Below are 55005 nucleotides of genomic sequence, written 5' to 3'. Positions count from 1 at the left end.
CGGATCCGAAACTGATGCCTGCAATGCAGGACTGAAACAAAAAGAGGCCGGATTTTCCGGCCTCTTTTTTGCGCGGCACTGCCGGTTTGGCGTGCTCGGCGCTGCCGATGCGCAAGGCCATCGGCTACCTGGCAAAGCCGTGTGACACGGCCCTTCAGGCTGCTACTTGACGATCACGATGCTGGTGTTGGCCGGCCCGAAGGTTTCAACGAGCTGGTAGAAGTCCGCGGCATGGTCTGGATGCAGACGCACGCAGCCATGTGAAGCCGGCTGGCCGAGGCGCTTGATCGCATAAGTGGCGTGAACCGCGTAACCGCCGCTGAAGAAGACCGAGTGCGGCATCGGCGCGTTGTCGTATTTCTTCGAGTACCACATCTCGTGCATGCGTGTCGGCTTGAACGAGCCGGTCGGCGTCACATGCGCCCTGTCACCGGTGGACACCCTCCATGCAAAAGTCGGCCGGCCATCCACAGAGACCTGCATGATCTGCTGCGATAGCGAGACCGTTGCAACAATTTTGTTGGCGGCGTGAGCGGCGCCCGCGCCGGTGCCGAACAGCAGCGCGGCGCCCGTCAGGGCAGCGGCGGCAACGTTGATAAGCCTGGTGTAAATGATGGTGCGCATGGTGTCCTCTCTCTGCCGGCTCGACCGGCTCAATTCGATGGCCGCCTTATCGTCCTTGCGTGTTTCGAATAGATTTCGAGAAATGCGCGTTTATGTTTCGTAAATGTTTCTAAAAGTTAACGCCCCAGCTTGACTCCGACAGTAATCGCCACCCTCGTTCCCGCCACCAGCTCAAATTCCACGACTTCCTAAGGGTTTAGCACGACGAACGCGCGGTTTGCCCTCATATGAAAGATGGTTTTCGCGATATCGAAACCAGGCAGCAACAAAGCTCCGCGCGGAGCGGCATGATCCGGATACGCGCGACAAGCACAGTCTGCGCAACGAAACAGACGGCAACGAGACAGGGCGCCGACACCGAATGCCCTGCCTCTGCATCTTTGACTAGACGCGCCGCCTTGTTTCTAGCCTTGGTCTGGAACCGTTTCCAGCCTGCGCACAGTCCGGCTGAAGGCCCTCTGGCGGGTCGGCCTGAAGCTGATGGTTGCGCGGCCCCTCCGGCAACTTGCTGCCGAGAGGACCGAAGGCCCGCGCCGCGACGGGGGGCTCCGTGAGCGGCGCGGGCGCTTCGGTGGCGACACGAATCGACGCTCGACCGCCCGGCTTGAACAACGCCATTTTGGGATTTACGATGAAAACGAAACTTGCTGCCTCAGTGCTTTCCGCGCTTCTCTACGCTCAGGGCCTGCTCGGCTTTGCCGGCCTTGCCACCGTTCTCTTGCGGGATCGCGCTCAGGCAAGCGAAATGGCCGCCGGCAATGACGTGCCTTCGGGACCGTCACTCCTGGTGGTCCGCTAAGCATCCGCGTATCAGCGAAAACAAGCCTATGCTTCGCCAAAACGATCGACGGCACGTCAGGTCGTCAGTCCGTGAATTGCAGCGGCGGATCGAATCGGTAGCCGGCGCCGCGTATGGTGGTGATCGTCTCGGTGTCGAGCTTGCGGCGCAGCCGCACGATCCGCGAATCGATCGAGCGATCGAAGGCGTCGGCATTTTCGGCAGGTGCTGCGGCAATGATGTCGTCGCGCGTCAGCACCTTTCGCGGGCTGGCCAAGAACAGCCTGAGCAACGCCACCTGTCCGGGCGAAAGCTGCTCTTCCGTGCCCGAACGATGCATGACCATGGCAGATCTCAGGTCTACGGTGGCATTCTCCAGCACGACCAATTCCTGGATGCCCCTGCCGCGCCGCGACACCAGGCCGCCGACCCGCGCAGCCAGTTCCCTGACATTGAGCGGGCTTTCGACGACGTCAGCCGCGCCGAGCTCCAGGGCCAGCACCTTGTCGATGAGATCTGCCGGCCGGCAGATCAGGATGAAATCCGGGCCGATCTGGCCATCCGCGCCTTGGCCCCCATAGCGCCTCAGCAGGTCGCGCCCTTCCGCTTGGCTAAGACTGTCGCCGACGACCACGACGTCGATGCCCCTTCCCGAGAGCAGCGATTCGGCTTCCCATGGCTGGCGCGCCTGGCGCACATCGTGGCCACGGCGCTCGAGATGGTCGGCGAGTTCGGTCGCCACCACCTCGGCCACCGAAACAAGCGCGATAACGGGTCGTGCGGCCATGTTTCCCAACCGTTCCCAGGCAACCGGATATGAGTGCTGGACATGATGTTTATACCCAATCTACTTTCCACTGAAAGTGGGAGCGAGGCTATCGTGCGGGCAAGGATTATCATCGTCGAGGATGAACCCGACCTGAGGGACGCGGTGGCCGAATATCTTGGCGCCGCCGGCTATGACACCGTCACCGCGGAAAGCGCTGCCGCTGCGCGCGCGCTGCTCGAGACGCAGTCGTTCCACCTGGCCATCCTCGACATCGCCATGCCGGGCGAGGACGGCCTTTCGCTCGGCCGCTGGTTGCGCTCGAAGCTTCCAGTCGGCATCATCTACGCGACCGCTGCCGGCACCGCGCTTGACCGCATCGTCGGGCTGGAACTCGGCGCCGACGACTACATCGTCAAACCTTATGAATTGCGCGAGGTCCTGGCGAGGGTCCGCAGCGTGCTGCGTCGCGTGCCACAACCGACCGAGCCGCTGCAGAAGAAAGCGAAGGCCGAACGTCGTTCGCTCGCCTTCGGTCCGTTCCAGGCCGACCTCGACGGGAGGCTGGTGACCGGAGCCAATGGCGCCGTTATCGACATGGCCAAGAGCGAGTTCGACGTCCTGGAAGTTTTCCTGACCCGTGCCAACCGGTTGCTGACGCGCGCCGCGATCTCCGAGGCGATAGGCTTCACGGAGGATCCCGACTCATCACGCGCCGTCGATATCCGCATCATGCGGCTGCGCAAGAAGATCGAGGCTGATCCCGCCAATCCAAAATTCCTGCGCACGGTTCGCGGCGAAGGCTATATCTTCTCGCTGCCGCCCGGCGACGGCAACTGAGCATAGAGCATCACGGAGATGCGGGGCCGGCACTTGCCTGGACCGAATTGGCATGACCTGGAATGACGGCTGAAGATGGGCGTTGAACCAACAGGCACGGAGATGCAGGGAACCCGGCAGGGCGCGGCAATGGCCGCCGTGCGCGTCGTTCGCCGGCTTCGCGAAGCCGGCGATTGGCAGCGCGAAGCGGTCGGTATCCTGCAAACGCTTTGCCAGGCCATGGATTGCCAGCGCGGCATCCTGTTTCGCCTGCGCGAACTGCCCGGCCAGGGTTTCGCCCAGTCGGTCGCCGCCTACTGGATCAATCCGGCTTTTGGCGGCGAACTGGCGTCCCCAACCGTCATCATGCAATCAATTGTGAACTCCGATCCATTGCTGGAACGGCTGGCTGAGGACGAACGGCAAGGCAAGATCTTCTCCGGCCATACGCGCAACCTGGATGGTTTTCTGCGCACCGACTTCGAGAAACAGGGCATCAAATCATTTCTTTCGGTGTCGGTTTTCGCCCACGGCCATCTGTGGGGCACGCTGGCGGTCAATGATTGCGTCCATGAGCGCGAATGGACCGACGAGGAAGAGGCGACGCTGCATATCATCGCCCTTGCCATCGGCGATGCCATCGAACGATCGCCCTCCGACGCGCACGCCAGCGAAGTCATTCGCCGCACCATGCTGCAGGCCTCTCTCGACGCCATCATCGTCATCGATGAGACCGGCTCGATCATCGAATTCAACCCGGCCGCAGAGAAGATGTTCGGCTTCGCGCGCAGCGATATACTGGGCAAGGACCTGCTCGACACCGTCGTGCCGGCATACTACCGCAAGGGCTATTCGTCGGGCGCCGAATACATGTCCGGTCGCGGTGCGCCAATGGTCGGTCACCGGCTGGAGACGGTAACCCAGAACGCCGCCGGCGAGGTGTTCCCGATCGAGTTGACGGCAACCGAAATGCGGGTGGCCGATCGCCGCCTCATCTTCGGCTCGATCCGCGACCTGCGCGACAAACTACGGGCCGAGGAGGAGATCGGCCGTCAGCGCGAAAAACTGCACCAGAACGAAAAAATGGCGGCGATGGGATCGTTGCTCGCCGGCGTCTCGCACGAATTGAACAATCCGCTTGCGGTGGTGGTGGCGCAGTCCACACTGCTGCACGAATTCGCCTCCGACCCTCAGACCAAGGTCCGTGCCGAGAAAGTGCGCGCGGCCGCCGAGCGCTGCGGCCGCATCGTCAAGAGCTTCCTCTCCATGGTCCGCCTCCACCCTGCGGCACAGGCGGAGACCGACCTCAACCAGGTGATCCGGGCCGCGCTGGAGGTGACCGCCTATGGCGCGCGCTCAAGCGGCATCATCATCGACACCGATTTCGCTCCGGGGCCGCTTCTGGCGATGGCCGATGCCGACCACGTGACGCAGGTGGCCGCCAATTTCCTCATCAACAGCCAGCATGCGCTTGCCGGCATCGCGGGGGAACGGTTGATCAAGGTCCGGACGTTTCGCAGCGAGCGCGGCAACCCCGGCTTCTCGGTGGAGGACAATGGCCCCGGCGTGCCGGAAGCGATACGCAGCCGCATCTTCGAATCCTATTTCACCACCAAGCCGGTGGGCGTCGGCACCGGCATCGGCCTGTCGATCTCGAAATCCATCATCGAGCGACACAATGGCAATATCTGGTTCGAGGAAGTGCTGCCGAAAGGCGCGCGTTTTGTCGTGCAATTGCCGGCCATCGCGACCGGCACTGCAGCTGCCGGCGAAAACCAGCCGCGTTCGAGCGGCCTGCGTCATGCCCTGATCATCGACGATGAGCCTGATGTCGCCGGGTCGCTGTCCGATATTCTCGAATTGATGGGCATCAAGTCGCGGATCGTGGCCGGTTGGGACACGGCCGGCAGCACCTTGAGTGGCCATATGCCGCCCGACATCGTGTTTTCCGACCTGCGGATGCCCGGCACGGGCGGCATGGCGATCTATCGCGAACTGCTCGCCGAGAGGCCGGGACTGGCGCGGCGCTTCGTGCTGGTGACCGGCGACCTGATCGGCGCCAAGGCCGAGATCGACGCCTTGCCGGCGCGTCAGAGGCCGCAGATCCTGGAAAAGCCCTTCAGCACGCTGGATGTTCGCAGCGTGCTGTCGGCGATAGCCGAACAGGCCGCCTCGGAGGACTAAAAAATGGCTCCCGGCCGACTTGCGGCGGGAGCCTAGCGGAGCGCTGGAGGGGGCGCTCGGGGAGGTCAGGGCATCATCCCGAGGTGGGAACCAAATTCGGGATAACGCCTTGGCAAATCAGAAAATGTTGGGTGTCGTGGACAGCGGCGCGACATTGGCGATCATGCGGATCGCCCGGGTCTTGTTGGTCCCGGGTTGCTCGGCGATGGCGCGCAAGCAATCCATGCTCTCGGCCCCCCAGGATTGGCCCTTGCAGGCGAAATCGATTGCCGGCATCGGCAGACGCGCGCTTTTGACCGTTGTCGGCGCACCTTCGATGATGCCGGCAGGCGGCGTCAGCGAGGCAAAGGCCGGCCCGACCGTCGGCGTGACCGCCATGCCGACGAAGGCGCAAGCAGCCAGCACCATGTACATTGCCATGGGGTGGTCGCTGCTGCGCTGCCGCAGCGCCAGCTTCGGGCGGCAGTCACCGCGCTGCGGAGCCTGGAAGCGGCACTCGCCGCTGTTCGGGTATGTTTTCGCATGCATCGCCGTTCCCTTCGTTGATGTTCTTTTTGTGATGAAGCGAACCTAATCGCACTTTGTAACAACGCGAAGATGGCGCCGAACAACCGATGTAACAGGTTCGAAACGGCCCTCCGGCAAGCGTTCGACTCTCAGCGCTTTCGCGTTCGAACTGTGCCTTCCCGCCGCCGCAGAACCAGGTCAACAGGCACAAGCCATTGCATTTCAATACGAAATATGATTTTATTGAATGATTATTCAATAAAAAGAAGAGACGGACATGAATCCGCACCTGCGTGACGTGGCAATCCCCAACGATTGGGATCGCAGGGGATTGCCGGGTTGGAGTTACCATTCCGATGCCCTTCTCGAACTCGAGAAGGAATATGTGTTCCGCAACCATTGGCAGATCGTCGGCCACGTTTCCGACCTCCCGGACGCCGGCGACTATCTGACTATGGACGTCGTCGGCGAACGTGCTCTTGTGGTGCGCGGCAAGGACGGTGTCGTGCGCGGCTTCAACAATATGTGCCGCCACCGGGGTAGCCGCGTCGTCGCCGACAGCCAGGGCAATTGCAAGAACGCGCTGGTGTGCCCGTTCCATGGCTGGGTCTACAATCTGGACGGCACGCTGCGCGGCGCCGCGCGCCCGCGCTCCTTCCCCGATCTCGACAAGAACGAGTTCGGCCTGATGCCTCTCGACCTCGAAGTCTGGATGGGCTTCATCTTCATCCGCTTCCGCAGTGGCGGGCCTCAACCCTCGGTCGCCGAACTGATGAAACCGATCGAAGCGGAATTCGCGCATTACAATGCCGCCGACATGGTGCCCTCCTGGGGCATCTGGAACCAGAAGACGCCGGTCAACTGGAAGTCGGTGCGCGACGTCGACAATGAGGGCTATCACGTCGCCATGGCGCACCCGGCCCTGCAGGATCTCTATGGTGCGACCTATTTCGACGAGCCCTTTGTCAACGGCGTGTCGCGCTCCTTCGCCACCTACAACCCGCATGCCGGCCGCCGCTGGAGCGTCAGGAACTACGTCAAGATCGCACCCGAACCGGGGCATCTGCCGGACTATCTGAAGAAGGCCTGGGTCTATTACGGCATCTTCCCCAACGCCGTCATTTCGGTGATGCCGGAATCGGTGCAATTCTACCAGGAGTTTCCGCTGTCGACCGGCGAGACCCTGCTGCGCGGCGCAATCTATCGCTACCGCGACGAAAGCCGCGAACAGGCCGCCGCACGCTACCTTTCCTTCCGCATCGACCGCGATACAATGTCGGAAGACGTCCAGCTTTCCGTATGGTCGAACGAATCCATGCTGTCGGAAGCCTTCGAGGGCTTTTACCTCTCCGATCTCGAATATGGCGTGCGCACCCATCACGACCATCTGCGCAAGATGCTGCCGGTGCTACGGCTGGAGACCGCCCCCGAGGAAAAGGACATGTGGAATTTGAACGACGCGCTCAGGTCATAGGCGAGGCTTCCGCTCGCGCCGCGCACGATAGTCCCTCATCAGCAATTGCCAGGCAGCGCGGATTGCTACGGTGACGTCGCGCCGTGTCGCAGCCCATCGACCAGCAGGGCAACCATCCGCTCGGCACGGCCGCTTCCAGCATTGTGAGCCGACATGCACAGACTGGCCACGGCCCCCAGAAGTTCGTCGGCATCGACATCGGCCCGAACCACACCAGCGGCGGCAGCGGTTTCCAGCAATTTGCGAAGGGCGGGCCTCAGCCGTTCGTCGAAGTAACCCGGCAGCGTATCGAACGCCGGATCCCCGGAGTGCAGTGCCTTGGCCAGCCCACGCTTGGCGGCAACGAACGCCGCGTATCGCTGCATCCAGGCAGCCAGCGCTTCGAAGGGTTCGTGCTTGGCCGACAGGACAGCGGCGGCTGCGGCGCAGGCGTCGATCTCGCGGCGGAACACGGCGGCGACCAGATCGGAGCGCTGCGGAAAGTGACGATAGACTGTACCCACACCGACACCGGCCTTCTCCGCGATCAGGCGCACCGGTGCATCCACCCCGTCACTGGCAAAAACCGCCATTGTCGTCTGCAGCAATGTGTCGAGGTTGCGCTGCGCATCGGCGCGCACCCTCCGCTCCGGCTGCTTCGCAGGCTCGAGGCATTTTTCGGAATTGTCTGTGCCGCCTGCCACAACACGCCCACTTGCTAAACGGAACAATGTTCCGTATAAACGGAATCTCGTTCCGGTTAGCTGCGTAACACGGCCGGGCGGCATTGGCTACGGGCCCGAAGGAGAGATCATGCAATATCGCGCGCTGGGACGGACCGGCATCAAGGTCAGCCCTTACTGCCTGGGCGGCATGATGTTTGGTGGGTTGGGAAATCCCGACCATGACGACTGTATCCGGATCATCCACAAAGCCTTGGATTCCGGCATCAACTTCATCGACACCGCCGACCGCTATAGCCGCGGCGAATCGGAGGAGATCGTCGGGAAGGCGCTGAAAGGCCGGCGCGACAAGATCGTGCTGTCCACCAAGGTGCATGGACCCATGGATGAGGACCCCAACAGCCAAGGCAATTCGCGACGCTGGATCGTTCAGGCCGTGGAGGCTTCGCTGCGCCGCCTGCAGACCGACCATATCGATCTCTATCTCATTCATCGGCCCGCGCCGGATACCGACATCGAGGAGACCCTCTCGGTGCTCACCGATCTGATGCGCGCCGGCAAGGTGCGCGCGATCGGATCCTCGACCTTTCCTGTGTCGGAGATCGTCGAGGCGCAGTGGACCGCCGAGCGGCGCGGGCTCGCCCGTTTCCGCATTGAGCAGCCTCCCTACTCGATCCTTGATCGCGGCATCGAGCGCGAAGTCCTTCCCGTTTGCGAGCGATATGGAATGGGAGCGATGGTGTGGAGCCCCCTGTCCAAGGGCATGTTGACCGGGCGCTACCGCAAGGGCCAGCCACTGCCCGACAGCCTGCGGGTCAAATACATGCCGAGGCAGATGTCCGATGAGCGCAACCTGGACGCGGTCGAGCAGCTCATTCCGCTGGCTGAAGAAGCGGGCATGTCGCTCACCCACATGGCGATGGCTTTCGTGATGGCTCATCCAGGCGTGACGTCGGCCATTCTAGGGCCGCGCACCATGCAGCATCTCGACGACCTCCTCGCCGGCGCCGAAATGCGGCTCGGCGATGACATTCTCGACCGGATCGACCAAATCGTCCCGCCCGGAACGGATGTGGGCCTGAACGAAGCGAACTACAGCCCACCTGCCATCCTCCAACCTCAACTGCGCCGCCGGCCGGCCGGCGAACGCGCCGCCGCATGAAACCCTGAACCTCGTCATGGATTGATATCCGCAGGAAACCTCCGGCGCCCAATTCCAGGCGCCGGAAGGCTGCTCTTTGCTCCGGATTTGGTGCCGTTACGGGCGACGCTGGCGCCGACCTCCGCTCACACGGAAAGGGATGTCACCCATGCCACACGCCTTCCTTGTGCAGATCGTCCATCGTGCGGGAAATGCCTTCGCGCAGGATGCCGACCATGTCGTCGATCTGCTCGCGGGTGATGATCAATGGCGGTGACATCACACACATATTGATCAGCGGCCGAACAAGCAGGCCGAGTTCGTGGCAGTGCGCATCGATGCGCTTGCCGACATCCTTGTCGAGTTGCAGGGGATCCTTGCTGTCGCGGTCCGCAACGCATTCGACGCAGCCCATCAGCCCCAGGCCCCGAACCTCGCCGACCAGCGGCAACTCTTCCAGGGTCTTCAATTGCGCCTGGAAGTAGGGCGCGACCTCCTGCGCGTGGGCGAGCACGACCTCCTCCAGCAGGTCGAGGTTTTTCAGGGCTACGGCGCAGCCAATGGGATGGCTCGTATAGGTTAGGCCATGGCCGAACATCGCATCGGGATGGTTCGACCGGCGCAGGTCCTCGAGCAAACGTTCCGAAATGATGACACCGCCAAGCGGAAAATAGCCCGAGGTGACGCCCTTGGCGAAAGTGATCATGTCCGGATCGATGCCGAACATTTCGTCCGAGGCAAAGACGTAGCCGAGGCGGCCAAAGGCCGTCACCACCTCGTCGGAGATATAGAGTATATCATTGTCGCGGCAGATCTCGCGGATGCGCTTGAGGTAGCCGTCCGGCGCGATGACCACACCGCCCGAGGCCTGCACCGGCTCGCCGACAAAAGCGCCAATCTTGTCGGCGCCGACGCGCGCGACCGTATCGCGGAACTCATCGACCAGGAAATCGGTAAAGGCGGCAAGGCTCATGCCCTGCGGACGGCGGAACGGATCGGGCGACGACAGCTTGACCACCAGCTCGTCGGCGCCGTCCATCCAGTCGCGGTCGCGCGGCCGGCCGTTGAGCGAAGCCGAAAGATAGGTGGATCCGTGATAGGCGCCGCCTCGGCTGAGGATCAGCTTCTTCTCCGGCCGTCCGCGCACATTGTTGTAGAATTGCATGAAGCGCAGCGCCGTCTCGACGGCCGACGAGCCCCCCGTGGTGTAGAAGACGTGGCTGAGATCGCCCGGCGCGTGGCCGGCGATGCGCCTGGCAAGTTCCGCCGAGGGTGCGTTCATCGTGTACCAGGGCGTGTTGTAGGACAGCGCCATCGCCTGGTCGTACATCGCCTTGGCGAGTTCCTCGCGGCGGTGGCCGATATTGACGCACCACATGCCGGCTGGCCCGTCGATCAGCCGTTTGCCGGAGCTGTCGGTGATGTAAATTCCGTTGCCCTCGCCGATAAGCGCGCGCGCCTCGGCGCCGACAGAACCGGCATAGGGCCAGGGCTGGATGAGATGGCGCTTGCCAAGTTCGATCGCATCGTCACCGCTGGTCTCAGTGATGTCAGTCGCTCTCAGATCCTGTACAGCCGCCATCATCGCCTCGTGTGCCAAGTGGATATCGCCATCAGATGAAGCTCAGCGCCGATTCCCACGCGGCATTACCAACTTCATTCTGAATGGTCGTTCAATCAATATCACAGAATTAGCGCTTGATTTCAATGTGCGGCTGCGCGCATGATCAAAGAAAGCCGGCAAGCTAGAGCGCGACCAACGAAGCGGCCACAGCTATTGCAATGGTCGGGCTCGAGAATAAAATTGGGAACAGGCGGCCGGGCCAGCACGATGGGATGCCGCATGGCGGGAAAGTCCAGGCCAGCAACCGAAATCACGCCGGCAGCCCACCGTTTCAGGGCCCAGCAATGACGGTGGCCGCGGAAGGGTCACCGCCATTGCGAATGGCGAGGGCCAAAGGAAATGCCCTCCTCCGGTCCGAACCAGCACAGGGCCTCGCCCTGATCAGCCCGACCCTCGTTTACGCGCTCATCCTGCTGGTCCTGCCGATATTGGTGGTCATCGCGCACTCCTTCTGGACGCAGAACTATCTCACTATCGACCGCACCTTCACGCTGGAGAATTACCGCGTCGCGCTCACCGAGCCCATATACCGCGATCTGTTGTGGCGCTCGCTCTGCATCTCGCTGACGGTCAGCCTTCTCACTGTCCTGCTGGCCTATCCGATCGCCTATTTCATTTCCTTCCATGGCGGCCGCCACAAAAGCCTCTGGCTATTCCTCATCACCATTCCGTTCTGGACGAGCTATCTCCTGCGCGTGATGTCGTGGAAGGTCATCCTGGGCTATAATGGCGTGCTCAATTCCGGCCTGATGGGCCTTGGCATCATCGACGAACCGTCGACGGCGCTGCTCTACAACTCGACCGCCGTCATCATCACGCTGACGCATGCCTGGGCGGCCTTCGCCATCCTGCCGATCTTCGTCTCGCTGGAAAAGGTCGACCGAACGCTGGTCGAGGCGGCCAAGGATCTTGGCGACGGCCCGCTGCGTTCATTCCTGCGTGTCACCCTGCCGCTATCGGCGCCCGGCGTCATCTCGGCTGCGCTCATCGTCATGATCCCCACCGTCGGCGACTATGTCACGCCCAAGCTGGTCGGCGGCAAGGACGGCGTCATGATCGCCAACGCCATTCAGGCGCAATTCGGCAAGGCTTCCAACTGGCCTTTGGGCGCCGCCCTTTCCGTCACCACCATGGTCATCGTGACTATGATGGCGGGGGCCACGGTGCTGGTCATCCGCGCCGTGCAAAGGCTGGCGCGATGAGGGCATTGCGGCGCTTCCTTTCCGGCGGCTGGCTGCCGGCCTACGCGTTCCTCTACGTCGTCTTCCTCTATCTGCCGGTCATCTTCCTGCCGATCTTCTCGATCAACACGGCGGCGACGCCGAAATTCCCGCTCTCCGGCTTCACCCTGCATTGGTACGAGGACCTGCCCCGCACGCCGGCCCTGCTTGATGCAGCCTGGAACAGCCTCGTCGTGGGCGTGTCGGCCGCCATCCTGTCCACCGTGCTCGGCATCCTCGCCGCCCGCTCGATCACCCGCTATCGCTATCCCGGCCGACGAACCATCAACGGCTTGATCATGGCGCCGCTGGTGCTGCCCGAGGTGATCGTCGCCATCTCGATGCTGCTGGTGATGCTGCAACTGGGCCTGAGCCTGTCGCTGTTCACCGTCGTGCTCGGCCATGTGCTGGTCTGCATCCCCTATTCGATGACGGTGCTGACCTCCGGTTTCGAGGGCTTCGACCGCAGCCTGGAGGAAGCCTCCGCCGATCTCGGCGAGAGCGCCTTCGGCACCTTCCGGCGCGTGACGCTGCCGATGGTGGCGCCGGCCATCATCTCCAGCCTGCTGGTCTGCTTCACGATCTCGCTCGACGAATTCATCATCGCCTTCTTCCTCACCGGCACCGAAGCAACGCTGCCGATCTACATCTGGGGCCAGCTGCGCTTCGCGGCGAAGCTGCCGGGCGTGCTGGCGCTGGGCACGCTCCTACTTTTTGCCTCGTTCCTTTTGATGACCGTGGCGGAAATCCTGCGCCGCCGCGCGGCCCGACGCACCCAGAACGAGGGAGGCCTCTATGCCTGAGCAGCCATCGCCGGCAGATCGGCCGCGCTCCGAACGGGCCATGATAGAAATCCGCAGCGTTACCCGCAGCTATGGGGCGTTCAAGGCGCTGGACGACGCGTCGCTGACCATAGGGGAAGGCGAGTTCTTCTCGTTGCTCGGGCCCTCCGGCTGCGGCAAGACCACGCTCCTGCGCATGATCGCCGGCTTCGACAACCCGACCAGCGGCTCGATCTCGGTTGCAGGTCAGCCCATGGAAGGCATACCGGCCAACCGCCGGCCGACCAACATGGTATTCCAGAGCTACGCGATCTTCCCGCATCTCAACGTCGAGCAGAACGTCGCTTACGGCCTGAAGCGGCTGAAGCTGCAAGGCAGCGAGGAAAAGCGCCGCGTCGAGGAGGCGCTGGCGCAGGTCTCGCTGACCGGCCTCGGCAAGCGTCTGGCCACCGAACTTTCCGGTGGCCAGCGCCAGCGCGTGGCGCTCGCCCGGGCGCTGGTGATGCGCCCCAAGGTCCTGCTGCTCGATGAACCGCTCTCGGCGCTCGACAAGAAACTGCGCGAGCAGATGCAGGTCGAACTGCGCCGCCTGCAGCAGGCGGTCGGCATCACCTTCGTTCTGGTCACCCACGACCAGTACGAGGCGCTGGCCATGTCCGACCGTATCGCCGTGATGTTCGGCGGCAGAATAGCGCAGGTCGCCTCGCCCAAGGAGATCTACCAGCGGCCGGTCAACCGCCAGGTTGCCGACTTCCTCGGCGGCATGAACTTCGTCAAGGGCGAGATCGTCGAGGAGAACGGCGCCTCGCTGGTCGTCGACACGCTCGGCTTCGGCAGGATCAAAACCGACAAGCCGAAGGCTTTCGTGCGCAATGGTGGGTCGGCCACGCTCGGCATAAGGCCCGAGCGTCTCCGCGTGTTGTGGGACAATGCAACGGCCAAGTTCGAAGTTGCCGGCAAGGTCGTCGAACGGCACTATTTCGGCGAGATCACCCATCTCATCGTCGAGATCCCCGGGCTGGAGAAGCCGCTCTCGGTGACGGAGACCAATGATTTCGGCGCCGACGACATTCCGGTCGGCACCTCGATCCGCCTCGCCTATGAGCCCGAGGCCCTGGTGGCGATGGCCGACTGAAGCTCCGCGGCGATTTTGCGCGCTGCAATGCGCCCGGCGACGATGGCGCCTTCGACGTAGCCCGGGAAGGATGGCGAAAGCTCGGAACTGGCGAAATGCACTGGCGCGGCACCCCTGCGTATCGTCTCTTCGGCATCGATGGCTCCCACGTCGACAATGATGTCGCTATAGGCGCCGCCGCTCCAACGGTCCCCTATCCAGTCACGTGAACTGAAATCGATGACATTGGCCGCCTCCGGACCAAGGGCGTCCTCCAATCGGGCCGTCACTTCCCCACGAAGAGCCGCCTCGCTCAACGCATGCCAGCGCAGTGCGAGCGGGCCGCCGATGAAGACCACCAGCGCGGCATGCTCCGCGTCCCTGCTGGCGTCGCAGGCAAACAATCCCGGCAGGTCTCGCCACATCACCATGCCGCTCAGATCCCGTTCGCGCCAGAAAGGCCTGGGATAACGCACCAGGACCTTGATGACAGCACCGCTCTTCCAGACACCGAGCGCCCCGCCGAGACCTGGCGGCAAAGCAGGCGCGAAGTCGAGCTTCGCGGCCATCACTGGCGGCAGGGCGAGAAGGACTTGACGCGCTTGTATGGCACCGTGTGCCGAGACGACCCTAACGCCATGCGGCCCGTGTTCGATACGCGCGACCGCATCATTCAGCCGCACCCGGTCGCCGATTTGGGAAGCCAGGTCCTGCGCCAGGGACTGCATGGTCTCGCGCAGAAAATATTGCAGCTCCGGCACTTCATTGGTGATGCGGCGGTCATTGTCGATCAGGTACCAGAGCGGCACCATGTCCATAGGCAAGCACCACAGGCCTTCGATCATCGACCGGAAAGCAGTCTTTGCATCGCTTGGATCATGCTGGCGTTCGAGCCAGCTGGCGGCGCTGATGCCTTGTATGGATGGATCGTTCGGCTCGATCCTGTTCATGCGCTCGCGGATTGCCATCGCGCCATCGTAGGTGCTCTCGGCCTGTTCGACCGACATCGACGGATGGGTGATGAAATCGCCGTCCACATAGGTCTCGACCAGCGTCTTGCCGTAAGCCTCGACCAGAGCCATCAGTTCCGGCATGTCCTCGCACAGGAACTGACCGCCGCTGTCGATACGCTCGCCAAGCCCGTTTTGCCTGGCCTCGGCGCGTCCGCCAACGCGGTCGCGGGCCTCGAGCAGCACGAAGCCGATGCCTGCCGCCTTCAGCGCATGCGCCGCCGACAGGCCGGTGAAGCCGCCGCCGACGATGACGACATCAGTTTGCTCGAACTCGGTCTTCAATAGCCTGCCTTGATCTTCTCGAATTCGGCGATCATCTTGAGTTTGAGATCGGACGGCACCGGCGACTGGAACAGCGTCTTGTCGATGAATTTCTGCACGTCGTCATAGCCCTTTTCCTTCAGGACCGCCTGGTCGACGCCGGCCATTCCCTTGGCATTGGCCTGGCCATAGCCCCAGTCCTTGACCAGCACCTTGGCCGTCTCCGGGTCATTGACGGCGTTCAGGTAATCATAGGCCTTATCGATGTTGCCGGGCGCATCCTTGAACAGCACGTAGCCGCAGACCCAGGTCGAGATGCCTTCGTCAGTGTCCTTCTTGGACTTGATCGGAACGCCGGCGGCGACCGATTGGACCGTCGCGTCATTCCACGCCCAGGCGAGATCGACCTCGCCGCCGCTCAGCAATTGCACGACGTCGGTGGTATCGGTCCAGTAGGAGCGCACGTTCTTGTGCACCTGGCGCAGGAAGTCGGAGGCTTGCTTGAACTGGTCGTCGGTCATCTTGGTCCAGTCCTTGAGGCCGATGGCGAGGCTGGCCAGCGCATAGGCGTCGTCGACATTGTCGCCGATCGAGACCCGTCCCTTATATTTGGGATCGGCGAACGCTTTCAGCGACTGCACATCCTTCTCGTCGATTTTGGAGGAGTTGTAGGTCAGCTGCGTATTGCCCCAGTCCCAAGGCATGAACCACGCCTTGCCGTCATCGGTCGTGGCGAGGTTTTTCATCGCCATGATGCCGGGATTGAGGTCTTTCCAGCCGGTGATTTTTGACGTGTCGAGCGGCTGCAGCAGGCCTGCCTCGCGCCATTTCACCACGCTTTGCGAGCAGGGATGGCCGAGATCGGCCTTGAAGCCGGAGCGGACCTTTTCGAACGCCTCGTCCTCGTCGCCGAAGAAGGCGAAGGTCGGGGAGTCGCCATTCTTCTCGACATATTTCGGGTGGAAGCTCGGGTCCTCGTAGCCGGACCAGTCGAACACGATCAGATCCTTATCGGCGGCGACAGCCAGCGCTGCCGCCGAAGCGGCCAGCGTTCCGGCCACAGCCATGGTCAGTGTCAGGCGTCGGGTCAGTGTTTTCATCTCTGTTCCATCCTCTGTGGTGTTCGGTTTCTTATGGTTTGACGGCGGCCTTCAGCGGGTAGTGTTTCGGGAATGCGACCGACAGGAATTCGTTGGCCGCCTGCAGGGCGGTTTCCCGGGTGGTGTCCTCGGTGCCCATCATCAGCCGCAGCCACAATCCCTCCAGCATGGCGCTGAGCGCTAGCGCCATGACCTGAGGTTCATAGGCATAACCACCGCTCTGCTTGAGCGACGCGCACAGGTCGATGAAGATGGTCTGGTAGACGGCATCGCGCGCGCTGCTGAGCGCCTGGTAGGTCGGCCGCGACTTGGCCTCGCCCCAGAAGGCGCACCAGGCGGCGAGCTTGCGCTTGTTGCAGATCGAGCGGTCGAAATCGGCACAGACCAGCGCGTGCAACTGATTGGCGGGCTCGTCGCCCGCTCTCTGCAGGGCGTTGCGCCAATGCGCAGAATACTCGTCATACATATGCTGCAAGGTGGCGACGAGCAGCTTTTCCTTGCTTTCGAAATGGAAGTTCACGATGCCGCGCGACAGCCCGGCGCCATCGGCGACATCGGCCATCGTCGTTTCCGAATAGCCGCGCCTTGCCAGCGAATCGATCGTCGCCTCGATGAGCTGAAGCTGCCTGACCTCCTTCGAGGCCTTGCGTCCGCGCTTTTCGGAGTCGGCTTTCCGCGCCGGCTCAAGGAGCGCTTCCCTGGCGTTTGCTGTCTTCATGCGCGTGACGGTCTCCAGCATCGCCGGCTAGCCCTTGGCATCCGGCTTCCACCCGCGAAGATGAGTGGGACGGTGCTCGCCACTGTCAAGCACCTTGTGCATGGCCTCCCAGGTCCGGATATTCTTCTCTACATAGGCCGACCCAACCGCCGCGACCACCGAGGGAAAGAGCGGCCCTTTCAGCCTTTCCAATTCACCCTTGGCGACCACGCGGTACCAGGGATTGCGGTTCCTGACGGTGACATCGACGAAGCCGGCGCCGCGCATCGCTTGCACGTAGCGGTCTGGCGATGCCATGGCAAAGGACAGGCCCTCGGCAGCGACATAGGCCTTCATGTCAGGCGACGGTTCGCCGTCATGCGATATCATCCAGTTGGAAGCCGCGAAGACACCGCCCGGCCTCAGCACTCGGAATATATCGGCGAACAGCGCGTCCTTGTCGGGCACATGCAGCAGCGCATCCTTGGAAAAGACGACGTCGAAGGCGCTGTCGGCGAAAGGCAATGGTCCAGGCGGCGCCTGGACAAATCTGGCGCGATCAGCCAGTCCGCGCGCGGCGGCCCTTTGCGTGGCCGCCTCGATCACCGGCCGCTCGACATCGAAGCCAGTGGCGTGGGCGGCGCCATGGCGCTCGATGAGGTGGAGCGTGATGCCGCCCGAGCCACAGCCAATATCGAGGATCGTCTTGCCCGAGAGGGAAAGCCCCTCCACCACCCGGTCGACCTCGTCCGGCCCGCCCGGCGACAGGTAGCCGTCGCCCCACAGCGCCTCGAGGAATCGGATGGCGGTGTCGTCATACTCCGGCTCGGCTTCTGCCGTTTCCATCATCGAGGCTCGATCCCAAATCGAATGAACGCCAGCCCAACGCGGGCAAAGCCTATCGAGTGCCGGGAAAAACGCAACATCATTTGTTGAACATTCATTCAGTAAGTCTGGACAGGACGGCAGTCATCGTGCCAATTTCCAGGCGGTTGGTGACAGATCGCGCACAATGAACAGCGGATCGCGCATGAGAGCTCGGCAGGAATGAAAGCTTGGGATGCGATCATCATCGGCGGCGGGCATAACGGCCTGGTCAATGCCTGCTATTTGCAGCGCGCCGGGCTGGACGTGCTGGTGGTCGAGAAGAACGACTGGGTCGGCGGCGCCGCCACTAGCAGGGAACTGACGCCGGGTTTCCTTTATTCCAACTGCTCCTATGTCTGCTCGCTGTTTCGGCCCGAGATCATGCGCGATCTCGAACTGCCGCGCTTCGGCCTGCAGGTGATCTCCTATGAAGGCGGCGCCGTGTTCACCCGCGACGGCGATTACCTCGCCAATTACCGCGACCATGACGCCCACCGGCGCGAATTCGCCCGCTTCTCCAGGCGCGACGCCGAAGCCTATGACCGCTACGCCCGCGATGTGACCCGGCAATGCCGCTTCATCCAGCCGCTCCTGATGCGCACAGCGCCCGACCCGGCCAGCCTGCGGCCGCGCGATCTTGGCGAGTTGCTCTACCTCGGCAAGAAGTTCGCGGGCCTTTCGGCGCAGGAGATGGCACTGACGCTGCGCTTCTGGACGATGTCCATTTCCGACTTTCTGGACGAATATTTCGAGACCGATGTCATCAAGGCGAACTTTGCTCTCTCCGGCATCATCGGCACCGCGCTCGGCCCGATGTCGCCCGGCACGGCCTATGTGCTGCTGCACCACTATATGGGCGAGGTCGACGGCTCGGTCGGCGCCTGGGGCTATGCGCGCGGCGGCATGGGCGCGGTCGCCAAGGCGCTCGCCGCGTCGTTCAAGGCATCGGGAGGGACCATCCGCACCGGCGCCGAGGTCGACCATGTTCTGGTCGACCGGGGTAGGGCCAAGGGCGTCGTTCTGGCCGGCGGCGAGGAGATCCATGGCAAGCTCGTCGTCTCCAACGCCGACGTCAAGCGCACCTTCCTCAAACTGGTCGAGGAAAAGGAACTGCCCGACATCTTCCTGCGCCGGGTCACAAATTTCAAGATCCGCGGCTCGTCCGGCAAGGTCAACATCGCGCTTGATTCGCTGCCGGAATTTCCCGCCCTGCCAAAGGATTCGCCTGTCTACCGCGGCGACATGCATTTCACCGATTCGATGGAGCGCATGGAACGCGCCTATGACGACTGGAAGGCCGGGCGCTGGTCGGCCGACCCCTTCCTCGACATGGTCATCCCGACGACTCTCGATCCGACGATGGCGCCGCCCGGCAAGCACTTCATGAGCTGCTTTGTGCAATACGCACCGCCGAAGGTGAACGGCAGCGAGTGGACCGAGGCCGACCGGGACGGTTTCGCCGAAAGCGTGATTGCGCAGATCGCGGCATACTCGCCCGGCTTCCGCGACCGCATCGTGCATATGGAGGTGCGCACGCCGCGCGAGATCGAAGCAGAGGTCGGCCTGACCGAAGGCAACATCTTCCAAGGCGAACTAACCTTCGACCAGCTTCTGTTCAACCGCCCGATCCCAGGCTACGCGCAGTATCGCTCGCCCGTCCGCGGTCTGTATATGTGCGGCTCGTCGACCCATCCCGGCGGCGGCGTAATGGGCGCGCCCGGGCGCAACGCGGCGGCCGAAATCCTGCGCGACCTCGCCAAGTCGACCCCGCATATGAGCCCGGCCCATGACGTCATTTGACTGCATCGTCATCGGTGGCGGCCACAACGGCCTCGTCGCTGCCGCGACGCTGGCGAAAACCGGCCGCAGGGTGCTGGTTCTGGAGGCTGCAAATGAGGTCGGCGGTGCGGCGCGCACCGAGGAATTTGCGCCGGGCTTCCGCACGTCGTCCATAGCGCATCTGCTCAATCGTCTGCATCCGGATGTCGTCAAGACGCTGGAGCTGGAGAAGCACGGGCTGCGGTTTAACCGTGCCGACTTCGTGCCGTCGGTTGCGCTGTCCAGGGATGGCCCCGCGCTTATGCTGCACGGCGCCTATGGCGAGGTGCTGACCGGCGCCAGCCCCACGGAGCAGTCGGCCTGGAAGGCATTGCGCGCGCAATTGCTGCGATATGCCGGCATCCTCAAGCCATTCCTGTCCCGCCGGCCGCCCGATCTCGCCGGCGTGTCGCTACTGGAGGCGGCCTCCCTGGGGCAGGCCGCACTGGGGCTGAAGAAACTCGGCAAGGAAGACATGCGCGACTTCCTGCGGGTGCTGCTGATGAATGTCGCCGACCTGCTGGATGAACAGTTGGAGGATATCAGGCTGAAAGGCCTGCTTGCGTTCGACGCAACGCTTGGGAGCCATCTCGGGCCTCGCTCGCCGACCTCGCTGCTCGGCCTTTACTATCGCCTGGCTGGCGAGGCAGGCGGGATGGCCGGCGCCCAAATTGTGCCGCAGGGCGGCATGGGCGCGGTCATCGCCGCCATCCGCGCCTCGGCGGAGAAGGCCGGCGTCAGCATCCGCGTTTCCTCTCCGGTAACGAGGATCATCGTCGAGAAAGGCCGCGCCGTCGGTGTGGCGCTCGACACCGGCGAGGAAATGCGCGCCAGGACCATCGTCTCGGCCATCAACCCGGCCACCACATTCCTACACCTTATCGGCCCTCGCGAAATCGACACCGGTTTCACGCGCAAGGTGAAGAACATCCGCATGAAGGGGGATGCGGCCAAGCTCAATCTGGCGCTCGACCGGCCGCCGCAGTTCACGGGCGTCGATGCCACGGGGCACAAGGGCCGTCTGGTCATCGCCCCGTCGCCCGACCATGTCGAGCGCGCCTTCAATCCATCCAAATATGGCGAGTTCTCGCCCGAGCCGGTGATGGAGATTACCCTGCCCAGCCTTGCCGATCCGTCGCTGGCACCCGACGGCGCCTGCGTCCTCTCGGCCGTGGTGCAATACGCACCCTACGCGCTGAAACAAGGCTGGAACGTCGGAAAGCCGAAATTCCGCGAGGCGGTCATGGCGCAGCTCGAGGCCTACGCGCCAGGCGTAGGCAAAAGCGTTGTGCATGCCGAACTTCTGACGCCGGCCGATATCGAGACGCGCTACCGCATGCCGGGCGGCCATTGGCACCATGGAGAATTGCAGGCCGACCAGATGCTGGTCTCGCGCCCGGTCTCCGGCTGGTCAGGCTATGATACCCCGATCTTGGGATTGTTCCTGGGCGGCGCGGGCTCGCATCCTGGCGGCGGCGTTTCCGGCGCGCCTGGTCTCAACGCCGCGCGGCGCGTCCTTGCGATGAAGGGGTGAGGATGGTGTTTCAGTCCGCAAACGCCTCACTCCGCGGCGCACCCCTCTGTCCTGCCGGACATCTCCTTCATTTGTTGGGAGATCGGCAGTTTGCTCGATCGCCGCCTCCCTTCTGCCGTCCGAGATTGGCGAAATCGCCCGCGACAGCCAATCTCCCCCCTCGTGGGGGAGATGTCCGGCAGGACAGAGGGGGGCGCGAAGGGACGCCGTCATGAACCAGCAAGCCACCACCGCCTCATCGACAGCCCGCATCGCCGGCCAAGGCCATTTCCGCACGCTGCGTCTCGGCACCCCTTTCCAGCCGCGCATTGACGCGCTGGCGAGAACCCAGGATTGGTACAATTGGGCGGGCTACCGCGCCCCGCATTCGCTGTGGGATGAGGAACTCGAATATTTCGCCATCCGCAGCCAGGCCGCTCTGTTCGACATTTCGCCGATGACCAAGTACCGGATCGAGGGGCCGGATGCCGAGGCCATGCTGAACCGCGTCACCTTGCGCGATGTCGGCAAGCTCAAGCCCGGCCGTGTCCATTACACCGCTTGGTGCGACGACGAGGGATTCGTCCTCGACGATGGCACGCTGTTTCGCTTGTCGCCGACGCGCTTCCGGCTGTGCTCGCAGGAGCGGCATCTGCCCTGGCTGCTCGATAGCGCATCCGGGTTCGATGTCACGGTCGAGGAAGAGACCGAAGCCGTCGCCGGACTTGCCCTGCAGGGGCCGACCTCCTTCGCCGTGCTGCGCGATGCGGGTTTTGCCGGCCTTGAGGCATTGAAGATCTTCGACATTGCCGATTTCCCGCATGATGGCGGCACCGTTACCATTTCACGCACCGGCTTCACCGGCGACCTCGGCTACGAACTGTTCGTGCCGTCCGACAAGGCGCTAAGCCTCTGGGACCGGTTGATGTGTGCCGGCGAATTGCGAGGCATCCGCGCCATCGGCTACACCGCGCTCAACCGCGCCCGGCTAGAGGCCGGTTTGATCGTGGCCAATGCGGATTTCACCACCGCCGAGCATGCCATCCGCGCCGACCGCTTGCGCATGCCCGACGAGATCGGGCTCGGCTTCATGGTCGATCCGGAAAAAGGCCATTTCAACGGCCGCCGCGCCATACTGGAAGCACGGGCAAAGCGCAGGCTGCGCCATGTGCTGGTCGGGCTGGAAATCGACGGCAACATCCCGGCTGAACACGCCATCGTCTACCACAGGAAAACCCGTGAAGTCGGCCTGGTGAGCGCCGCTATGTGGTCGCCGATGGCCAAGCGCAACATCGCCATCGCCTCTCTGGCGCGGCCATACGGTGATACCGTGGTGGAGGACCTTTGGGTCGAGATCTACGCCATGCGCGAACTGCAGTACCAGAAGCTCATGAAGCGCGCCAAAATTGTGGCGCGGCCGTTCATCAAGCTCGACCGCCGCACCGCCAACCCGCCGGCGGATTTCTGACCATGGCAGACGATGTCGAAAACAGGGTGGACGACGGGGAAGCGGCCGAACAGTGGGAACTGATCAACACGCCGCTTGGCGAAAGATGGTCTGGCCGCACCCGCTATGCCGCCGCCATGTACTTCTACAAGCGCGGAGAAATGACCGCCGAGACGCTGGAGGTCTACCGCATCTGCGCGCGGCTCGATGCGGAAGATCCGCTGCCCATCGTCCGGGATCGCGGCGTCGGCAAGGACTGGCTGAAGCGCATGGGCTCCGAGTTCTAACCGATCGTCCGTTCCAGCATGTTCAACCAGTTGCGATAGGCGATCTTCTCGATCAGCGCGCGGCCGAATCCGCGTGCCGCCAGTGCATCGATGAGCTTCGGCAGACCGGTCACGTCGCTGATCGGCGCCGGTATCATCGCGCCGTCGAAATCCGAGCCGAGCCCGACGCCATCCTCACCCAGCGCCTGCAGCAAGGAATCGACATGGCGCACCATGATGTCGAGGCTGGTATCGGCATTCATGCGGCCGTCCTCGCGCAGGAAGCCGGTGGCGAAATTCAGCCCGACCATGCCGCCGGACTCGCGGACCGCACCGAGCTGCCAGTCGGTGAGGTTGCGCGAATGGCCGCAGATCGCGTGCACGTTGGAATGGGTGGCAACCAGCGGCGCATCGCTGAGCGCGGCGACATCGCGAAAGCCTTTCTCGTTGAGATGCGAAAGGTCGATCATGATCTTGAGCCGGTTGCAGGCTTTGACCAGGGCCTTGCCGGGATCGGTCAGGCCCGGCCCGGTGTCGGGCGAGGATGGAAAGCGGAACGGCACACCGTGCCCGAACGCGTTCGGCCGGCTCCAGACGATACCGAGGGAGCGCAGGCCCGCCGAATGCAGAACGTCGAGCATGGTGAGTTCGGGATCGATCGCCTCGACGCCTTCGATGTGGAACACCGCCGCAATCGAGCCTTTGGCCATGGCGTCGCGCACATCGCCGGCGCTCCGGCAGACGGTGAGTGCCCCGGCCCGCTCAAGCCGGAACAGGATCGAGGCCATGGCGATCGTCGATGTCAGTGCCTCGTTGCGCGGCACCTCTGGAGGCAGGGGTTCGGCATCGCTGGGTGCCAGGGGCACCGCGCCGCGCCGGGCTTTCTCGATCGGCGGCGGGAAGATCGCGAACATGCCGCCGGCAAATCCTCCGGCCTTGGCACGCGGCAGGTCGATATGGCCGCCGGCCTGCCCCTCGATGAAGAGCTTTTCGACATCCGCGTCCTTCGACTGGTAGAGCCTCAGCAGCGTGTCGTTATGGCCGTCGAAGACGGGAACGAGGTCGGTTTCGGTCATCGGGGATCATTCGCTCGATTGGGCGGCGCGTTGCCTGCATATACCTACTTAGGCAAGATGGCGTGCGGGCGCAAATGCCAGAGCCCTGTTGCCATTGTGACTGGCAGCTTCGCGACGACACTGTCCCGACGAAGCGGGGACGGCCCTATTGCTTCAGCACGTCCGCCCATTCCGGATGGCGCCGGAACTGCGCCGCGGCGAACGGACAGAGCGGGATGATCTTCTTGCCGGCCGCACGCGCATCCTCGACGCCGCGAGTGACGAGCCGAAGCCCGGCACCCTGGCCACGAAAGGCATCTGGGACTTCGGTATGGTCGATGATGATCTGGTGCTCACCGATCTTGGTGAAGGTCATCTCAGCCTCGGCGCCGCCGGGTCCGCGCAGCACATAACGACCCTTGGAACCGCGATCCTCCAGTTCGATCTCAGGCAACTGGTCAGGCATCTCTACACTCCTTGGTCGGCACCGGCCAGAAAACGCCTTGCCGCATCGATTTCGTTGGGTCGCACTTCGTGCCCGCCCTCATGCCATTCCACTGTGACATCGGCACCCTGGGCACGCAAACAGGATTCGAGCCTTGCGGTCAGGTCCGGCGGGCAGATCGGATCGCGCTCGCCGGCGGTTACCAGAATATGCCGGCCGGCGAGACTACCCCTGACCTCGGGTTCGAACGGTATGAGCGGATGCATCAGCACGCTGGCATCGAAAAGCAAGGGTTCGGCAAACACCACCGAGGCTAGGATGTTGGCGCCGTTCGAATAGCCAAGCCCCAGCACGGCCGACGGCTTTGCGTCATCGACATGGGCCTTGATGAAGGCGGTCATCTTGTTCGTCGCCCGGGCCAAATCGTCCATGTCATAGACGCCCTCGCCGGTGCGGCGGAAGAAGCGCGCGGCACCGTGCTCGGAGACATCGCCGCGTGGCGAGATGATGGTGGCGCGAGGCGCGAGATCGCGCCCCAGCGAGACCAGCTGGTTCTCGTCGGCCCCGGTGCCATGGAAGACGAACAGCAGGGGACCGCCCGGCGAACCGGGCAGTGCCTTGTGGATGTAAGCGTCCTTGCTCATGGCTTCAGCCTTCCAGCTTCTGCAGGTGCTGTTCGAGATAGGGCCGCAGATGCTGGTGCTGCATTGGCAGCTTCAGCGCCTCGCCCAGATGCGCAGTGTCCTCATCCCTGTCGAATCCCGGCTCGTTGGTGGCGACTTCGAACAGCACACCGCCAGGTGTACGGAAGTAGATCGCCCAGAAATAGTCGCGGTCGATCACCGGAGTCACTCCGTAGCCGGTATCGATCAGCGCCTTGCGCACTTCGAGTTGCCTGGCGCGGTCTTCGACGGCGAAGGCGACATGGTGGACCGAGCCGGCACCGAGATCGGCAAACGGCGCCGTCGGCAGCGATTCGATGTCGATGACATCGGCTCCATTGCCGTTCTTGACCGCCAGCCGCCTGATCGTGCCGGACTTGTCGATCTCCTCATAGCCCATGAATTTCAAGAGTTCCTCGGTGGCGCCGCCGTCCTTCAACCTGAGCGACACGGAATGGAAGCCGCGGATCGCCTCATCGGCGGGGATGCCGCCCTTTGCCCATGGCGCCCTGGTGTCGGCCTTGTCCTCGACCAGCGCGAAACCATCGCCGTCCGGACCCGCAAAAGCCAGGCGCCTGTCTCCGAATGTCTCTTCGCGCAACAGGCCGGTGACGCCCTCGTCGACGAAGCGTTTTTCCCAATAACCGAGCGTGCCTTCGGGCACCGAGTATACCGTGGTGCCGACTTCGCCGACCCCGTGGCGGCCCTTGCCGATATGGGGAAACGGGAAATAGGTCATCACCGAACCCGGCGTGCCAGCCTCATCGCCATAGTAAAGGTGATAGACGTCTGGCGCATCGAAATTCACGGTCTTCTTGACCCTGCGCTGGCCGAGTTTTCTGGTGAAGAAATCATTGTTCTGCCGGGCATCGCTGGCCATCGAAGTGACGTGATGTAGGCCCTTGATCTGGTCGAGCATTGTCTTGCTCCTTCCCTATACTTATGCGGCCCTTGCCGCTGTCCATGCCAATATGAGGATGCATTCGCCGGCGGCAAAGGCGGCAAAAACCGGATGGACTGTGCTGAATAAGTGAACAATCATTGTCGATTTGTTCACTAATCCACCATCTGAAGCCGCCTTGCGCCGCTGCTGGAAATCGGTTCCATGGATAGCGAGCGAACATAAGCGAAGGAGTGTTGCGAGTGGCTGGAACAGATAGGCGCCCGAACGTCCTGTTCATCACCTGCGACCAATGGCGGGGCGATTGCCTGTCGGCTGCGGGCCATCCCGTGGTGCGGACGCCGAATGCCGACGCACTGGCCGCCGAAGGCGTCCTGTTCAGCCGTCACTACGCAGGCGCGGCGCCCTGCTCGCCCGCCAGGGCCTGCCTCTATACCGGCCTCTATCAGATGAACAACCGAGTCTGCCGCAACGGCACGCCCCTCGACGCCCGCCACTCCAATATCGCGCTGCATGCCCGAAGCCTGGGCTATGATCCGACGCTGTTCGGCTACACGGATGTGGCGCTCGATCCGCGACTGCTGTCGCCGGGCGATCCGAGGCTTAAAAGCTACGAGGGCGTGCTGCCTGGCTTCACCGTACGGCAGCTGCTGCCTGAACATCAGAAGCAGTGGCTGTCCTGGCTGAAACAGCGTGGCATGGGTGTCAGCGCCGGGTCGCCGGCGATTCACCGTCCTGTCGAGGGGGAAGACCACACCGACGCGGTATCAGAGGCGCCGCCCATCTATTCCAAGGACGAAACGCCGACGGCTTTCCTTGCCGGCGAGTTCATTCGCTGGCTCGGCGAGCAGGACCGGGACGCGCCTTGGTTCGCGCATCTCTCACTCATCAGCCCCCATCCGCCCTTCATCGTGCCGGAGCCTTACAACACGCTGTACGATCCTGATGATGGGCCGGCCTTTTACCGTGCAGAGAGCTGGCGGGACGAAGCCCGCAGCCACCCCTATATTGCCTATGACCTCAGCCAGCGAAAACGCGCGAACTTCCGCCCCGGCGTCCCGGGTAACGTGTACGACTGGAGTGAGGACGATTTCCGCCGCATACGGGCAATCTATTACGGCATGATCTCGGAGGTCGATGCACGGCTTGGCTTGATATGGCAATCGCTCAAGGCTTCAGGCGCGTGGAATGAAACGATCATCATCCTTACCTCCGACCATGCCGAGATGATGGGCGATCACTTCATGCTCGGCAAGGGTGGCTACTTCGACGGCAGCTACCACATCCCGCTGATCATTCGCGATCCGAGGCGCCGTAAGGCCTTCGGTGGCAAGGTCGATCGTTTCACCGAAGCGGTCGACATCCTGCCCACGCTTATAGACCTGCTAGGCGACGCCCCGGAACCGCATCTCGACGGATGTTCGCTGAAGCCGTTCCTGAGCGGCGGTACTCCTGCCAGTTGGCGCGACGCCGCGCATTGGGAATTCGACTTCCGCTCTGTCTCGAGAGGCGACGCTGAAACGCATTTCGGCGTCGGCTCGCGCCACTGCAACTTGGCTGTCATTCGCACCACGAGATTCAAATACGTGCATTTTGGCGGCGGCTTGCCGCCACTGCTTTTCAACGTCGAGGCGGACCCCGGCGAACTGAAGAATCTCGCCACCAGCCCCGCCCATCTTTCCACCCGGCTCGAATTCGCCGAGCGGCTCCTGTCGTGGCGTGCCGAACATCTGGACCAATCCTTGGCACTGGCCGAATTGACGGACCTTGGCGTCGTGGGTCACATCTCCGGGCTGCAACCCCGCTCCACGTAAAAAGGCCCGCACAGGGCGGGCCTTTTTTTTGAAGCTGCAGGGTCGTTACTGGACGATCAGCCGCTGCTTGTCGCGCTGCTGCGCATAGCTGCCCTTGTCATAAGCGGTCTGGGCTTCCAGCTGCTCCTTGGTGAAGGTGGTGTAGAGGTACTTGTTGCCGTCCTTGTCGGTCATGAATTTCAGATTATCCATGCCGACCGCGACTTCCTTTTCACCCATGCCGAGGAAGCCCCCGACATCGACGATCACCGCGTCGGCTTTCTTGTCGGGGGTCAGGATGACATCGCCGATCTCACCCACCCTTGCGTCATTGGCACCATAGACTGTCGTGCCCTTCAGATCGTCACCGCGGATTTCGCCAACCGGCATCTCCGTCAGCGTCGACTTGTCGATTGCCGCGGTCTCGGTCTGGTCGGGAGCGGTGGCATCTGGCGTAGCGGCAGGAGCATTCGCCGTCTGGTCAGCAGGAGCCGTTCCAGTAGAAGGCGCCGCGGCCGGTGCCGTCGCTGCCGGCTCATTGGACGCCGTGGTGGCCGGCACCGGATCATACGCCTTGCGGTCGAAATCCGGCAGCTCCTGGAGCTGTTCCTTCGTAGTCTGCGCTACAAGCCAGCGATCGCCGTTCTTCTCGGCCCACTGCGCCTTGTCAAAATCATAGGCGACGTTCTTCTCGCCCAGGCCCAGGAAGCCGCCAACCCCGATGATCAGCGATTTCGCCTTTCCTTCCTTGGTCAGCACGATATCGTTGACGTCGCCGATGTTCTGCGCGTCGTCGCCCGTTCCGTTATAGACGGTTTCCCCGACGATGTTCGTCGCGAGGTTGCCGTCCGCCCGTTTTACAGGCTCGGCCGAGGCCGTGTTCGTATCGGCGGGCGCCTGGGCCGTGTCCGTGGTTGCCGGAGCGGCTGCGTCGGTCGAAGCCGCCGGAGCGGGCTTTGCCGCATAGGGCTTGGTGTCGAACTCCGGCTGAGCCGTCAACTCATCCTTGGTCGCCTGGGCAACCAGCCAGCGATCACCGTTCTTCTCGGCCCATTGCAGCTTGGAGTAGTCGAAAGCGACGCTCTTGGCGCCAACGCCCAGAAATCCGCCGACGTCGATGATCACGGACTTGGCCTGGCCATCCTTGTCGAACACAACATCACTGACCTTGCCGATATTCTCGGCGTCGTCGGCAGAGCCATTATAGACTGTTTCACCGATGATATTGCTGACGATCAAGCCATCGGCTCGAGCCACAGGTGCGGCTGTGGCGTTGTTTTGTACGACAGGTGCATCCGCCGCGGCCGGAGCAGGCGCGTTTTGCGCATGAGCGCCGGTCGCGATCAATGTTGCGAGTGCGGTCGTGGCTAAAAGGTTGCGGATCATGATAGTTCTCCTAGTATGTGATTTCATGACGCTGCGCCTCGTCGGGCGCGGTCGTCGTCTTGCAAATTCACAACGTTGTGAACCCTGGGTTGTTCCGACAAAAACAGCGGGAACCGCATAACCAGACATGCAAGGTTTCGATGGGCATCAGAACTTCCATCGACGGAACCTTTAGGCCCTAGACACGTTCCAGCCGTTGGCTGGACGTAAGATTTTTCGGTAATTTGGCTGGCGGCGCTAACATAGCGCTCGGGCATTCACGACACGGAGTGGGGCATGAAATTTGCGGCGGTGCTTAACCGCGACGGCGGCACCTTGCGCACAATCGATCTCGCTGCTTTCTCCGACAGACTTCATCAAACGCTGGAGGCCGCCGGGCACTCCGTCAGCATCGACATTGTGGCGGGCAAGGAAATCGTGGAGGCGCTCGACACCGCGGCCTCGCGTAGCGCCGTCGATGTCGTCCTGGCCGGCGGTGGTGACGGCACCATTTCGGCGGCCGCCGCCCGGCTGATGGGCAAGAAGAAGGCGCTGGCCATACTGCCAGCCGGCACGATGAACCTCTTTGCGCGCGGACTGGGGATCCCGCAATCCATCGATGCGGCCGTCAGTGCCTTCGCTGATGGGGAAATCATCGCAGTCGACATTGCGACGGCGAACGGGCGACCTTTTGTCCATCAGTTCTCGATCGGCATGCATGCCAAGATGGTGCAGTTGCGCGAGAAGATGGAGTTCGGGTCGCGTTTCGGAAAGATCCGGGCATCGGCGAAAGCGGCGTGGGCGACGATCAACAACCCTCCAACGATGAACGTTACGCTCCACATCGGCGAGGTTGAAATGGCGACGCGGATAACCGGCATCGGCATCACCAACAATCTGTTCGGCGAAGGCCATTTGCCTTATGCCGACAACCCGGCCGGGGGCGTGCTCGGCATATACGTTACCGTGGCGCGACAGCGCGCGGAGCTGATTAAGTTCTTTTTCAACATGGCGCGCGGCAAATGGCGCGACAATGAGCATGTCGAGATCCATCAGGCTGACAGGGTTGTCCTGAAAATACATTCGGGAAGCCGAAAGTTTCGGGCCGTCCTGGACGGCGAACTGATCAAACTCGATCGTGAGACAACGATCGAAATTCACCCTGGCGCTCTGAACGTATTGGTGCCTGCCAGCGTCGCCAAGGAAAAGGCCGCCTGATGCTGCGGCAGTTTCGTCCTTTGCCAGAAATGGCCCTAGCTCGTCGCACCTCCCTCCGATGTAGCGGGTGTCTTGGCGATCTGGCCGTAGATTTCGGCTATCCCCCACGCGGCGATCACCAGGAGCAACGCCGCGATCAGGAACCGCAAACCATGCTGGCCCCGCCTCCCCTGCCTCGCCTTGTTTTCGGGAATGATCTTGGCCATGCTCGATCCTTGTATGGTGGTGCGCCAGTTCGGGCGGCTCGCAAGAGACGGTCCGGTAACGGTTGCCTTGTTAGGATGGTTCCGGCACGCGGTTGGCCCGCGAGCGGACCCGGCGCCGGAAAATCGACAGGGCGGAGCGGAGCAGGACGGATCATCGGGGAACTGAGTGAGTAACGTGCCGGAAACGCGTCCGGTCCTGCCGGCTGAGGTCGCGCGGGCGGTCGAGGACCAGGATCGGCTGGCGGTGTTGCGCGGGCTGGAAATGCTGGATACGGCCGCGGACGCCGATTTCGACCGCGTCAGCCGCCTCGCGGCGGCCCTGATGAAGGCGCCGATCGCCCTGGTCACGCTGCTCGACAATAAGCGCCAATGGTTCAAATCCTGTCTTGGCCTGGAAGAGACCGAGACGGCGACCGACATTTCCTTCTGCGCCCATGCCATCTCCGCTGGTGACGAACCGATGGTGGTCACCGATGCCACGGCGGACCGGCGCTTCGAAGCCAACCCGCTGGTTACGGGCAAGCACCATATTCGTTTCTACGCCGGCGCCCCCATGGTGGTGGCGGGCGCACGCATCGGCACGCTCTGCGTTCTCGACCGGACGCCGCATGCTTTCCACTCCGCTGCCGAGCTCGATCAATTGAAGATGCTCGCTGGCCTCGCCGCCAGCCTGTTCACCCTGAAGGACGCAAAACGCAGCGGCGCCCTCGCCGAGGTGGCGCTGGCCCGCGAGGAAAAGCGGCGCGCCATCGCGCTGGACGCGGCATCGCTTGCCAGCTGGGCATGGGACATCCGCGGCGACGTCATCGAGTGCGACGCCCTGCTACCTCAACTGTTCAACCTGCCGAGCTCGACCCGGCTGCGGGCGCGGGACATCATCGCCGCGATCGATCCCCGCGACGTCCACCAGACCGAGGCCCGTTTTCGCGACGCGCTGGCGGGCGGCGACGATTATTTCGGCGAGTACCGGGTGAAAGGCTCCCACCCGCCGCGATGGATAGCCACGCGCGGCCGGATCATCGACCGGGACAGCGACGGCAAGCCGACGCTCGTCTTCGGCGTCAACTACGACATATCCGAACGCAAGCTAGGCGAAGAGCGGCAAAGGCTGTTGCTGCGGGAGTTGAACCACCGCGTCAAGAATACGCTGGCCACCGTCCAGGCGCTGGCGACGCAGACCGTGCGTCATGCTCGCCGGCCAAGCGAATTCCTCGAGGCTTTCGGTTCCAGGCTTCAGGCCCTGGGCGTCGCGCACAACCTGTTGTCCGACCGCGAGTGGCGTGGAATCGGCATCCGCGAACTCGTCCAGTTGGAGGTCAGGCCCTTCGACAGTGCCGATCAGCCTCGCATCACCATCTCCGGCGCCGATCTGTTGCTGTCGCCGGACCAGGCGGTCGGACTGGGCCTCATCCTGCATGAGTTGGCCAGCAACGCGCTGCAATATGGGTCTCTGTCAGTGGCATCCGGCACGGTCGATCTCGGCTGGACAACCGAGGGTGGCAAGGGCAATCGCCGTCTGGTGCTGACCTGGACGGAAAGCGGTGGGCCTCGTGTTGCCCCGCCCGAGCGGCAAGGCTTCGGATCGATCCTCATCCGCCGAAGCCTCGCCAAGATCATTTCCAGCGAAGTGACCCATGAATTCCGGCCGGAAGGTGTATTCGCGGAAGTATCAATGCCCCTGGAAGAGCTTTCGAAGTAGCCTGCAATGATCCTAGCGTGGACCGCCGCCATCGGGGCCGCCGGGCCTGGTGGTCTGGCGGTATAGTGCATAAGCGGCGAGCGCCGCGGCCGAGCCGAGGATGACCCCCAGACCGCTTTTTCCTTTGAGCAATGTCGGCATCACGGCAAGGGCGGCCGTCACGCCAACGGCGGTCACGTCGGCCTTGCGGCGTTCTGCCCGACGCCGCAAGCGCGAACCCTCGGCAATTTTGTAAACAACCAGGATAAGTCCGGCAGCGACAAGAAAACCCGCGCCGAAACTCAATGCCGCCACCTGCGATCCGTAGCGGATCGCCGTCCAGATATAGGCGGCTCCGATCAGGAACCCCACTCCACACAGCGCCACGATCCCGGCGAGCAAATAGACCATTGCCGCAGTGCGTGCACGGCGCAGGGCGGCAATGGTTTCGCCTGAAGCCAAACCGGTAATCAGGGTTGCCAGCATTCCCATTTGGAATGCGGCTAGCGGCGAGCGAGGAGCGCGAACAGGAAACCTGCGCCAGCCGCGATAGCCAGCGAGGTGACCGGCTTTTCACGCACGTTTGCCAGAAGCTGAGCTTCGATGTCCCTGGCATTGCCGCGCAGGGTGTCAAACGCTGCTTCACCTTGCACGCGCAACTGCTCGACGCCTTCGGCTGCCACGCGGCGGGCGGCGCCGTAGCCGTGCTCGCCGGTCTTGGCCAATTGCTTGGTAAGCATGTCGATATCTGCTTTCAACTGCCTGATATCGGCTTCAAGATCCGCATTAGGGCGATCTTCGGTTGCGGTCTTTCCTGCGGCGGTCGCCATTGCTTAACTCCTTGTGATTGTTCGCTTTCAAACGCGCCGTCTGTCTCAAGGTTCCCAGCCCGTCCTAAACTACCCCAAAACGCTGCGGCGCGCACCAGATTCGGCGCTTCATATCAACGGCCGCCGCGATTCCCCGAGCCCTTCCCAACCGGCCAGCTGCTTGAGCCCTTGATTGTCTATCACCTCGCAGCCACCATCGCGCCACAAGATCAGCTTGCGGTCCATCAGCTTGCGGATCGTCTTGTTGGTGTGGACGAGCGACAGTCCGAGCGTATCGGCGATGTGCTGCTGAGTGACCGGTATCTGCAGATTTTGCTTGCCGTTCAGCCCAACCGTCCTGGCGCGGCTGCCGATGAAAGCGATGAGATACGCAGCGCGCTCGAGCGCGCTGCGTCGCCCGATGCTAAGAAGATTCTCGTCCAGCATGCGCTCCTCGCGCGAGGCAATCCAGGTAATGTCATAGGCGAGGCCCGGATGATTGCGGTAGAGTTCTGGCAGGGACTCGCGATCGAAGATGCAAAGCAGCATCGGCGACAGAGCTTCGACGGAATGCTGCATCTCGCCCATCACGCTGCCTTGCAGGCCGATAAGGTCGCCCGGCATGAGATAGTTGAGAATCTGACGGCGGCCATCCCGAAGCAGCTTGTAGCGGAAAGCCCAGCCCGAAAGCACCGTGTAGAGATGCGCGTTGTGGCTTCCCTCGACCAGCACCGAAGCCCCCTTGTCGACCGCGAGTTCGCCCTTCTTGAACTTGCTGACGAAAGCCAACTCCGATTTTTCGAAGTCGCGAAAGACCGGCAACGGCCGCAACGGACAGATTTCGCAGGGATACTGACGACCGGAGACAGAGCGGCTGCCCTGATCTGACATTCTTACCCTCCTCCAAGCCGTCCCTGGCAGACCGCCTCACCTGTTTTGCGCGATTGCGGCCTCACCGCGCAACATGTCATTTTTAAATGACATCGCTTGAAATTGCGATCATGAGTCCGACCGTTTCAAGGAGTCATTGACTGTGCCCCCATTGCTTGACGGATTGCGGATTCTTGTCCTTGAGGATGAATTTCTCATCGCAATGGACGTTGAACAGCTCTGCCGCGACAATGGCGCCGCCGAAGTGGAGATCGCCCGCGATCTCACGGACATGGACGGCCGGAAGGTGGCCTCGCATTTCGACGCTGCTATCGTTGATCTCATGCTGGGTGGTACGTCAACGCTGGAATTCGCTTTTGGCCTGCGTGAAGCAGGCGTCCCGTTTGTGTTTGCCTCGGGCTACACCGATGCCAGCGAAATCAAGGCTTCATTTCCGGGGGTAAAGCTTGTCGGGAAGCCCTATTCGGGAGAGGATCTCGTCCAAGCGCTGGCAGATGCCTGCGGGCGAACCGCCGTCCGCCAGGGATGATCGCGCGGCCCGTCGACCGGGCACGCGCCATACATCGATCAGGTGGCTGGTGATCCTGTCACCTGGGCCGAGATTGCATCCGGGCCATATTCGTCTTCGCCGGAAATCTTGAGGATGTCCTGCAATCGCGTCCGGGCCCTGCTCACGCGGCTCTTGATCGTTCCGACCGCACAGCCGCAGATTTCGGCGGCCTCCTCATAGGAAAAGCCGGACGCGCCGATCAGGATGATGGCTTCGCGCTGATCTTCCGGCAATTGTTCGAGCGCTCCACGAAAATCCTTGAGGTCCAGCTGTCCGTGCTGAGCCGGATGAACGGCGAGCCTGGCCGTCATGATGCCGTCGCTATCCTGAACTTCGCGGCCGCGCTTTCGCATCTGCGAATAAAACTCATTGCGCAGGATAGTGAACAGCCAGGCCTTGAGATTGGTCCCTGGCTGGAAGCTTTCGTGTTTGTCCCAGGCTTTGACGAGGGTTTCCTGGACCAGGTCGTCGGCCTTGTCGGAGTTCTGCGTCAATGACACGGCAAACGCGCGCAAGCTTGGTATTGCCCCAAGCAGATCGGTCTTGAAGCCTTGGGAGACCGCGACCATGCCTCAGTCCTTTTTCTGCGCTGGCTCAGCCTGTTCCAACTGGCTGAGCAGCTGGGCAAAGCGATCCGGCACATCGTCGGAGACAAGTTCGTCGTAATATTGTTTGAGCTTACGTCCAATCTCGGAATTGGATCCGAGCGCATCGCCAGCGCCGTCCCGGCGCCTGCCGGCGACGCCAGCTAGAATATCTTTCGTCATGTCCGTCATTTCGCCCTTGTATTCCCAGCCTTCCAAACCGCCCTATATACTCAACTCAGCGCAAGCGGTATCCCCGTCTGGTCGCCCATCCCGCATCCAAACGCCTTCCCCTGACATTAGTTCCATCGCGGGTTGGAACTTTTTCCCACCCTTTGCGTTGTGGAGAGGGCTTGCAATCAGCTTGACCTGCAATCTATGCAATCACGTCATTCTGAGGGAGACGTCTTACCATGAGTTTATCCGCTACCATCGCGCCGAACCTGCCGTTCCTGCGCCGCTTTTCGCGCGCCGTTTCCGGATCGCAGGAGAGCGGCGATGCGCTGGTCGCCGCGATGCTCGAAGCCATCATCGCCGACGTTGAGATCTTTCCTGAAGCTTCAAGCGATCGCATCGCACTCTACAAGGTTTTCGCAAAGCTGTTCACATCGGTAGCGATCCGCGTTCCCCAGGAAAATGCGCAATCGCCATGGGAACAACGTGCAGCGGCCAATCTGAACGCCCTCGCCCCACGTCCCCGTCAAGCCTTCCTGCTGGTCGCGGTCGAGGGTTTCAGCGAGGATGAGGCGGCCGAGATCCTCGACGTCGGAGAACAGGAGTTTTCAGAGCTGCTGGCGCAGGCGAGCAATGAGATTTCCCGCCAGGTGGCGACGGACGTACTGATCATCGAAGACGAGCCGCTGATCGCCATGGACATAGAAGAAATGGTCGAAAGCCTCGGCCACCGCGTTGTCGGAACGGCGCGCACCCATGCTGAGGCGGTAGCTATGTTCGCCAAGACGCGGCCGAAGATGGTATTGGCCGATATTCAGCTCGCCGATGGCAGCTCCGGCATCGAGGCGGTGAATGAAATCCTGGCGTCGACATCGGTCCCGGTCATCTTCATCACCGCCTTCCCCGAGCGCCTCCTCACCGGCGAACGGCCCGAGCCGGCCTTCCTGGTCACGAAGCCGTTCAATCCGGATATGGTCAAGGCGCTTATAAGCCAGGCGTTGTTCTTCGATCGCCAGGCGAAGGCAGCGGCGTAAGCCGCGACCTCTCGACAACAACTCAAAGGCCGTCCGCGTGCGAAGCATCGGGCGGCCTTTTTGGCAGGCTGGATCCGCCCGCAAATGTTCGGCCCGTCTGCCCGGACGATTTGTGAGCGTCTTTTTCCACACAAATTGGAACCAACCCTAGCCACCCACGTTTTTATCGCACCATTCGAAGGAGATGGACCATGCTGTACTGGGCGCTTGTGTTTCTTGTCGTGGCAATCATCGCCGGCGCACTTGGGTTCGGCGGCATAGCAGGCACGTCCGCCGGCATAGCGCAGATTCTCTTCTTCATCTTCCTGGCGTTCCTTGTCATTTCGCTTCTTGCAGGACTCTTGAAGCGAGCCTGAGAACGACCGTCGAAGCGAACACTGGAAGCCGCACCCCTCAATCGGTTTCCAGCCACCGCCGGGTGGCGTCCTGCAAGGGACGCCGCCCGGCGGACCGTTTTTAGAACTATCGTTCGAGATGGCACGGGAACCACCAAGGTCTTGGGAACTCATTTGACGATGGGCCGTTCAGCCTGGGTTGGGTGGACATGCAAACAATGCGTACCAAGGCCTCGGACACCGAAGAAGGCACGCAGGGCGAGGAAGTAATCGCTTTGCACCCGGCGGAAAGCGGAATGCAGCTTGGCCGGGCTCTGCTCCATGCGCTTCACAATGCGGGCATTTCCGTTCTCTATCAGGACCGCGAGATGCAGACCGTATGGGCGCGCAACATGCGAGCGCCCTGGGCGGCCTCAGGCGGTGCGGAAAGCAGCGACATTTTGCCGGCCGCGCAGGCCGACCGGATCGCAGCCGCCAAACGCGACGTCATCGCCTCCGGCAACCCGCAGGCCCTCGAGATCAACCTGCCCGCCGAAGACGGCGTGCGATGGTTTCAGGTCTGGATCGACGCGGATCATGGCGATGGCGGGGCCGTCCAAGGTGTCGTGACGACCATGGTCGAAACGACCGACCAGAAACGCCGTGAGCAGACCCTGACGACGCTGTTGCGCGAGGTCAGCCATCGCTCCAAGAACCTGCTTGCGATCATTCAAAGCATAGCCACACAGACCGGCCGCTACTCCGACACGATGAGCGACTTCCTGACGCGCTTCCGCGGCCGGCTGCAATCGCTGGCATCATCGCAGGATCTTGTCACGTCATCGAACTGGCGGGGCGCAGCGCTTCGCGAACTCGTCTCTGGCCAGGTCGGGCGGCATGGTGGCGACCCGCACGGTGTGCGCTTCTTCGGACCAAATCCCTATCTCAATCCCAATGCCGCCCTGCATATCGGCCTGGCCATGCATGAACTCGCCGTCAATTCGGTCAGCTATGGCGCGCTGTCGCATCCCAACGGCTTCGTTGAAGTCACCGCGGATCTGCAGGTCAAGGGCGGTGGCAACACGGAACTGTCGCTGACATGGGTTGAGAAGATACCGGCAGGCTACACTGGCCCCAGCCAGAAGCGTTTCGGCAGTGTTGCGCTCGAGCGTGTTGTGCCAGCTTCCTTAAACGGAACGGCAAAACTCGAAATAGCTGCCGGTCGCCTGGAATACCGCCTCGTCGTTCCGCACGGAAATTTCGAGACAGAGTGATTGGCTCGTCGCCGTCACCCACGCTCTTTTCCGGCTTGCGCTTGGGAACTTGTGGAGCTCTCGCACATTCTAGTGATGGAATTGGATAACCACGCGGGAGGATGTCTTGACGGTTGCCGACATGAACAGACTTGAGCACGCCGCCCGTATCTCGATGGGCGGGTTTCAGGACACGGAGGCAGCCTTGCCATCATTCGGTTTCCCCACGTTGAGATCATCGCCTCTGGCTGCGATGATTGCCATCACGGCAATGGCGATAGCGGCCTTATTCCAGCTGTTGCGCTGACCAAATTCATTCGGTGCTTTCGACAATGTAACGCTCGACACTTAGCAAGTGTCGGGCGTTCTTTGACTGAAGTTCACTAGCGGATGTCATTAGTTGATACGCAGACTCCCTCCCGAAGCATATTTTTAACGAGTATTAATGTGGCAGGAACTTTGGCGGTGATGATTCGTTACAGTGGCGAGAGGACATTTCGCCATGGAACACATCGCTGCGCTGCTGCTGGTCATAGGTTGCTCGAACACCATGGGTGAGTGCCGAGAACTGCCTGTCCCGGTCAGTGTTTTTGCTTCGATGGACCAATGCGTCGCCGAACGTCCTTTTGCCCTCGGGGACGTGCAGGGACAGTCTCAGCGCGTCGTTGCCAAATGCCTCACCGTCGACCCGGCGCTTGAAGATGACTATGATCAGATCGTCTGGGCCGTGCGCCCGGATGGTACTCTCGACGCGTCCCTTGCGGTTTCCAGCATGGTGATGGCTTCGAACACGATACGCCCAGAAAAAGACTATCTTAGCCAACAATAGATTTGCAGCAGCGAAGGCTGCCATTTCATGCTAAATGGCAGTTGGAGCATATCCAAGTGTGGACACAAAGTGAGGAGCGACTCTATGCGGAAAATTCTTATTGCCATGGTTGCGGTTGCAGCGGTTAGCGGCTGCACGTCGACTGAACAGGACGTGGGTGGCGGCACTTTGATTGGTGCCGGCGTTGGCGGCCTGGTCGGTGGCGGCAAGGGTGCGTTGATCGGGGCCGCGGTCGGCGCTGGTTCGGGCCTGCTCGTGCGCAACCTGCGCAACGGCTATTGCCAGTATCGCGATCGTCACGGCCGCATCTACACGGCGCGTTGTAACTAATTCGTCGATAGCCCTAATACCGATCCAGAGGCTGGTTTCCGGCCTCTGGATTTTTTGCCCCGCAACATCGTGGCCGCTGGCCAATCCGGTCTCGGACAGAGGCCATTGCTTGCGTTTCAGGCAGCGATCTTCAGTGCACCCGGTCCGGGAATGGCGCCAGGAGGGCACTTGCCCAGGATGATCATGCCCAGCACCTCGTCCTGGGTCACATCGGTGGTGCGCGCGGTGCCGACGACCTGGCCGTTTTTCATGACGCAGACCCGGTCTGCGAGTTCGAAGACGTCGTGAATGTCGTGGCTGATCAGGAAGATGCCGATGCCCTCGGATTTGAGCTGCCTGACCAGTTCGCCGACCTGAGCCGTCTCCTGCGGGCCGAGCGCCGCCGTTGGCTCGTCCATGATCAAGATGCGTGCGTTGAACAGGATGGCCCGCGCGATCGCCACCGACTGCCGCTGGCCGCCCGACAGCTTGATCACCGGTTCCTTAAACCGCTGGAAGCGGGGATTGAGCCGTCCCATCACCTTGCGCGCCTCCGCTTCCATGGCGACGTCGTCGAGCGTGCCCCAGGCGGTCATTAGCTCGCGGCCAAGGAACAGATTGGCGGCGGCGTCGACATTGTCGGCCAGCGCCAGCGTCTGGTAGATCGTCTCGATGCCATATTTCTTGGCGTCGCGCGGGTTGGAAATCGATGCCTCCTGGCCATTGACGAGAATCTGACCCGAATCCCGCTTGTAGGCGCCGGACAGGATCTTGATGAGCGTCGACTTGCCCGCGCCATTATGGCCGAGCAGCGCAACGACCTCGCCGGGGAAAAGATCGATCGACGCATCGTCGACGGCGCGAATGCCGCCAAAGGCGATGGAGATGTTGCGCATATCGATAAGCGGCGTGGCGGCGGAGGCGATCTGGTCGGTCATGTCGGTTCTCCCTCTAGACGCGCTTGCGATAGACGGTGTCGAGCCAGACGGCGATAACCAGGACGGCGCCGACGACTATGCTCTGCAGCGGTGAATCGACGCCCAGCAAAACCATGCCCGATTGCAGCGACTGCATCAGCAATGCGCCAAGCATGGCGCCTATGATGGTCCCCGAACCGCCGGCGAGCGAAGTGCCGCCGATGACGGCCGCGGCGATGACCAGTAACTCGTCCAATGTGCCGAGCACGTTGGTCGCCGAATTCTGCCGGGCCGAGGAGATGGCGGCGGCGATCGTTGCCAGCACGCCCATGATCATGAACACCTTCATTGTGACCCAGCGGGTGTTGATGCCGGCGAGATTGGCGGCCTCCGGATTGCCGCCGATGGCGAAGACGTAACGGCCGAAGCGGGTGCGGTTGGTGATGAAGGTCATGACCAGCCCGACCGCGATCGCCATCAGGACCGGTATGGCGATGCCATGCGCGATGAAGAGGCCGCCCGGAGGCACCGTGATGTTGTTGGCCGCCGCGTATCTGTTCACGATGCCGATCGGCCATGGATAGGAATTGGCAAGCCAGACGGCGCCAAGGATGATGCCGCAGGTGACGATGCCCAGCAGCGTCTCGGCCCAGATCGGACGCAGCGGGAAACGAAAGCGCTTGCGCTGCACCCGGCCGTTCAAAAGGGCAAATGCCACGGCAAGGCATGCCACGATGCCGACGATCCAGCTCCAGGTCGCGCCTATCGATCCCGCCGGGCCGCCGCCCATCAACTGGAACGTGGCGTCAAGCGGCGCCACGGTCTGTCCGCTGGTGACCCACCACGCGGCGCCGCGCCACACCAGCAGGCCGCCCAGCGTGACGATGAAGGCTGGCACGTCCAGATAGGCGACTATGAAGCCCTGGAAGGCGCCGATCAGCAGGCCGAGCGCCAGGCCGATGACCAGCGCCAGCACCCAGATCCAGGGATTACCGAGTTCGAGCCCCACGAACCGGACCAGAAAATGCACCTGCGCAAAGCCCATGACCATGCCGATCACGCCCTCGGCGGAGCCGACCGAGAGGTCGATGTTGCGCATGACGATGACGAGCACCATGCCGCAGGCCATGATGGCCACGGCGGATGTCTGCACCGACAGGTTCCATAAATTGCGCGGCGTCAGGAAGGTGCGGCTGTCGAAATCGAGCGGATTGACGCCCAGACGCACGCTGGAAATGACATGCAGCCCGATCCAGATGATCAGCAGCGCGCCGATCATTCCGAGCATGCGGGTGTCGATCTCGGTCGCCTTCAGGAACCGGGCGACGACGCCGAGTTCGGACGCACGCGCCGTGTCGGCCTGCGTGTTGGTCGTCGTGTCGGTCATGATGTCCTCCACCAGCCCATTCTGACGCGAATGCGGCAACTGGCCTAAAGGCTCCCCGAGGCGGAAACCCAATCTTGTTGAGGAAACGCCGCGGCTTGGGGCCGCGGCGTCGGTAACGCAGTGAAGCAGGCAAGGCTTAGTTGCAGACGGCAATCGTGCCGGCCGCGACGCCCGTGCAGACCTCGTCCTTCTTGATCCAGCCTGCGTCGATGACGACGTTCAGATTGTCCTTGGTGATGGCGACCGGGGTCAGGAACAGCGACTTGACCGTGTTGCCGCCCGGCGTAGTGAAGTCCTTGGCGCCGGCGATGTCGCCCGTCTTCTTGCCGTCGGCAAGCTGCGAGGCGATCTCGGCGGCGTTCTTGCCGAGTTCGCGCGCGTCCTTCCACACCGACACGGTCTGCGTGCCGAGCGCGATGCGGTTGAGGGCGGCGTGGTCGCCGTCTTGGCCCGAGACCGGCACGGTGCCGGCCAGACCCTGCGCCGTCAGCGCGGCCACGACGCCGCCTGCGGTGCCGTCATTGGCCGCGACGACCGCGTCGACCTTGTTGTCGTTGGCGGTCAGGAACTGCTCCATGTTCTTCTGAGCGTTGGCAGGCAGCCAGCCATCCGTATAGGCTTCGCCGACATTCTTGATCTTGCCGCTGTCGATCGCGTCCTTGAGCACTTCCATCGAGCCCGCGAACAGGAAATCGGCATTCGGATCGGCGCCAGAGCCCTTGATGAAGACATAGTTGCCTTCCGGCTTGGCCTTGAACACTTCGCGCGCCTGCAGACGGCCCACTTCCTTGTTGTCGAAGGTCAGGTAGAAGACATCCTTGTTCTCGATCAGACGGTCGTAGCCGACGACCGGAATGCCTTCATCCAGGGCCTTCTGGACGGCCGGACCAATGGCCGAGGCGTCCTGTGCCAGGATGATCAGCGCGTTGGCACCCTGCGAGATCAGGCTCTCGACATCGGTAAGTTGCTTGCCGGGATTGGACTGCGCGTCCGCCGAAATATATTTGTCGCCGGCAGCTTCGAGCGCCGCCTTGATGGCCGCCTCGTCGGTTTTCCAGCGCTCCTCCTGGAAATTCGACCACGAAACGCCAATGACCTTGTCCTTCGCCTGCGCGCCAGACACCAGCGTCAGCGACATGGCGACCCCTGCCAGGATGACTGCTGTGACTCTTTTCATGATATCCTCCCTGCGCCGCGTATGGCGCGACCAACTGACCCTGAGGCCGGCACAGAGACCCATTTTTTCGAGCCTCGAAAAAACACTGGTCCAACACCCGTACGCTGTCAACATCGATTATGATGGCTCTTGATCGGCGCGAGGTTTTTTTCGAGACCCGGAAAAACAATGACAGAGTGGTGGGCTTCTGCCAATATTTGATCGTCGCGCCCCTTCAAAGCATCCGGGCTTGTCGGAGCAACAGCGCGCGGAACGAGGAACCTGAAGGGCGAAAACGTTTCAGGTGTAGCCGACGACCTTCGAGGCAGAAAAGGTCGCTGCGACGGGAGGTCGAGGAAGCATGTCGGTTGGGATTCGCCACGACGATCTGCGCCGTCGCAACCGCGCAATGGTGATCTCGGCCGTGCGCCGGGCCGCACACCCATCTCGCACCGAAATAGCCGCGACCACGGGCCTCAGCCATTCGACCATCTCGGCCATCTCCTCGGACCTGATCGAAGAAGGTGTCCTTGCCGAAAGCAAGCCAAGTGAACCAGGATCATTCAAGCGCGGCCGCCCGCAGGTCGGCCTGAGCCTCAATCCCGAGGCGGCCACGGTGATGACGGTGGTGCTGTCGCTGAACTTCCTGTCGGTCGCGGTCATCGACTATACCGGCCAGGTGATCGCCGAGGAGCAACGCCGGCTGGACACGCTGACGATGAACCGGGAAGCGCTGGTCGGCGCGTGCATCGCCATCGTGCGTCGGCGCCTCGAGGATGCCGACCTCGACGTCCGCGGCATCGCCCGCATCGCACTCGCTATCCAGGGCGTTACCGACACTCATGCCCGCGCCATGCTGTGGTCGCCGATCACCCCGCATACCGACATCCCCTTCGCCGACGTGCTGGAAGAGGAATTCGGCATCCCCGCCATCGTGGAGAACGACTGCAACATGATGGCAGTGGCTTTGCGCTGGCGCGATCCGCAGCGCTATCGCGACGATTTCATTGCCGTCCTGCTGTCGCACGGCATTGGCATGGGGCTGGTGCTCAAAGGCGAGCTTTTCTCCGGCACTCATTCCTCGGGGGGCGAGTTCGGCCACATGATCCATCGGCCCGATGGCGCCCTCTGCCGCTGCGGACGCCGCGGTTGCATCGAGGCCTATGCCGGCAATTACGCCATCTGGCGCAACGCGAGCGAGATGGGGGAGGAGGCCGAGCCTGTCGATGTCGGGGATGCGGAGATGCGTGTGCTGGCGGCCACGGCACGCGAAAAAGACGGGCCAGAACGTGAAGCCTACCGCAAGGCGGGCGAGGCGCTCGGTTTCGGCCTCGGCAGCCTGTTCGCGCTGGTCGACCCGGCACCCGTGGCCATGGTCGGCGTCAGTGCCGCCGCCTTCGACCTGATCGAGCCCGCCCTGCGCGAGGCCATCGCCCAGACCGCCGGCGGCCAGCATTCGAAATCGATCTCCTTCGATACGGAGCCGAATGAACTGCCGCTGATCCGCGAAGGCTGCGCCATGCGGGCGCTGACCTTCGTCGATGAGCAGATCTTCGCGCCGGGCGTCCAGGCAAGAGCGGGTGTGGCTGGGAAAAACGTTGCCTGAGTAAGGCCGCGACGGGTCCCTGAATACCGGAAGCGCAGGAGCCGCCATTCGCGGCCGGCCTCACCCCAATATGAGCACACCCCTAATCTTCGCGGATCGCGTAGCCGGCCCCGCGGATGGTTCGGATGACATCGGGCATTCGGCCATTGTTGACGGCCTTGCGCAACCGGCCGACATGCACGTCGACCGTGCGTTCGTCGATATAGATCGTTTCGCCCCAGACATTGTCGAGCAACTGGCTGCGTGAGAACACCCGGCCGGGGTGACGCATCATGAATTCGAGCAGGCGGAATTCTGTCGGCCCGAGCCTTATCTCGCTTTTCTTGCGATAGACACGATGCGACTCGCGATCGAGCACGATGTCGCCGACCTTGAGCACGCTGGACAGCACTTCCGGCTTGGCGCGGCGCAACAGCGCCTTGACCCGGGCCATGAATTCCGGCGTCGAGAACGGCTTCACCAGATAGTCGTCGGCGCCTGTCGAAAGGCCGCGTACCCGGTCGCTCTCCTCGCCGCGCGCCGTCAGCATGATGACGGGCAGCCGCTCGGTCTCGGGGCGCATGCGCAGGCGCCGGCAGAGTTCTATGCCGGACACCGCCGGCACCATCCAGTCGAGCACCAGAAGGTCGGGGACATTCTCCTGCAGGCGGATTTCGGCCTCGTCGCCGCGCGTCACCACCTCGACCTGGTAGCCCTCGGATTCGAGATTGTAGCGCAGCAGGACGCCCAGCGGCTCTTCATCCTCCACAACCATGATGCGTGGCGCGATCATCGCCTGGTCACCCCTATGGTCATGCTGCCGGCGCGGCCATCGCGGTTTCATCCTGTTTCGGACGATTGGCGGGCAGTTGCGTGCCGGTCAGCACATAATACGCATTTTCGGCGATGTTGGTCACGTGGTCGCCGATGCGTTCGAGGTTCTTGGCGCAGAACAGCAGATGCGTGCAGGCGGTAATGTTGCGCGGGTCTTCCATCATGTAGGTCAGGAGCTCGCGGAACACCGAAGTGTATTTGATGTCGATGCGCTCGTCATTGGCGCGCAGCGTCGCCAGGGCATTGGCGTCATGCGCCGCATATTCCTCGATCACGCCCTGAACCTGGATCAGCACAAGCTGCGCCATCGTGTCGATGGAGTTCGACAGGTCGCGCGGGGTGACGCTGAGCCCAACCGTGCCGACGCGCTTGGCGATGTTCTTGGCAAGGTCGCCGATACGTTCGAGGTCTCCGGCCATGCGGATCGATCCGACGACATGGCGCAGATCGTCCGCCATAGGCTGGCGCTTGGCAATCAGCGTGATGGCGCGGTCGTCGAGTTCGCGCTGGCGCGCATCCATGATGGCGTCGTCCGAGACCACGCGCTGTGCAAGCGCATTGTCGGAATTCAGCAGCGCCTTGGTGGCGCCGCCCACCATCGAACCGGCGAGATCCCCCATATCGCTGATCAGCCGGCTGATCTGGCCGAGATCCTCGTCGAAAGAAGCGACTGTATGTTCGCCCATGATCCTGTCCTTCGTATGCCTGAGCTCAGCCGAAACGGCCGGTGATGTAGTCCTGCGTGCGCTTTTCGCGGGGCGACGTGAAGATCTTCTCGGTGCGGTCGAACTCGACCAGCTCGCCCAGATACATGAACGCGGTCTGCTTCGACACGCGCGCCGCCTGCTGCATGTTGTGGGTGACGATGACGATCGTGTAGTCGGCCTGCAACTCGTCGATCAGTTCCTCGATCTTGGCGGTCGACAGCGGATCGAGCGCCGAGGCCGGCTCGTCGAGCAGGATGACTTCCGGCTTCACCGCCACGGTGCGGGCGATGCAGAGCCTTTGCTGCTGGCCGCCGGAAAGGCTGAGCCCGCTGGCATTGAGCTTGTCCTTGACCTCGTTCCAAAGCGCGGCGCGCTTCAGCGCCTGTTCGACCCGGCCGTCCATCTCGGACTTGCTGATCTTCTCATAGAGCCTGACCCCGAAGGCGATGTTCTCATAGATCGACATCGGAAACGGCGTCGGTTTCTGGAACACCATGCCGATCTTGGTCCGCAGCAGGTTGAGGTCCTGCGAACGGTCGAGAACGTTCTTGCCGTCCAGCAGGACCTGGCCTTCGGCCGTCTGCTTGGGGTAGAGCTCGTAGATGCGATTGAAGACGCGCAGCAGCGTCGACTTTCCACACCCCGAAGGTCCGATGAAGGCGGTGACGCTGCGCTCGGGCAGCGACAGCGTGATGTCCTTCAAGGCCTTGCTCTGGCCGTAGTAGAAGTTGAGGTTCTTGACTTCGATCTTGGCCTTGGCGGCTGCCTCGGCGGCGATCGTCATGTCTGGAGACAACATCTGGCTCATTTGTCCTCTCTGCGTCCGGTCAGGCTGCGAGCAACGATGCTGAGCGCGAGAACCGTCAATGTGATGATGAGTGCGCCGGTCCAGGCCAGTTGCTGCCATTCCTCGTAAGGGCTGAGTGCGAACTGGAAGATGGTCACAGGCAGGCTGGCCATCGGCGCGTTGAGATTGCTCGACCAGAACTGGTTGTTGAGCGCGGTGAAGAGCAGCGGCGCCGTCTCGCCGGAGATGCGGGCGATCGACAGCAATATGCCGGTGACGATGCCCGACAGGGCGGCGCGGTAAGCGACCGACTTGATCACCACCCAGCGCGGCGCGCCGATCGCGGTGCCGGCTTCGCGCAGGGCGTTCGGCACCAGGTTGAGCATGTCCTCGGTGGTGCGCACGACGACCGGGATGACCAGGATGGCGAGCGCGACCGCGCCGGCAAGGGCCGAGAAATGCCCCATCGGCCGCACCATCAGTTCGTAGACGAACAGGCCGATGATGATCGATGGCGCCGACAGCAGGATGTCGTTGATGAAGCGCACCACGGTGGTGAGCTTCGAAAAGCGGCCGTATTCGGCCATGTAGGTGCCGGCTAGCACACCGATCGGCGTGCCGACGATGACGGCGATGACCGTCATCACCACGCTGCCATAGATGGCGTTGAGCAGGCCGCCGGCGTCGCCGGGCGGCGGCGTCATCTGCGTGAACACATCCAGGGACAGGCCGGCGCTGCCCTTGTAGAGCAGCGCACCGAGGATGAGTGCCAGCCAGGCAAGCCCGATGCCCGCGGCGATGACGCACAGCGTCATCATCACGGAATTCCTGCTCTTGCGACGACGGTGAAGCGATTCATATGTCGACATCGGTCAGGCTCCCGTACGGGCGTCGATGCGCATCAGCATGTAGCGTGCGATGGCGAGGATGAGGAAAGTGATGAGGAACAGGATCAGGCCGAGCGCCACCAGCGAAGAGGTGTAGAGATCGCCGACCGCTTCGGTGAACTCGTTGGCGATCGTCGCGGAAATGGTCGTTGCCGGCGCAAACAGCGAAGTCGAGATGCGATGCGCGTTGCCGATGACGAAGGTCACGGCCATCGTCTCGCCGAGCGCGCGGCCGAGGCCGAGCATGACGCCGCCCATGATGCCGATCCGCGTATAGGGAATGACCACGCGGCGGGTCACTTCCCAGGTCGTGCAGCCAATGCCGTAGGCGGATTCCTTGAGCACCGGCGGCACGGTGTCGAAGACGTCCTTGGTGATCGACGTGATGAAGGGCAGGACCATGATCGCCAGGATCAGCGACGAGGTCAAAAGACCGATGCCGTAGGGCGGGCCGGCAAACAGGCTGTTCAGGCCGGGAATGCCGTGAAAAACAGAGATGATGAAAGGCTGGACGGTCGTCTGCAGGAACGGCGCCAGCACGAACAGGCCCCAGATGCCGTAGATGATCGAGGGGATGCCAGCCAGCAGTTCCACCGCCATGCCAATGGGACGGCGAAGCGGACGCGGGCAAAGCTCGGTAAGGAATATGGCGATGCCGATGCCGAGCGGCACGGCGATCAGGATGGCGATGGCCGAGGTGACGATGGTGCCGTAGATCGGCGCCAGCGCGCCGAATTTCTCGGTCACCGGGTTCCAGCTCTCGCTGGTCAGGAACGAGAAGCCGAAGGTCGACAGGGCTTGCCAAGAACCGGCGAACAGCGAGATCGCGACGCCGCCAAGCAGGACCAGCACCAGTATGGCGGCGGCCCGGGTCATCCCATGAAAGATGGCATCGGTCATGGCGAAGCGCCTGACGATGGCGTCGCGCGAACCGCGTGTCGCCGGCATGGCTTCCTGGATAGCACTCATGTGGAGCTCGGCTCTTTGTGTTGAGGCAGAAGGGACGCCGCGGCGCGGCGCCCCTTCAGGGGGATGTTATTCGCCGGCGTAGACGGGCTTGCCGTCGGCCTGGATGTCGGCTTTCCACGACATCTTGATCAGCTCGACGACATTGTCGGGGATCGAGACATAATCGAGCGCCTTGGCGGTCTCTTTGCCATCCTTGTAGGCCCAGGCAAAGAACTTGAGCGCCTCGCCGGTTGCGGCGGCATCGTCCGGGGTCTTATGGATCAGCACCCAGGTCGAGGCTGCGATCGGCCAGGTCGTGTCGCCCGGCTCGTTTGTGATGATGACGTTGAAGTTCTTCGCGGCCTTCCAGTCGGCGTTAGCAGCTGCCGAACCGAAGGTTTCGAGAGACGGCTCGACAACCTTGCCGGCGGCATTCACCATCTTGGAGTAGGACAGGTTGTTCTGGGACGCATAAGCGTATTCGACATAGCCGATGCCGCCATCTGTCTGCTTGACCGTGTTGGCAACACCTTCGCTGCCCTTGGCGCCGACGCCCACCGGCCACTCGACAGCGGTGTCCGAGCCGACCTTGTCCTTCCAGTCGGGCGAGAGCTTCGCCAGATAATTGGTGAAGTTGAACGTCGTGCCCGAGCCGTCCGAGCGATGCACGACCGCGATCGCGGTCGACGGCAGGGTGAGGGTCGGGTTGAGGGCCTTAATCGCCGCATCGTCCCAGCTGGTAATGGCGCCCAGATAGATCTGGGCGATCGTGTTGCCGTCGAGAACGAGTTCACCAGGCTTGATGCCGGTCAGGTTGACGATCGGCACGATGCCGCCCATCACCATCGGGAACTGCAATAGGCCGTTCTTTTCCAGGTCTGCATCGGACATCGGCTTGTCGGTGGCGCCGAAGGTCACGGTCTTGGCGATGACCTGCTTGATGCCGCCGCCGGAGCCGATCGACTGGTAGTTGAGGCCGACGCCGGTGTCTTTCTTGTAGGTATCGGCCCATTTGGCGAATACCGGATAGATGAAGGTCGAGCCGGCGCCGGAAAGATCAGCCGCCATGGCCGCGGAAAGGGTGAAGGTGGACGCCGTGACCATTGCAATCGCAACGGCCGCCGAGCGGATGAAGTGTTTCATGGGGCCTGCTCCTGTTCGGAAGATGATCTCTTGGCGCCATCGCTTGCGGCGCCCGCTGAGGCCAATAGCCTTCGATTATAACAGTCGCATGACAGTTTCATGTCGCCCCGGTAACGCGTCGTCGGAGCGGGCTGGACGCCGCGCTGCCCAAGCGCGCGTTAAGGCGCGGCTTTGCTCCTGGAATCAGTGGCTTGCGCCCTTCATGACCGAAATCGGCCTGCGAGCCCGTTGTCAGCCGATGGGCGAATAAAAGCCGGGCGGGAGCGCGTTGCTCGCAGCCAGAGCGAGTCGTGGCCGGGCCATCGCCGAAAACAGGTCCGTTGGGGTAGGACGACGCTGTTCCATGCCGGCGGTCGCTGCTCCCGCCCGTAACTGGAAGGCGGAATCCGAATATGCTCATTGTCATGGCTGCTTGCGGCCTTTGATATGGTGCGATCGCGCCATGGCCTTGCGCCGGCAAGGCAGCCCCGATTCTCCGGGCGGACCGCGGGCCCTGCTCATCGCGGGCGGAAGGCCCGCCTTGCGCCCGGCTTCGCGATCACACTAGGTCCGCTTCGAAGGCAACTTTTCATGCCCGGATCCGTTGGCAATGCTGCGCTGTTGCGCACGGTTGTCGGCGAGGGCTAAGCCGCTATATAAGTCGCCTAGGGGTATTATTGATGTTTGGACGGATTGTGCCTTGTTGCATGGGGCTGGCGCTGCTTTTCGGCAGCGGCTGCTCGCGCGCCTATGACGGCACGGTCATCATTCCGAAGCCGCTCGACGTCCGGCGGATCTGGGACAAGCCGCCCCCCAATGTGGAGTATGATCTATCGCCCCAGGCCGGCGCCTTTCCAGTCGCGCCGCAACCGCCCAGACAGTTTTCCGAGCCCAGACAATTTTCCGAGCGCAGGGACCGTCCGGGCAAGTTCAGAAGGCGGGCAACCACTTTAGCGCCTGCGTCATCGAACACAGGGGCTGAGAAGCGGTTGCAGTGCAGGAATGTGAGCGAACCCGGCAAGCGGGTTCGCATGGTCTGCGAATAGCAGACTGAACCAAAATCTGCCTCAGAGCGAGGCGGCGCCCTTCTTTGGTTCTTTCGCGCCGAGTTTATCGAGCGCAAAGCGCACTTGGCGCAAATCATCCTGCCAGCCGTCATCGTCGCCCATCGGGCTTTCCGAGGCTGCCCGCTGCAATCCGCGCGCCTCGGACTCGATGTCGCGCAGTTCAGCGATCTTCTGTTCGGTGGACAGAGACTGGTCTTCGACGATTTCCAGTATCCGCAATTCCCTAAACGTGGCCATGGCGTTTCTCCGCGGCTGTGCGCATCAAAACGCGTCGGGCATCGCTTCCGTTCCAACTCGACGGCTACAGGCCAAACGCATTGCTGGATACCTGTCGCAGGTTTTCGGGTCGAAATATGCTCGGTCCCCCTGAAACCTTGCACGTTCCTCCGCGTTGAATGACAAAAGGAGAATGCAGATGTCGATGCATTTCAACGTCTCGGAACTGACAAGAAATCTGTTTCACTCGCTGGGGCTGGACGGCGATTCGCTGAACCCCGATCAGAGCCTGTTGCTCGAATGCTACCTCGCTGGGCAGGTTCCGCAATCCGCGTGGAACGACTACGTTGCGGAAACACCGGCCCTTGCGCGGCACGCCGAAGACAGGCGCCGCGCCCATCATTAGCCGCAGCTTCCTGCTGGGCACATTGGACCTTGCACTCTGCGCACGGCAGGGTGTCTGATCCTATGCTCAACGCAAAAAGGCCGGCAATATGCCGGCCTTTGCTTTCTCCTTGACATCGCGCCAGTACATCCGTGGTCGCGACCCAAAGCGAATTGCCTCCAATAGACAGACTAATGGTAAACGAAACGTTAATTCGCTTGCGCCTGCTCGGGAAATGTCTCCTTGCAAACGTCCGCCATTGAAGTGGGCCGCGGGCGTCTGTTTGCCCACAGGCCTCCCAGAACCGCGTTCAACGCATACTAGGGCGTGGCAGGCTGGGCCGGCTGGGTCCCCTGCTGATCTCCGCCAGTACTTGATTGCGGCGTCGGGTTCTTGTCGACCTTGGGGTTCTGGTCGACCGGCTCGCTGTTTATGTCGGTCCTGGCTTTGTTGGGATCCGTCTCGCCGGGGTTTGAGCCGGCGGAGCCAGCGGTCGATTCGCTCCCCTCCTGCGTCGCCTCGGTCTTCGAGCTCACGCCATATGTTTCGGCGATACCCCAGGCTATGACCGCCAGCAGCAGTCCACCCAGCAGGATAGCGAGCACTGGACGCCCGAGGCCGCCTTGCCGGGCTCTGTTTTCGGAAATGTTCTTGGCCATCGAATTGATTACCTTTTAGAGGATGGCCTGCGGGTGCCACAGGCCAGACACGCTAGACTGGCGCTCAGTTTGAACGCCGTCGCTGCAGGATCAAACAAGTGGCGAGCGTCGAGGTTCCGATAGGGCTCGAAAAATGCTTCGCAGGCGATGTGCCGAGAACCGGCCAGCGCCATGACAGTCTTCGACAATTTTAGCTTTGTGATGGGTGTGGCATTGCCAACAAGAGTCCTGGTACGCCCAAGGGGAATCGAACCCCTGTTCCCGCCGTGAGAGGGCGGTGTCCTGACCGCTAGACGATGGGCGCGTTCAAGAACCGGCGATATAGGCTGACGGCCGGGAAAAAGCAACTGGGATTGCGGCTTTGCCGGATCGGCCAAATGGCCGGCTCCACGATCAGCGTTTCGGTTCGATCAGGTCCCACAGATTGCCATACAGATCGGCGAAAACCGCCACGGTGCCGTAGGCTTCGAAGCGTGGCGCCTCGCGAAATTCGATGCCTCTCTCCAGCATCGCCGCATGGTCGCGGGCGAAATCATCGGTCTCGAGAAACAGGAAGACGCGCCCGCCTGTCTGGTTTCCGATGCTTTGCCGCTGCGCCTCGTCGGCTGCCTCCGCCAGGAGCAGCCTGGCACCTTTCCCGCTGGGCGGCGCCACGATCACCCAGCGCTTGCCCGCGCCAAGATCGAGATCCTCGACGAGCACGAAGCCCAGCCGCTCGCCATACCAGGCAATCGCCTCGTCATATCGGGCGACGACCAGCGCCACGGTGGCGACACGACGATATTCGGCGAAACCGGTCATCTCGCCGCTATTTCGACCGGATCGCGAACTGGCCGATCAGCCGGCGCTCTGCAATGTCGTAAACGAAAATCGTTCGGCTGCCGTCGGCGAGTTCTGCGTCGATCGAGACGCGGTTGCCCGACAGGGACTGACTGACCACCCTGGCGCCGACCGGCAGCACGATGTCGCCGCTCAGCGGCTCGCCCGCAGGAACCTGAACGTCGCCGGCCATGGGCGGGCTTACCGGCTGCGCCTTGCGGGCTTTGTAGACAATCGCCGCGATCACAACCATAAGAGCGAGGAACAGCAGGCCGAGATTGATGGCCATGAAGCGGACGAGCTTGCCACGCATCTTTTCGACCTCGGGGTCGAGTGGCTTTTCTTGATCTTGGTCGGCATCGGGCCGGGGCATGGCGGATATTCCGGAACGGTTTTTCGATGAGCGCTCATAGCGAAGAGGACCCTGAATTGATAGAGGCGGCGCCAACTGTGCTGGTGGCCGGCGCGGACGCGGCCGGGCAGCGCCTCGATCAATGGCTGGCGGCCAGCCTCGGTCCCGACATGTCGCGCAGCCGCGTCCAGATGCTGATCCGGCAGGGTGCGGTTCGTATCGACGGCAAGCCCGCCGATGAGACCAGGCGCAAGATGACCATGGGCGAGAGCGTGTCGGTCGTCATGCCGGAACCCGAGCCGGCCGAGCCGCAAGGTGAAGATATACCACTCGATGTGCTTTATGAGGATGACGAGCTGATCGTCGTCAACAAGCCGGCCGGACTGGTCGTGCATCCCGGCGCCGGCAACTGGACCGGCACGCTCGTCAACGCCCTGATCCACCACTGCGGTGACAGCCTCTCCGGCATTGGCGGCGTGCGCCGTCCGGGCATCGTCCACCGCCTCGACAAGGAGACGAGCGGCGTCATGGTGGTTGCCAAGACCGACCGTGCCCACAAGGCACTGTCGGAGGCTTTCGCCGACCATGGCAGGACCGGCGATCTCGAACGCGCCTATCTGGCGCTGGTCTGGGGAATACCGCAAAGGCCGACGGGAACTGTCGACGCGCCGCTTGGCCGCGCATCCGACCGCGTGCGCCGAGCCGTCGTGCCGGAAGGCCGCGACGACGCCCGTCACGCCATAACCCATTTTGCCGTGCGGGAGCGCTTCGGCGAAAAGCAGCAGGAATTCGCCACCGCAAGCCTGGTCGAATGCCGGTTGGAGACAGGCCGCACCCATCAGATACGCGTTCACATGGCCCATATCGGCCATCCGGTCATCGGCGATCCAGATTACGGGCAAGCTTTCCGCACCAAGTCTAACCGGCTGCCGCAACCGCTGAAGAGCGGGGTACAGGCATTTTCCCGCCAAGCCCTGCATGCCTGGCTTCTTGCATTTCGCCACCCTGCAACCCATATATCGATGAGGTTCGAGGCGCCGTTCCCGAGGGACATGGAGGAACTTGTAGCAGGCTTTCGCAAGCTTTGAGCCTGGCCCCGAAGGCCTAGAACTGACCCTCAAAAACTTGACTGGCATTGTTCACTTCAGCGTGACACACTGTTTCGTGTTGAACAAAAGTCTGTCTTTTCTGGTTTTGTTCCTATATTATAACGGTTGTCGCGAGCGAGCCTTCTGGTGCTCGCGTCACATGCCCGCCGCGTTTCGGGGGCATCACTCCAAGTAGAGAGGGGGCGCTATCATGGCCCAGTCATTACCCAGTATCGTTTCCGGCGAAGGCGGCCTCAGCCGCTACCTGGAAGAAATCCGTCGCTTTCCCATGCTGCAGCCGCAGGAAGAGTACATGCTCGCCAAGCGATATGCCGAGCATGAGGACACGACCGCCGCGCACAAGCTCGTCACAAGTCACCTTCGGCTGGTTGCCAAGATCGCCATGGGCTATCGCGGCTATGGCCTGCCGATCGGCGAAGTCATCTCGGAAGGCAACGTAGGCCTCATGCAGGCCGTGAAGAAATTCGAGCCAGAGCGCGGCTTCCGCCTCGCCACCTATGCGATGTGGTGGATCAAGGCCTCGATCCAGGAGTACATCCTGCGCTCGTGGAGCCTGGTCAAGATGGGCACGACCGCCAACCAGAAGCGCCTGTTCTTCAACCTGCGCAAGGTGAAGGGCAAGATTCAGGCGCTGGATGACGGCGACCTCAAGCCCGACCAGATCACCGAGATCGCGACGCGGCTGAACGTCTCCGAAGCCGAAGTCGTGTCGATGAACCGCCGCCTGTCGGGCGACGCGTCTCTGAACGCTCCGATCCGGGCGAGCGAAGGCGAGTCCGGCGAGTGGCAGGACTGGCTGGTCGATGACCACGAGAGCCAGGAAGACATGCTGATCGAGCAGGACGAACTGGAAAACCGGCGCGGCATGCTGTCGGGTGCTCTCGCCGTGCTCAACGATCGCGAACGGCGCATCTTCGAGGCGCGTCGCCTTGCCGAGGAGCCGCTGACGCTGGAAGAGCTTTCGTCCGAGTTCGACATCAGCCGCGAGCGCGTGCGCCAGATCGAGGTGCGCGCCTTCGAAAAGGTGCAGGACGCGGTCAAGGCGGCCGCCAAACGCCAGACCCAGGCCTTGCGCACCATCGAAGCGCAGCCGGCAGCCTGACTGCTGTAGGGCACGAAACAAAACGGCGGCGCCAGGAAACCGGCGCCGCCGTTTTGTTTTACGATCCGGCGAGTGTCCCTGGCATCTACGAAGCCAGGCTTACACCATGCAGGATGAGGCCGCGGCATGGACGCCCGTGGGCCTTAGAGCGTTTCACGTTTTGACGGAAGCGTATCCTGCGTTTTCAAAGTAGTTCCTGCATTCGGTTGCCTCAATGGT

61 protein-coding genes and 1 tRNA gene (1 of these 62 only partly in view) are annotated in these 55005 nt (G+C 62.4%); 28 read left to right on the top strand and 34 right to left on the bottom strand.

Annotation, left to right across the window (positions count from 1 at the left end; all coding sequences use genetic code 11):
* Positions 1–35, top strand: the 3' end of a protein-coding gene (locus LB513_RS24255; RefSeq protein WP_224666017.1) for an efflux RND transporter permease subunit. The gene continues 3049 nt to the left of window position 1, outside the view; only the last 35 of its 3084 coding nucleotides appear in the window; its start codon lies beyond the left edge, outside the window; the stop codon is at positions 33–35.
* 127 nt (positions 36–162) lie between these two features.
* Here LB513_RS24255 and LB513_RS24250 read toward each other — a convergent pair whose 3' ends face one another.
* On the bottom strand, positions 163–624 hold the full coding sequence (locus tag LB513_RS24250; RefSeq protein WP_224666016.1) for a L,D-transpeptidase: 462 nt from the start codon (positions 622–624) through the stop codon (positions 163–165).
* A gap of 631 nt (positions 625–1255) precedes the next feature.
* On the opposite strand from LB513_RS24250, the gene LB513_RS24245 reads away from it, so the two are divergent.
* Entirely contained in the window at positions 1256–1423 is a 168-nt protein-coding gene (locus LB513_RS24245) for a hypothetical protein (protein WP_224666015.1), read from the top strand.
* A gap of 64 nt (positions 1424–1487) precedes the next feature.
* On the opposite strand, the gene LB513_RS24240 is transcribed toward LB513_RS24245, so the two are convergent.
* Positions 1488–2189: a response regulator transcription factor gene (locus LB513_RS24240; protein ID WP_224666014.1), complete on the bottom strand. Its 702-nt coding sequence runs from the start codon at positions 2187–2189 to the stop codon at positions 1488–1490.
* Between the two features lie 45 nt (positions 2190–2234).
* Between LB513_RS24240 and LB513_RS24235 the strand changes: the two genes are divergently transcribed.
* Positions 2235–3008, top strand: a complete 774-nt coding sequence (locus LB513_RS24235) for a response regulator (RefSeq protein ID WP_224666035.1) — start codon at positions 2235–2237, stop codon at positions 3006–3008.
* A 75-nt stretch (positions 3009–3083) separates the two neighbouring features.
* Complete coding sequence (locus tag LB513_RS24230) at positions 3084–5171, top strand: sensor histidine kinase (RefSeq protein ID WP_224666013.1); 2088 nt, start codon at positions 3084–3086, stop codon at positions 5169–5171.
* A 117-nt stretch (positions 5172–5288) separates the two neighbouring features.
* Here the strand turns inward: LB513_RS24230 and LB513_RS24225 are convergent, their stop codons facing one another.
* A complete protein-coding gene (locus LB513_RS24225; RefSeq protein WP_224666012.1) occupies positions 5289–5699 on the bottom strand; it encodes a hypothetical protein in 411 nt (136 codons plus the stop codon).
* A gap of 256 nt (positions 5700–5955) precedes the next feature.
* On the opposite strand from LB513_RS24225, the gene LB513_RS24220 reads away from it, so the two are divergent.
* Positions 5956–7152, top strand: a complete 1197-nt coding sequence (locus LB513_RS24220) for an aromatic ring-hydroxylating oxygenase subunit alpha (RefSeq protein WP_224666011.1) — start codon at positions 5956–5958, stop codon at positions 7150–7152.
* Between the two features lie 65 nt (positions 7153–7217).
* Here LB513_RS24220 and LB513_RS24215 read toward each other — a convergent pair whose 3' ends face one another.
* On the bottom strand, positions 7218–7772 hold the full coding sequence (locus LB513_RS24215) for a TetR/AcrR family transcriptional regulator (protein WP_411962744.1): 555 nt from the start codon (positions 7770–7772) through the stop codon (positions 7218–7220).
* Positions 7773–7944: 172 nt separating this feature from the next.
* Here LB513_RS24215 and LB513_RS24210 point away from each other — a divergent pair, with 172 nt between their 5' ends.
* On the top strand, positions 7945–8976 hold the full coding sequence (locus tag LB513_RS24210; RefSeq protein ID WP_263482252.1) for an aldo/keto reductase: 1032 nt from the start codon (positions 7945–7947) through the stop codon (positions 8974–8976).
* Between the two features lie 142 nt (positions 8977–9118).
* Here the strand turns inward: LB513_RS24210 and LB513_RS24205 are convergent, their stop codons facing one another.
* Positions 9119–10537 (bottom strand): aminotransferase, encoded by a 1419-nt coding sequence (locus tag LB513_RS24205; protein WP_224666008.1) that lies wholly within the window; start codon positions 10535–10537, stop codon positions 9119–9121.
* A 326-nt stretch (positions 10538–10863) separates the two neighbouring features.
* Between LB513_RS24205 and LB513_RS24200 the strand changes: the two genes are divergently transcribed.
* From LB513_RS24200 to LB513_RS24190, 3 genes are read left to right on the top strand one after another with little or no spacing between them, the layout of a single operon-like run.
* Positions 10864–11781 (top strand): ABC transporter permease, encoded by a 918-nt coding sequence (locus LB513_RS24200; protein ID WP_224666007.1) that lies wholly within the window; start codon positions 10864–10866, stop codon positions 11779–11781.
* Positions 11778–12602: an ABC transporter permease gene (locus LB513_RS24195; protein WP_224666006.1), complete on the top strand. Its 825-nt coding sequence runs from the start codon at positions 11778–11780 to the stop codon at positions 12600–12602. Before LB513_RS24200 ends, LB513_RS24195 begins: the two co-directional genes overlap by 4 nt.
* Positions 12603–12642: 40 nt before the next feature.
* Entirely contained in the window at positions 12643–13716 is a 1074-nt protein-coding gene (locus LB513_RS24190; RefSeq protein WP_224666034.1) for an ABC transporter ATP-binding protein, read from the top strand.
* Here LB513_RS24190 and LB513_RS24185 read toward each other — a convergent pair.
* From LB513_RS24185 to LB513_RS24170, 4 genes are read right to left on the bottom strand one after another with little or no spacing between them, the layout of a single operon-like run.
* On the bottom strand, positions 13680–14990 hold the full coding sequence (locus LB513_RS24185) for a flavin monoamine oxidase family protein (protein WP_224666005.1): 1311 nt from the start codon (positions 14988–14990) through the stop codon (positions 13680–13682). The two genes, LB513_RS24190 and LB513_RS24185, sit on opposite strands and share 37 nt — an antisense overlap.
* A complete protein-coding gene (locus LB513_RS24180; RefSeq protein WP_224666004.1) occupies positions 14987–16069 on the bottom strand; it encodes an ABC transporter substrate-binding protein in 1083 nt (360 codons plus the stop codon). The genes LB513_RS24185 and LB513_RS24180 overlap by 4 nt, the downstream gene beginning before the upstream one ends.
* A gap of 31 nt (positions 16070–16100) precedes the next feature.
* Complete coding sequence (gene betI / locus LB513_RS24175; protein WP_411962743.1) at positions 16101–16808, bottom strand: transcriptional regulator BetI; 708 nt, start codon at positions 16806–16808, stop codon at positions 16101–16103.
* Between the two features lie 6 nt (positions 16809–16814).
* Positions 16815–17615 (bottom strand): class I SAM-dependent methyltransferase, encoded by an 801-nt coding sequence (locus LB513_RS24170; protein WP_224666002.1) that lies wholly within the window; start codon positions 17613–17615, stop codon positions 16815–16817.
* A 198-nt stretch (positions 17616–17813) separates the two neighbouring features.
* Here LB513_RS24170 and LB513_RS24165 point away from each other — a divergent pair, with 198 nt between their 5' ends.
* From LB513_RS24165 to LB513_RS24150, 4 genes are all read left to right on the top strand, one after another.
* The gene (locus tag LB513_RS24165) at positions 17814–19433 is read left to right on the top strand and encodes a phytoene desaturase family protein (RefSeq protein ID WP_224666001.1); all 1620 of its coding nucleotides are present in this window, start codon (positions 17814–17816) and stop codon (positions 19431–19433) included.
* Positions 19420–20985 (top strand): phytoene desaturase family protein, encoded by a 1566-nt coding sequence (locus tag LB513_RS24160; protein WP_224666000.1) that lies wholly within the window; start codon positions 19420–19422, stop codon positions 20983–20985. Before LB513_RS24165 ends, LB513_RS24160 begins: the two co-directional genes overlap by 14 nt.
* Positions 20986–21196: 211 nt before the next feature.
* Complete coding sequence (locus tag LB513_RS24155; protein WP_224665999.1) at positions 21197–22432, top strand: aminomethyltransferase family protein; 1236 nt, start codon at positions 21197–21199, stop codon at positions 22430–22432.
* Between the two features lie 2 nt (positions 22433–22434).
* Positions 22435–22698, top strand: coding sequence for a hypothetical protein (locus LB513_RS24150; protein WP_224665998.1), 264 nt, complete (start codon positions 22435–22437; stop codon positions 22696–22698).
* Here the strand turns inward: LB513_RS24150 and LB513_RS24145 are convergent.
* The 4 genes from LB513_RS24145 to LB513_RS24130 all read right to left on the bottom strand — a co-directional run bounded on the left by LB513_RS24145 (position 22695) and on the right by LB513_RS24130 (position 25758).
* Complete coding sequence (locus tag LB513_RS24145; protein ID WP_224665997.1) at positions 22695–23753, bottom strand: dipeptidase; 1059 nt, start codon at positions 23751–23753, stop codon at positions 22695–22697. The genes LB513_RS24150 and LB513_RS24145 overlap by 4 nt on opposite strands.
* 145 nt (positions 23754–23898) lie before the next feature.
* Positions 23899–24198, bottom strand: a complete 300-nt coding sequence (locus LB513_RS24140) for a GNAT family N-acetyltransferase (protein ID WP_224665996.1) — start codon at positions 24196–24198, stop codon at positions 23899–23901.
* 2 nt (positions 24199–24200) lie between these two features.
* Positions 24201–24821 carry an alpha/beta hydrolase gene (locus tag LB513_RS24135; RefSeq protein ID WP_224665995.1) on the bottom strand — a complete coding sequence of 207 codons (621 nt, stop codon included), beginning with the start codon at positions 24819–24821 and terminating at the stop codon, positions 24201–24203.
* Positions 24822–24825: 4 nt separating this feature from the next.
* Positions 24826–25758 (bottom strand): VOC family protein, encoded by a 933-nt coding sequence (locus tag LB513_RS24130; RefSeq protein ID WP_224665994.1) that lies wholly within the window; start codon positions 25756–25758, stop codon positions 24826–24828.
* A 224-nt stretch (positions 25759–25982) separates the two neighbouring features.
* Here LB513_RS24130 and LB513_RS24125 point away from each other — a divergent pair, with 224 nt between their 5' ends.
* On the top strand, positions 25983–27554 hold the full coding sequence (locus LB513_RS24125) for an alkaline phosphatase family protein (protein WP_224665993.1): 1572 nt from the start codon (positions 25983–25985) through the stop codon (positions 27552–27554).
* 45 nt (positions 27555–27599) lie between these two features.
* Here LB513_RS24125 and LB513_RS24120 read toward each other — a convergent pair whose 3' ends face one another.
* A complete protein-coding gene (locus LB513_RS24120; protein WP_224665992.1) occupies positions 27600–28919 on the bottom strand; it encodes a PRC-barrel domain-containing protein in 1320 nt (439 codons plus the stop codon).
* A 276-nt stretch (positions 28920–29195) separates the two neighbouring features.
* Between LB513_RS24120 and LB513_RS24115 the strand changes: the two genes are divergently transcribed.
* Positions 29196–30116 carry a diacylglycerol/lipid kinase family protein gene (locus tag LB513_RS24115; RefSeq protein ID WP_224665991.1) on the top strand — a complete coding sequence of 307 codons (921 nt, stop codon included), beginning with the start codon at positions 29196–29198 and terminating at the stop codon, positions 30114–30116.
* 35 nt (positions 30117–30151) lie between these two features.
* On the opposite strand, the gene LB513_RS24110 is transcribed toward LB513_RS24115, so the two are convergent.
* Positions 30152–30322 (bottom strand): hypothetical protein, encoded by a 171-nt coding sequence (locus LB513_RS24110; RefSeq protein ID WP_224665990.1) that lies wholly within the window; start codon positions 30320–30322, stop codon positions 30152–30154.
* A 166-nt stretch (positions 30323–30488) separates the two neighbouring features.
* Here LB513_RS24110 and LB513_RS24105 point away from each other — a divergent pair, with 166 nt between their 5' ends.
* Positions 30489–32021 carry a sensor histidine kinase gene (locus LB513_RS24105; RefSeq protein ID WP_224665989.1) on the top strand — a complete coding sequence of 511 codons (1533 nt, stop codon included), beginning with the start codon at positions 30489–30491 and terminating at the stop codon, positions 32019–32021.
* A gap of 12 nt (positions 32022–32033) precedes the next feature.
* On the opposite strand, the gene LB513_RS24100 is transcribed toward LB513_RS24105, so the two are convergent.
* The 3 genes from LB513_RS24100 to LB513_RS24090 form a co-directional block, all read right to left on the bottom strand.
* The gene (locus LB513_RS24100) at positions 32034–32492 is read right to left on the bottom strand and encodes a hypothetical protein (protein ID WP_224665988.1); all 459 of its coding nucleotides are present in this window, start codon (positions 32490–32492) and stop codon (positions 32034–32036) included.
* An 11-nt stretch (positions 32493–32503) separates the two neighbouring features.
* Positions 32504–32830 (bottom strand): YqjD family protein, encoded by a 327-nt coding sequence (locus LB513_RS24095; RefSeq protein ID WP_224665987.1) that lies wholly within the window; start codon positions 32828–32830, stop codon positions 32504–32506.
* A gap of 108 nt (positions 32831–32938) precedes the next feature.
* On the bottom strand, positions 32939–33700 hold the full coding sequence (locus tag LB513_RS24090) for a Crp/Fnr family transcriptional regulator (protein WP_224665986.1): 762 nt from the start codon (positions 33698–33700) through the stop codon (positions 32939–32941).
* Positions 33701–33902: 202 nt separating this feature from the next.
* Between LB513_RS24090 and LB513_RS24085 the strand changes: the two genes are divergently transcribed.
* Positions 33903–34229 (top strand): response regulator, encoded by a 327-nt coding sequence (locus tag LB513_RS24085; protein WP_263482249.1) that lies wholly within the window; start codon positions 33903–33905, stop codon positions 34227–34229.
* Between the two features lie 38 nt (positions 34230–34267).
* Here the strand turns inward: LB513_RS24085 and LB513_RS24080 are convergent, their stop codons facing one another.
* Together LB513_RS24080 and LB513_RS24075 are read right to left on the bottom strand one after the other, a co-directional pair.
* The gene (locus tag LB513_RS24080; RefSeq protein WP_224665984.1) at positions 34268–34819 is read right to left on the bottom strand and encodes a sigma-70 family RNA polymerase sigma factor; all 552 of its coding nucleotides are present in this window, start codon (positions 34817–34819) and stop codon (positions 34268–34270) included.
* 3 nt (positions 34820–34822) lie between these two features.
* Positions 34823–35026 (bottom strand): NepR family anti-sigma factor, encoded by a 204-nt coding sequence (locus tag LB513_RS24075; RefSeq protein ID WP_224665983.1) that lies wholly within the window; start codon positions 35024–35026, stop codon positions 34823–34825.
* Between the two features lie 221 nt (positions 35027–35247).
* Here LB513_RS24075 and LB513_RS24070 point away from each other — a divergent pair, with 221 nt between their 5' ends.
* The 6 genes from LB513_RS24070 to LB513_RS24045 all read left to right on the top strand — a co-directional run bounded on the left by LB513_RS24070 (position 35248) and on the right by LB513_RS24045 (position 38768).
* Positions 35248–36042 (top strand): response regulator, encoded by a 795-nt coding sequence (locus LB513_RS24070; protein WP_224665982.1) that lies wholly within the window; start codon positions 35248–35250, stop codon positions 36040–36042.
* A gap of 191 nt (positions 36043–36233) precedes the next feature.
* Positions 36234–36398, top strand: a complete 165-nt coding sequence (locus tag LB513_RS24065) for a DUF1328 domain-containing protein (protein ID WP_224665981.1) — start codon at positions 36234–36236, stop codon at positions 36396–36398.
* Between the two features lie 197 nt (positions 36399–36595).
* A complete protein-coding gene (locus LB513_RS24060) occupies positions 36596–37630 on the top strand; it encodes a sensor histidine kinase (protein WP_224665980.1) in 1035 nt (344 codons plus the stop codon).
* Between the two features lie 106 nt (positions 37631–37736).
* The gene (locus LB513_RS24055; protein ID WP_224665979.1) at positions 37737–37916 is read left to right on the top strand and encodes a hypothetical protein; all 180 of its coding nucleotides are present in this window, start codon (positions 37737–37739) and stop codon (positions 37914–37916) included.
* 195 nt (positions 37917–38111) lie between these two features.
* On the top strand, positions 38112–38438 hold the full coding sequence (locus LB513_RS24050; RefSeq protein WP_224665978.1) for a hypothetical protein: 327 nt from the start codon (positions 38112–38114) through the stop codon (positions 38436–38438).
* 84 nt (positions 38439–38522) lie between these two features.
* Positions 38523–38768: a YMGG-like glycine zipper-containing protein gene (locus LB513_RS24045; RefSeq protein WP_224665977.1), complete on the top strand. Its 246-nt coding sequence runs from the start codon at positions 38523–38525 to the stop codon at positions 38766–38768.
* A 116-nt stretch (positions 38769–38884) separates the two neighbouring features.
* On the opposite strand, the gene LB513_RS24040 is transcribed toward LB513_RS24045, so the two are convergent.
* The 3 genes from LB513_RS24040 to xylF all read right to left on the bottom strand — a co-directional run bounded on the left by LB513_RS24040 (position 38885) and on the right by xylF (position 42228).
* Entirely contained in the window at positions 38885–39685 is an 801-nt protein-coding gene (locus LB513_RS24040; protein WP_224665976.1) for an ATP-binding cassette domain-containing protein, read from the bottom strand.
* 13 nt (positions 39686–39698) lie between these two features.
* Positions 39699–41051, bottom strand: coding sequence for a sugar ABC transporter permease (locus tag LB513_RS24035; RefSeq protein WP_224665975.1), 1353 nt, complete (start codon positions 41049–41051; stop codon positions 39699–39701).
* A 136-nt stretch (positions 41052–41187) separates the two neighbouring features.
* On the bottom strand, positions 41188–42228 hold the full coding sequence (xylF, locus tag LB513_RS24030) for a D-xylose ABC transporter substrate-binding protein (protein ID WP_224665974.1): 1041 nt from the start codon (positions 42226–42228) through the stop codon (positions 41188–41190).
* A 340-nt stretch (positions 42229–42568) separates the two neighbouring features.
* On the opposite strand from xylF, the gene LB513_RS24025 reads away from it, so the two are divergent.
* Positions 42569–43813 (top strand): ROK family protein, encoded by a 1245-nt coding sequence (locus tag LB513_RS24025; RefSeq protein ID WP_224665973.1) that lies wholly within the window; start codon positions 42569–42571, stop codon positions 43811–43813.
* A gap of 82 nt (positions 43814–43895) precedes the next feature.
* Here the strand turns inward: LB513_RS24025 and phoB are convergent, their stop codons facing one another.
* The 6 genes from phoB to pstS form a co-directional block, all read right to left on the bottom strand.
* A complete protein-coding gene (phoB, locus tag LB513_RS24020) occupies positions 43896–44585 on the bottom strand; it encodes a phosphate regulon transcriptional regulator PhoB (protein ID WP_224665972.1) in 690 nt (229 codons plus the stop codon).
* Positions 44586–44604: 19 nt separating this feature from the next.
* Positions 44605–45312 (bottom strand): phosphate signaling complex protein PhoU, encoded by a 708-nt coding sequence (gene phoU / locus LB513_RS24015; RefSeq protein ID WP_224665971.1) that lies wholly within the window; start codon positions 45310–45312, stop codon positions 44605–44607.
* 25 nt (positions 45313–45337) lie between these two features.
* Positions 45338–46141: a phosphate ABC transporter ATP-binding protein PstB gene (gene pstB, locus LB513_RS24010; RefSeq protein ID WP_224665970.1), complete on the bottom strand. Its 804-nt coding sequence runs from the start codon at positions 46139–46141 to the stop codon at positions 45338–45340.
* Positions 46138–46989, bottom strand: a complete 852-nt coding sequence (gene pstA / locus LB513_RS24005) for a phosphate ABC transporter permease PstA (protein ID WP_224665969.1) — start codon at positions 46987–46989, stop codon at positions 46138–46140. The genes pstB and pstA overlap by 4 nt, the downstream gene beginning before the upstream one ends.
* A 3-nt stretch (positions 46990–46992) precedes the next feature.
* On the bottom strand, positions 46993–47976 hold the full coding sequence (pstC, locus tag LB513_RS24000) for a phosphate ABC transporter permease subunit PstC (protein ID WP_224665968.1): 984 nt from the start codon (positions 47974–47976) through the stop codon (positions 46993–46995).
* A 66-nt stretch (positions 47977–48042) separates the two neighbouring features.
* Positions 48043–49098, bottom strand: coding sequence for a phosphate ABC transporter substrate-binding protein PstS (pstS, locus tag LB513_RS23995; protein ID WP_224665967.1), 1056 nt, complete (start codon positions 49096–49098; stop codon positions 48043–48045).
* A gap of 659 nt (positions 49099–49757) precedes the next feature.
* On the opposite strand from pstS, the gene LB513_RS23990 reads away from it, so the two are divergent.
* Complete coding sequence (locus tag LB513_RS23990; protein ID WP_224665966.1) at positions 49758–50123, top strand: hypothetical protein; 366 nt, start codon at positions 49758–49760, stop codon at positions 50121–50123.
* Positions 50124–50144: 21 nt separating this feature from the next.
* On the opposite strand, the gene LB513_RS23985 is transcribed toward LB513_RS23990, so the two are convergent.
* Complete coding sequence (locus tag LB513_RS23985) at positions 50145–50381, bottom strand: hypothetical protein (protein ID WP_224665965.1); 237 nt, start codon at positions 50379–50381, stop codon at positions 50145–50147.
* Positions 50382–50559: 178 nt separating this feature from the next.
* On the opposite strand from LB513_RS23985, the gene LB513_RS23980 reads away from it, so the two are divergent.
* Positions 50560–50766, top strand: a complete 207-nt coding sequence (locus tag LB513_RS23980) for a hypothetical protein (protein WP_224665964.1) — start codon at positions 50560–50562, stop codon at positions 50764–50766.
* 299 nt (positions 50767–51065) lie between these two features.
* Here the strand turns inward: LB513_RS23980 and LB513_RS23975 are convergent, their stop codons facing one another.
* The 4 genes from LB513_RS23975 to LB513_RS23960 all read right to left on the bottom strand — a co-directional run bounded on the left by LB513_RS23975 (position 51066) and on the right by LB513_RS23960 (position 52596).
* Positions 51066–51404, bottom strand: a complete 339-nt coding sequence (locus LB513_RS23975; RefSeq protein ID WP_224665963.1) for a hypothetical protein — start codon at positions 51402–51404, stop codon at positions 51066–51068.
* A 229-nt stretch (positions 51405–51633) separates the two neighbouring features.
* Positions 51634–51708, bottom strand: a tRNA-Glu gene (locus LB513_RS23970).
* An 89-nt stretch (positions 51709–51797) separates the two neighbouring features.
* Positions 51798–52205 carry a VOC family protein gene (locus tag LB513_RS23965; protein WP_224665962.1) on the bottom strand — a complete coding sequence of 136 codons (408 nt, stop codon included), beginning with the start codon at positions 52203–52205 and terminating at the stop codon, positions 51798–51800.
* A gap of 7 nt (positions 52206–52212) precedes the next feature.
* Positions 52213–52596: a fimbrial protein gene (locus tag LB513_RS23960; protein WP_224665961.1), complete on the bottom strand. Its 384-nt coding sequence runs from the start codon at positions 52594–52596 to the stop codon at positions 52213–52215.
* Between the two features lie 26 nt (positions 52597–52622).
* Here LB513_RS23960 and LB513_RS23955 point away from each other — a divergent pair, with 26 nt between their 5' ends.
* Both LB513_RS23955 and rpoH read left to right on the top strand, forming a co-directional pair.
* The gene (locus tag LB513_RS23955) at positions 52623–53663 is read left to right on the top strand and encodes an RluA family pseudouridine synthase (protein WP_224665960.1); all 1041 of its coding nucleotides are present in this window, start codon (positions 52623–52625) and stop codon (positions 53661–53663) included.
* Between the two features lie 211 nt (positions 53664–53874).
* Positions 53875–54786: an RNA polymerase sigma factor RpoH gene (gene rpoH, locus LB513_RS23950; RefSeq protein ID WP_224665959.1), complete on the top strand. Its 912-nt coding sequence runs from the start codon at positions 53875–53877 to the stop codon at positions 54784–54786.
* Positions 54787–55005: the final 219 nt, after the last annotated feature.

The sequence above is a fragment of the Mesorhizobium sp. ES1-1 genome (genome assembly GCF_020164785.1).
GTDB lineage: Bacteria > Pseudomonadota > Alphaproteobacteria > Rhizobiales > Rhizobiaceae > Mesorhizobium.
Note: the sequence above shows the minus strand (reverse complement) of the source record. Positions and strands in the feature narration are given on the sequence as shown.

Bases quoted from the DNA above. Each gene is read 5' to 3' on its own strand.
- LB513_RS24250 (WP_224666016.1), bottom strand. From the start codon at position 624: ATGCGCACCATCATTTACACCAGGCTTATCAACGTTGCCGCCGCTGCC.
- LB513_RS24245 (WP_224666015.1), top strand. From the start codon at position 1,256: ATGAAAACGAAACTTGCTGCCTCAGTGCTTTCCGCGCTTCTCTACGCT.
- LB513_RS24240 (WP_224666014.1), bottom strand. From the start codon at position 2,189: ATGGCCGCACGACCCGTTATCGCGCTTGTTTCGGTGGCCGAGGTGGTG.
- LB513_RS24235 (WP_224666035.1), top strand. From the start codon at position 2,235: ATGTTTATACCCAATCTACTTTCCACTGAAAGTGGGAGCGAGGCTATC.
- LB513_RS24230 (WP_224666013.1), top strand. From the start codon at position 3,084: ATGGGCGTTGAACCAACAGGCACGGAGATGCAGGGAACCCGGCAGGGC.
- LB513_RS24225 (WP_224666012.1), bottom strand. From the start codon at position 5,699: ATGCATGCGAAAACATACCCGAACAGCGGCGAGTGCCGCTTCCAGGCT.
- LB513_RS24220 (WP_224666011.1), top strand. From the start codon at position 5,956: ATGAATCCGCACCTGCGTGACGTGGCAATCCCCAACGATTGGGATCGC.
- LB513_RS24210 (WP_263482252.1), top strand. From the start codon at position 7,945: ATGCAATATCGCGCGCTGGGACGGACCGGCATCAAGGTCAGCCCTTAC.
- LB513_RS24205 (WP_224666008.1), bottom strand. From the start codon at position 10,537: ATGGCGGCTGTACAGGATCTGAGAGCGACTGACATCACTGAGACCAGC.
- LB513_RS24200 (WP_224666007.1), top strand. From the start codon at position 10,864: ATGACGGTGGCCGCGGAAGGGTCACCGCCATTGCGAATGGCGAGGGCC.
- LB513_RS24195 (WP_224666006.1), top strand. From the start codon at position 11,778: ATGAGGGCATTGCGGCGCTTCCTTTCCGGCGGCTGGCTGCCGGCCTAC.
- LB513_RS24190 (WP_224666034.1), top strand. From the start codon at position 12,643: ATGATAGAAATCCGCAGCGTTACCCGCAGCTATGGGGCGTTCAAGGCG.
- LB513_RS24180 (WP_224666004.1), bottom strand. From the start codon at position 16,069: ATGAAAACACTGACCCGACGCCTGACACTGACCATGGCTGTGGCCGGA.
- betI (WP_411962743.1), bottom strand. From the start codon at position 16,808: ATGCTGGAGACCGTCACGCGCATGAAGACAGCAAACGCCAGGGAAGCG.
- LB513_RS24170 (WP_224666002.1), bottom strand. From the start codon at position 17,615: ATGATGGAAACGGCAGAAGCCGAGCCGGAGTATGACGACACCGCCATC.
- LB513_RS24165 (WP_224666001.1), top strand. From the start codon at position 17,814: ATGAAAGCTTGGGATGCGATCATCATCGGCGGCGGGCATAACGGCCTG.
- LB513_RS24160 (WP_224666000.1), top strand. From the start codon at position 19,420: ATGACGTCATTTGACTGCATCGTCATCGGTGGCGGCCACAACGGCCTC.
- LB513_RS24155 (WP_224665999.1), top strand. From the start codon at position 21,197: ATGAACCAGCAAGCCACCACCGCCTCATCGACAGCCCGCATCGCCGGC.
- LB513_RS24150 (WP_224665998.1), top strand. From the start codon at position 22,435: ATGGCAGACGATGTCGAAAACAGGGTGGACGACGGGGAAGCGGCCGAA.
- LB513_RS24145 (WP_224665997.1), bottom strand. From the start codon at position 23,753: ATGACCGAAACCGACCTCGTTCCCGTCTTCGACGGCCATAACGACACG.
- LB513_RS24140 (WP_224665996.1), bottom strand. From the start codon at position 24,198: ATGCCTGACCAGTTGCCTGAGATCGAACTGGAGGATCGCGGTTCCAAG.
- LB513_RS24135 (WP_224665995.1), bottom strand. From the start codon at position 24,821: ATGAGCAAGGACGCTTACATCCACAAGGCACTGCCCGGTTCGCCGGGC.
- LB513_RS24130 (WP_224665994.1), bottom strand. From the start codon at position 25,758: ATGCTCGACCAGATCAAGGGCCTACATCACGTCACTTCGATGGCCAGC.
- LB513_RS24120 (WP_224665992.1), bottom strand. From the start codon at position 28,919: ATGATCCGCAACCTTTTAGCCACGACCGCACTCGCAACATTGATCGCG.
- LB513_RS24115 (WP_224665991.1), top strand. From the start codon at position 29,196: ATGAAATTTGCGGCGGTGCTTAACCGCGACGGCGGCACCTTGCGCACA.
- LB513_RS24110 (WP_224665990.1), bottom strand. From the start codon at position 30,322: ATGGCCAAGATCATTCCCGAAAACAAGGCGAGGCAGGGGAGGCGGGGC.
- LB513_RS24100 (WP_224665988.1), bottom strand. From the start codon at position 32,492: ATGGGAATGCTGGCAACCCTGATTACCGGTTTGGCTTCAGGCGAAACC.
- LB513_RS24095 (WP_224665987.1), bottom strand. From the start codon at position 32,830: ATGGCGACCGCCGCAGGAAAGACCGCAACCGAAGATCGCCCTAATGCG.
- LB513_RS24090 (WP_224665986.1), bottom strand. From the start codon at position 33,700: ATGTCAGATCAGGGCAGCCGCTCTGTCTCCGGTCGTCAGTATCCCTGC.
- LB513_RS24085 (WP_263482249.1), top strand. From the start codon at position 33,903: ATGGACGTTGAACAGCTCTGCCGCGACAATGGCGCCGCCGAAGTGGAG.
- LB513_RS24080 (WP_224665984.1), bottom strand. From the start codon at position 34,819: ATGGTCGCGGTCTCCCAAGGCTTCAAGACCGATCTGCTTGGGGCAATA.
- LB513_RS24075 (WP_224665983.1), bottom strand. From the start codon at position 35,026: ATGACGGACATGACGAAAGATATTCTAGCTGGCGTCGCCGGCAGGCGC.
- LB513_RS24070 (WP_224665982.1), top strand. From the start codon at position 35,248: ATGAGTTTATCCGCTACCATCGCGCCGAACCTGCCGTTCCTGCGCCGC.
- LB513_RS24065 (WP_224665981.1), top strand. From the start codon at position 36,234: ATGCTGTACTGGGCGCTTGTGTTTCTTGTCGTGGCAATCATCGCCGGC.
- LB513_RS24060 (WP_224665980.1), top strand. From the start codon at position 36,596: ATGCGTACCAAGGCCTCGGACACCGAAGAAGGCACGCAGGGCGAGGAA.
- LB513_RS24050 (WP_224665978.1), top strand. From the start codon at position 38,112: ATGGAACACATCGCTGCGCTGCTGCTGGTCATAGGTTGCTCGAACACC.
- LB513_RS24045 (WP_224665977.1), top strand. From the start codon at position 38,523: ATGCGGAAAATTCTTATTGCCATGGTTGCGGTTGCAGCGGTTAGCGGC.
- LB513_RS24040 (WP_224665976.1), bottom strand. From the start codon at position 39,685: ATGACCGACCAGATCGCCTCCGCCGCCACGCCGCTTATCGATATGCGC.
- LB513_RS24035 (WP_224665975.1), bottom strand. From the start codon at position 41,051: ATGACCGACACGACGACCAACACGCAGGCCGACACGGCGCGTGCGTCC.
- xylF (WP_224665974.1), bottom strand. From the start codon at position 42,228: ATGAAAAGAGTCACAGCAGTCATCCTGGCAGGGGTCGCCATGTCGCTG.
- LB513_RS24025 (WP_224665973.1), top strand. From the start codon at position 42,569: ATGTCGGTTGGGATTCGCCACGACGATCTGCGCCGTCGCAACCGCGCA.
- phoB (WP_224665972.1), bottom strand. From the start codon at position 44,585: ATGATCGCGCCACGCATCATGGTTGTGGAGGATGAAGAGCCGCTGGGC.
- phoU (WP_224665971.1), bottom strand. From the start codon at position 45,312: ATGGGCGAACATACAGTCGCTTCTTTCGACGAGGATCTCGGCCAGATC.
- pstB (WP_224665970.1), bottom strand. From the start codon at position 46,141: ATGAGCCAGATGTTGTCTCCAGACATGACGATCGCCGCCGAGGCAGCC.
- pstA (WP_224665969.1), bottom strand. From the start codon at position 46,989: ATGTCGACATATGAATCGCTTCACCGTCGTCGCAAGAGCAGGAATTCC.
- pstC (WP_224665968.1), bottom strand. From the start codon at position 47,976: ATGAGTGCTATCCAGGAAGCCATGCCGGCGACACGCGGTTCGCGCGAC.
- pstS (WP_224665967.1), bottom strand. From the start codon at position 49,098: ATGAAACACTTCATCCGCTCGGCGGCCGTTGCGATTGCAATGGTCACG.
- LB513_RS23990 (WP_224665966.1), top strand. From the start codon at position 49,758: ATGTTTGGACGGATTGTGCCTTGTTGCATGGGGCTGGCGCTGCTTTTC.
- LB513_RS23985 (WP_224665965.1), bottom strand. From the start codon at position 50,381: ATGGCCACGTTTAGGGAATTGCGGATACTGGAAATCGTCGAAGACCAG.
- LB513_RS23980 (WP_224665964.1), top strand. From the start codon at position 50,560: ATGTCGATGCATTTCAACGTCTCGGAACTGACAAGAAATCTGTTTCAC.
- LB513_RS23975 (WP_224665963.1), bottom strand. From the start codon at position 51,404: ATGGCCAAGAACATTTCCGAAAACAGAGCCCGGCAAGGCGGCCTCGGG.
- LB513_RS23965 (WP_224665962.1), bottom strand. From the start codon at position 52,205: ATGACCGGTTTCGCCGAATATCGTCGTGTCGCCACCGTGGCGCTGGTC.
- LB513_RS23960 (WP_224665961.1), bottom strand. From the start codon at position 52,596: ATGCCCCGGCCCGATGCCGACCAAGATCAAGAAAAGCCACTCGACCCC.
- LB513_RS23955 (WP_224665960.1), top strand. From the start codon at position 52,623: ATGAGCGCTCATAGCGAAGAGGACCCTGAATTGATAGAGGCGGCGCCA.
- rpoH (WP_224665959.1), top strand. From the start codon at position 53,875: ATGGCCCAGTCATTACCCAGTATCGTTTCCGGCGAAGGCGGCCTCAGC.